49 protein-coding genes (2 of these 49 only partly in view) are annotated in these 55,402 nt (G+C 69.9%); 26 read left to right on the top strand and 23 right to left on the bottom strand.

Annotated elements, in window-relative coordinates; genetic code table 11:
- From ACWD02_RS33510 to ACWD02_RS33490, 5 genes are all read left to right on the top strand, one after another.
- Positions 1 to 743, top strand: partial view of an MHYT domain-containing protein gene (locus ACWD02_RS33510; RefSeq protein WP_451217522.1) — the 3' portion only. It extends 31 nt beyond the left edge of the window; the window shows 743 of its 774 coding nt (coding positions 32-774); its start codon lies off the left edge, out of view; its stop codon occupies positions 741 to 743.
- A 64-nt stretch (positions 744 to 807) separates the two neighbouring features.
- Positions 808 to 3,360 carry a nitrate- and nitrite sensing domain-containing protein gene (locus tag ACWD02_RS33505; protein ID WP_451217519.1) on the top strand — a complete coding sequence of 851 codons (2,553 nt, stop codon included), beginning with the start codon at positions 808 to 810 and terminating at the stop codon, positions 3,358 to 3,360.
- On the top strand, positions 3,357 to 3,791 hold the full coding sequence (locus ACWD02_RS33500) for a roadblock/LC7 domain-containing protein (RefSeq protein WP_363205960.1): 435 nt from the start codon (positions 3,357 to 3,359) through the stop codon (positions 3,789 to 3,791). The genes ACWD02_RS33505 and ACWD02_RS33500 overlap by 4 nt, the downstream gene beginning before the upstream one ends.
- Positions 3,792 to 3,810: 19 nt before the next feature.
- Positions 3,811 to 4,224 (top strand): DUF742 domain-containing protein, encoded by a 414-nt coding sequence (locus ACWD02_RS33495; RefSeq protein ID WP_451217516.1) that lies wholly within the window; start codon positions 3,811 to 3,813, stop codon positions 4,222 to 4,224.
- Complete coding sequence (locus ACWD02_RS33490) at positions 4,205 to 4,810, top strand: GTP-binding protein (RefSeq protein ID WP_363205958.1); 606 nt, start codon at positions 4,205 to 4,207, stop codon at positions 4,808 to 4,810. The genes ACWD02_RS33495 and ACWD02_RS33490 overlap by 20 nt, the downstream gene beginning before the upstream one ends.
- A gap of 20 nt (positions 4,811 to 4,830) precedes the next feature.
- Here the strand turns inward: ACWD02_RS33490 and ACWD02_RS33485 are convergent, their stop codons facing one another.
- Positions 4,831 to 5,259 carry a PPOX class F420-dependent oxidoreductase gene (locus ACWD02_RS33485; protein ID WP_451217513.1) on the bottom strand — a complete coding sequence of 143 codons (429 nt, stop codon included), beginning with the start codon at positions 5,257 to 5,259 and terminating at the stop codon, positions 4,831 to 4,833.
- 93 nt (positions 5,260 to 5,352) lie between these two features.
- Here ACWD02_RS33485 and ACWD02_RS33480 point away from each other — a divergent pair, with 93 nt between their 5' ends.
- Both ACWD02_RS33480 and ACWD02_RS33475 read left to right on the top strand, forming a co-directional pair.
- Positions 5,353 to 5,766: a roadblock/LC7 domain-containing protein gene (locus tag ACWD02_RS33480; protein ID WP_451217510.1), complete on the top strand. Its 414-nt coding sequence runs from the start codon at positions 5,353 to 5,355 to the stop codon at positions 5,764 to 5,766.
- A gap of 109 nt (positions 5,767 to 5,875) precedes the next feature.
- Complete coding sequence (locus ACWD02_RS33475; protein WP_451217507.1) at positions 5,876 to 6,904, top strand: DUF6397 family protein; 1,029 nt, start codon at positions 5,876 to 5,878, stop codon at positions 6,902 to 6,904.
- 45 nt (positions 6,905 to 6,949) lie between these two features.
- On the opposite strand, the gene ACWD02_RS33470 is transcribed toward ACWD02_RS33475, so the two are convergent.
- From ACWD02_RS33470 to ACWD02_RS33445, 6 genes are all read right to left on the bottom strand, one after another.
- Positions 6,950 to 7,462: a tetratricopeptide repeat protein gene (locus ACWD02_RS33470; RefSeq protein WP_451217505.1), complete on the bottom strand. Its 513-nt coding sequence runs from the start codon at positions 7,460 to 7,462 to the stop codon at positions 6,950 to 6,952.
- A 90-nt stretch (positions 7,463 to 7,552) separates the two neighbouring features.
- Positions 7,553 to 8,581, bottom strand: coding sequence for a LacI family DNA-binding transcriptional regulator (locus ACWD02_RS33465; RefSeq protein WP_451217502.1), 1,029 nt, complete (start codon positions 8,579 to 8,581; stop codon positions 7,553 to 7,555).
- Complete coding sequence (locus ACWD02_RS33460; protein WP_451217499.1) at positions 8,578 to 11,001, bottom strand: glycoside hydrolase family 2 protein; 2,424 nt, start codon at positions 10,999 to 11,001, stop codon at positions 8,578 to 8,580. The genes ACWD02_RS33465 and ACWD02_RS33460 overlap by 4 nt, the downstream gene beginning before the upstream one ends.
- 86 nt (positions 11,002 to 11,087) lie before the next feature.
- Positions 11,088 to 11,921, bottom strand: a complete 834-nt coding sequence (locus ACWD02_RS33455; RefSeq protein ID WP_451217497.1) for a carbohydrate ABC transporter permease — start codon at positions 11,919 to 11,921, stop codon at positions 11,088 to 11,090.
- Positions 11,922 to 11,974: 53 nt separating this feature from the next.
- Complete coding sequence (locus tag ACWD02_RS33450) at positions 11,975 to 12,928, bottom strand: carbohydrate ABC transporter permease (RefSeq protein WP_451217494.1); 954 nt, start codon at positions 12,926 to 12,928, stop codon at positions 11,975 to 11,977.
- A complete protein-coding gene (locus tag ACWD02_RS33445; RefSeq protein WP_451217491.1) occupies positions 12,928 to 14,211 on the bottom strand; it encodes an ABC transporter substrate-binding protein in 1,284 nt (427 codons plus the stop codon). Before ACWD02_RS33445 ends, ACWD02_RS33450 begins: the two co-directional genes overlap by 1 nt.
- 258 nt (positions 14,212 to 14,469) lie before the next feature.
- On the opposite strand from ACWD02_RS33445, the gene ACWD02_RS33440 reads away from it, so the two are divergent.
- Together ACWD02_RS33440 and ACWD02_RS33435 are read left to right on the top strand one after the other, a co-directional pair.
- On the top strand, positions 14,470 to 15,477 hold the full coding sequence (locus ACWD02_RS33440) for a glycosyl hydrolase (RefSeq protein ID WP_451217488.1): 1,008 nt from the start codon (positions 14,470 to 14,472) through the stop codon (positions 15,475 to 15,477).
- A gap of 129 nt (positions 15,478 to 15,606) precedes the next feature.
- Positions 15,607 to 17,910, top strand: a complete 2,304-nt coding sequence (locus ACWD02_RS33435) for an MMPL family transporter (RefSeq protein ID WP_451217485.1) — start codon at positions 15,607 to 15,609, stop codon at positions 17,908 to 17,910.
- A 9-nt stretch (positions 17,911 to 17,919) separates the two neighbouring features.
- Here the strand turns inward: ACWD02_RS33435 and ACWD02_RS33430 are convergent, their stop codons facing one another.
- Positions 17,920 to 18,825, bottom strand: coding sequence for an acyl-CoA thioesterase (locus ACWD02_RS33430; RefSeq protein ID WP_451217482.1), 906 nt, complete (start codon positions 18,823 to 18,825; stop codon positions 17,920 to 17,922).
- Positions 18,826 to 18,903: 78 nt separating this feature from the next.
- Positions 18,904 to 21,540, bottom strand: a complete 2,637-nt coding sequence (locus ACWD02_RS33425) for a DEAD/DEAH box helicase (RefSeq protein ID WP_451217479.1) — start codon at positions 21,538 to 21,540, stop codon at positions 18,904 to 18,906.
- Here ACWD02_RS33425 and ACWD02_RS33420 point away from each other — a divergent pair.
- Both ACWD02_RS33420 and ACWD02_RS33415 read left to right on the top strand, forming a co-directional pair.
- Positions 21,539 to 22,333 (top strand): metal-dependent hydrolase, encoded by a 795-nt coding sequence (locus ACWD02_RS33420; protein ID WP_363205944.1) that lies wholly within the window; start codon positions 21,539 to 21,541, stop codon positions 22,331 to 22,333. The two genes, ACWD02_RS33425 and ACWD02_RS33420, sit on opposite strands and share 2 nt — an antisense overlap.
- 65 nt (positions 22,334 to 22,398) lie before the next feature.
- The gene (locus ACWD02_RS33415; protein WP_451217475.1) at positions 22,399 to 23,283 is read left to right on the top strand and encodes an alpha/beta fold hydrolase; all 885 of its coding nucleotides are present in this window, start codon (positions 22,399 to 22,401) and stop codon (positions 23,281 to 23,283) included.
- 79 nt (positions 23,284 to 23,362) lie between these two features.
- Here the strand turns inward: ACWD02_RS33415 and ACWD02_RS33410 are convergent, their stop codons facing one another.
- Both ACWD02_RS33410 and ACWD02_RS33405 read right to left on the bottom strand, forming a co-directional pair.
- On the bottom strand, positions 23,363 to 25,144 hold the full coding sequence (locus tag ACWD02_RS33410) for an ABC transporter ATP-binding protein (protein ID WP_451217472.1): 1,782 nt from the start codon (positions 25,142 to 25,144) through the stop codon (positions 23,363 to 23,365).
- A complete protein-coding gene (locus ACWD02_RS33405; protein WP_451217469.1) occupies positions 25,141 to 26,952 on the bottom strand; it encodes an ABC transporter transmembrane domain-containing protein in 1,812 nt (603 codons plus the stop codon). The genes ACWD02_RS33410 and ACWD02_RS33405 overlap by 4 nt, the downstream gene beginning before the upstream one ends.
- A 279-nt stretch (positions 26,953 to 27,231) precedes the next feature.
- Here ACWD02_RS33405 and ACWD02_RS33400 point away from each other — a divergent pair, with 279 nt between their 5' ends.
- Entirely contained in the window at positions 27,232 to 27,972 is a 741-nt protein-coding gene (locus ACWD02_RS33400; RefSeq protein WP_451217466.1) for a L,D-transpeptidase family protein, read from the top strand.
- Positions 27,973 to 28,207: 235 nt separating this feature from the next.
- Positions 28,208 to 29,635, top strand: coding sequence for a cation:dicarboxylate symporter family transporter (locus ACWD02_RS33395; RefSeq protein ID WP_451217463.1), 1,428 nt, complete (start codon positions 28,208 to 28,210; stop codon positions 29,633 to 29,635).
- Here the strand turns inward: ACWD02_RS33395 and ACWD02_RS33390 are convergent.
- The 3 genes from ACWD02_RS33390 to ACWD02_RS33380 form a co-directional block, all read right to left on the bottom strand.
- Positions 29,574 to 31,034, bottom strand: coding sequence for a Gfo/Idh/MocA family protein (locus tag ACWD02_RS33390; RefSeq protein ID WP_451217461.1), 1,461 nt, complete (start codon positions 31,032 to 31,034; stop codon positions 29,574 to 29,576). The two genes, ACWD02_RS33395 and ACWD02_RS33390, sit on opposite strands and share 62 nt — an antisense overlap.
- Positions 31,035 to 31,154: 120 nt before the next feature.
- Positions 31,155 to 34,073 carry an FAD-binding and (Fe-S)-binding domain-containing protein gene (locus ACWD02_RS33385; RefSeq protein WP_451217458.1) on the bottom strand — a complete coding sequence of 973 codons (2,919 nt, stop codon included), beginning with the start codon at positions 34,071 to 34,073 and terminating at the stop codon, positions 31,155 to 31,157.
- A gap of 66 nt (positions 34,074 to 34,139) precedes the next feature.
- Positions 34,140 to 34,583, bottom strand: coding sequence for a MarR family winged helix-turn-helix transcriptional regulator (locus tag ACWD02_RS33380; protein WP_451217455.1), 444 nt, complete (start codon positions 34,581 to 34,583; stop codon positions 34,140 to 34,142).
- 116 nt (positions 34,584 to 34,699) lie between these two features.
- Between ACWD02_RS33380 and ACWD02_RS33375 the strand changes: the two genes are divergently transcribed.
- Both ACWD02_RS33375 and mltG read left to right on the top strand, forming a co-directional pair.
- Positions 34,700 to 36,517: an ABC transporter ATP-binding protein gene (locus tag ACWD02_RS33375; RefSeq protein ID WP_451217452.1), complete on the top strand. Its 1,818-nt coding sequence runs from the start codon at positions 34,700 to 34,702 to the stop codon at positions 36,515 to 36,517.
- A 46-nt stretch (positions 36,518 to 36,563) separates the two neighbouring features.
- Positions 36,564 to 37,409: an endolytic transglycosylase MltG gene (gene mltG, locus ACWD02_RS33370; RefSeq protein WP_451217674.1), complete on the top strand. Its 846-nt coding sequence runs from the start codon at positions 36,564 to 36,566 to the stop codon at positions 37,407 to 37,409.
- A gap of 25 nt (positions 37,410 to 37,434) precedes the next feature.
- On the opposite strand, the gene ACWD02_RS33365 is transcribed toward mltG, so the two are convergent.
- The 6 genes from ACWD02_RS33365 to ACWD02_RS33340 all read right to left on the bottom strand — a co-directional run bounded on the left by ACWD02_RS33365 (position 37,435) and on the right by ACWD02_RS33340 (position 42,813).
- Positions 37,435 to 38,493, bottom strand: coding sequence for an NAD(P)-binding domain-containing protein (locus tag ACWD02_RS33365; RefSeq protein ID WP_451217671.1), 1,059 nt, complete (start codon positions 38,491 to 38,493; stop codon positions 37,435 to 37,437).
- 132 nt (positions 38,494 to 38,625) lie between these two features.
- On the bottom strand, positions 38,626 to 39,834 hold the full coding sequence (locus tag ACWD02_RS33360; RefSeq protein ID WP_451217449.1) for an LLM class flavin-dependent oxidoreductase: 1,209 nt from the start codon (positions 39,832 to 39,834) through the stop codon (positions 38,626 to 38,628).
- A 2-nt stretch (positions 39,835 to 39,836) separates the two neighbouring features.
- Positions 39,837 to 40,880, bottom strand: a complete 1,044-nt coding sequence (locus ACWD02_RS33355) for an ABC transporter substrate-binding protein (protein ID WP_451217446.1) — start codon at positions 40,878 to 40,880, stop codon at positions 39,837 to 39,839.
- Between the two features lie 74 nt (positions 40,881 to 40,954).
- Positions 40,955 to 41,731 carry an ABC transporter ATP-binding protein gene (locus ACWD02_RS33350; protein ID WP_451217443.1) on the bottom strand — a complete coding sequence of 259 codons (777 nt, stop codon included), beginning with the start codon at positions 41,729 to 41,731 and terminating at the stop codon, positions 40,955 to 40,957.
- Positions 41,704 to 42,609 (bottom strand): ABC transporter permease, encoded by a 906-nt coding sequence (locus ACWD02_RS33345; RefSeq protein WP_451217440.1) that lies wholly within the window; start codon positions 42,607 to 42,609, stop codon positions 41,704 to 41,706. Before ACWD02_RS33345 ends, ACWD02_RS33350 begins: the two co-directional genes overlap by 28 nt.
- Before the next feature lie 120 nt (positions 42,610 to 42,729).
- Positions 42,730 to 42,813: a putative leader peptide gene (locus ACWD02_RS33340; protein ID WP_349817350.1), complete on the bottom strand. Its 84-nt coding sequence runs from the start codon at positions 42,811 to 42,813 to the stop codon at positions 42,730 to 42,732.
- A gap of 101 nt (positions 42,814 to 42,914) precedes the next feature.
- On the opposite strand from ACWD02_RS33340, the gene ACWD02_RS33335 reads away from it, so the two are divergent.
- Both ACWD02_RS33335 and ACWD02_RS33330 read left to right on the top strand, forming a co-directional pair.
- Positions 42,915 to 43,337, top strand: a complete 423-nt coding sequence (locus ACWD02_RS33335; protein ID WP_451217437.1) for a secondary thiamine-phosphate synthase enzyme YjbQ — start codon at positions 42,915 to 42,917, stop codon at positions 43,335 to 43,337.
- Between the two features lie 165 nt (positions 43,338 to 43,502).
- On the top strand, positions 43,503 to 44,699 hold the full coding sequence (locus ACWD02_RS33330; protein WP_451217434.1) for a serine hydrolase domain-containing protein: 1,197 nt from the start codon (positions 43,503 to 43,505) through the stop codon (positions 44,697 to 44,699).
- 20 nt (positions 44,700 to 44,719) lie between these two features.
- Here the strand turns inward: ACWD02_RS33330 and ACWD02_RS33325 are convergent, their stop codons facing one another.
- Positions 44,720 to 45,160, bottom strand: a complete 441-nt coding sequence (locus ACWD02_RS33325; protein ID WP_451217431.1) for a hypothetical protein — start codon at positions 45,158 to 45,160, stop codon at positions 44,720 to 44,722.
- Between the two features lie 269 nt (positions 45,161 to 45,429).
- Here ACWD02_RS33325 and ACWD02_RS33320 point away from each other — a divergent pair, with 269 nt between their 5' ends.
- The 7 genes from ACWD02_RS33320 (at position 45,430) to ACWD02_RS33290 (ending at position 51,482) form a co-directional block, all read left to right on the top strand.
- Positions 45,430 to 47,088: an MFS transporter gene (locus tag ACWD02_RS33320; protein ID WP_451217429.1), complete on the top strand. Its 1,659-nt coding sequence runs from the start codon at positions 45,430 to 45,432 to the stop codon at positions 47,086 to 47,088.
- Between the two features lie 245 nt (positions 47,089 to 47,333).
- Positions 47,334 to 47,819, top strand: coding sequence for a MarR family winged helix-turn-helix transcriptional regulator (locus tag ACWD02_RS33315; RefSeq protein WP_451217426.1), 486 nt, complete (start codon positions 47,334 to 47,336; stop codon positions 47,817 to 47,819).
- Positions 47,820 to 48,008: 189 nt separating this feature from the next.
- Positions 48,009 to 49,022, top strand: a complete 1,014-nt coding sequence (locus ACWD02_RS33310) for an AvrD family protein (RefSeq protein ID WP_451217423.1) — start codon at positions 48,009 to 48,011, stop codon at positions 49,020 to 49,022.
- 124 nt (positions 49,023 to 49,146) lie between these two features.
- Positions 49,147 to 49,737 (top strand): hypothetical protein, encoded by a 591-nt coding sequence (locus ACWD02_RS33305; RefSeq protein ID WP_451217420.1) that lies wholly within the window; start codon positions 49,147 to 49,149, stop codon positions 49,735 to 49,737.
- A gap of 5 nt (positions 49,738 to 49,742) precedes the next feature.
- On the top strand, positions 49,743 to 49,916 hold the full coding sequence (locus tag ACWD02_RS33300) for a hypothetical protein (protein WP_451217417.1): 174 nt from the start codon (positions 49,743 to 49,745) through the stop codon (positions 49,914 to 49,916).
- Positions 49,916 to 50,620 carry a 3-oxoacyl-ACP reductase FabG gene (gene fabG / locus ACWD02_RS33295; protein ID WP_451217414.1) on the top strand — a complete coding sequence of 235 codons (705 nt, stop codon included), beginning with the start codon at positions 49,916 to 49,918 and terminating at the stop codon, positions 50,618 to 50,620. The genes ACWD02_RS33300 and fabG overlap by 1 nt, the downstream gene beginning before the upstream one ends.
- Before the next feature lie 58 nt (positions 50,621 to 50,678).
- Positions 50,679 to 51,482 (top strand): ATP/GTP-binding protein, encoded by an 804-nt coding sequence (locus ACWD02_RS33290; protein ID WP_451217411.1) that lies wholly within the window; start codon positions 50,679 to 50,681, stop codon positions 51,480 to 51,482.
- Positions 51,483 to 51,537: 55 nt separating this feature from the next.
- On the opposite strand, the gene ACWD02_RS33285 is transcribed toward ACWD02_RS33290, so the two are convergent.
- Complete coding sequence (locus ACWD02_RS33285; protein WP_451217408.1) at positions 51,538 to 53,973, bottom strand: ATP-binding protein; 2,436 nt, start codon at positions 53,971 to 53,973, stop codon at positions 51,538 to 51,540.
- A gap of 188 nt (positions 53,974 to 54,161) precedes the next feature.
- Between ACWD02_RS33285 and ACWD02_RS33280 the strand changes: the two genes are divergently transcribed.
- Both ACWD02_RS33280 and ACWD02_RS33275 read left to right on the top strand, forming a co-directional pair.
- The gene (locus tag ACWD02_RS33280) at positions 54,162 to 54,617 is read left to right on the top strand and encodes a carboxymuconolactone decarboxylase family protein (protein ID WP_451217405.1); all 456 of its coding nucleotides are present in this window, start codon (positions 54,162 to 54,164) and stop codon (positions 54,615 to 54,617) included.
- A gap of 101 nt (positions 54,618 to 54,718) precedes the next feature.
- Positions 54,719 to 55,189: an iron chaperone gene (locus ACWD02_RS33275; RefSeq protein ID WP_451217402.1), complete on the top strand. Its 471-nt coding sequence runs from the start codon at positions 54,719 to 54,721 to the stop codon at positions 55,187 to 55,189.
- A gap of 125 nt (positions 55,190 to 55,314) precedes the next feature.
- Here the strand turns inward: ACWD02_RS33275 and ACWD02_RS33270 are convergent, their stop codons facing one another.
- A protein-coding gene (locus ACWD02_RS33270; RefSeq protein ID WP_451217399.1) for an NAD(P)-dependent oxidoreductase crosses the window boundary here: on the bottom strand, positions 55,315 to 55,402 show its end. 554 nt of this gene lie beyond the right edge of the window; 88 of the gene's 642 nt are visible here — the last part of the coding sequence; its start codon lies off the right edge, out of view — the gene reads right to left on this strand; it ends in the stop codon at positions 55,315 to 55,317.

Raw genomic sequence — 55,402 nt, 5'->3', positions numbered from 1 at the left:
GGCTGACCCCCGTGCTGTCGTACGCGATGGCCTGTATCGGCGCCGCTCTCGGGCTGCGCTGCACCGTCCGTGCGCTCGGCGCCACGGGCACCTCGCGCCGCAACTGGCTCATCACCGCGGCCTCCGCCATCGGCGCGGGCATCTGGACGATGCACTTCGTGGCCATGCTCGGCTTCGGCGTCACCGGCACGGAGATCCACTACAACGTGCCCCTGACCATCCTGAGCCTCGTCGTGGCGATGGCGGTCGTCGGAGTCGGGGTCTTCGCCGTCGGCTACGGCCGTAACCGCGCACGCGCGCTCGCCCTCGGCGGCCTCACCACCGGGCTCGGCGTGGCGTCCATGCACTACCTGGGCATGGCCGCGCTACGGCTGCACGGCAACGTGCGCTACGACCCCGTGCTGGTCGGCCTCTCCGTGGTCATCGCCGTCGTCGCCGCGACCGCGGCCCTGTGGGCGGCGCTCAACATCAAGTCGCCTCTGGCCGTCGCCGTGGCGTCACTTGTCATGGGCGGTGCGGTGAGCAGCATGCACTACACCGGCATGCTGGCCGTGAGCGTGCGGGTCACCGAATCCGGCGCCGCACTGTCCGGCGCGACGACCATGCAGTTCATCTTCCCCCTGGCGGTCGGCCTCGGGTCCTATCTCTTCCTGACCTCCGCGTTTGTCGCGCTCTCCCCGACCTCAGGGGAGCGCGAGGCCTCCGTGGCGGCCCAGCGGCCGGTGGAGGGTGCCGCCGGATAGCGGCGCATCCGGGCCGGTCGCGGACGGGCCGACACACCCCGAAATCTCTCCGAGCGAGGAGGCCATGCCTACACCCCGCAGGACCCCTGACCCGGCCGACGGCATATCGCCGCCGCAAACCGGTGCCCCGGCACGCGGTCGACGCGCACACGCGGGCCCTCCCGCCGACGAACGGCCCGACACGCACGCCCCCTCGGAACCCGCTCCGCCTACAGCCCCGGCGTCGCGCGACCGCGCGTGGTGGCCCCGCCCTCGCACCGTACGAGCCAAGATCGTCTGCCTGCTGATGGTGCCGGTCGTCTCCCTGATCGGGCTGTGGGGGTACGCCACGGTCAGTACAGCTCAAGACGTGGCGCACCTGCGGCAGTTGCAGCGCGTCGACACGGAGGTGCGCGGTCCCGTCGACGCGGCCATCGCCGCACTGCAGGCAGAACGTGTGACAGCGGTGCGCTACGCGACCCGGCCCGCACCCGACGGCGGCAGCGAACTCAACAGGCGAGCGGAGCGCACGGACCGTGCGATCGGGAAGCTGCGCCGTGGCGAGGGCCGGACGGTCGCCGACGGCGCCGATCTGCCCACCGGCGTGGCATCCAGGCTCGCGTCCTTCGTCACTGCCGCCGAGGGCCTGAACGCCTTGCGGGCCGACGTGATCGACGGGCGCACGGGCTGGGACACGACCTACGGCCAGTACACGAAGGCCATCTCGGCCGCCTTCGGGGTGGGCGGCGCGCTCACCGGCGTCCAGGACGCCGAACTCGGCTCCGACGCGCGCGTGCTGCTCGAATTCGCCCGAGCCGCCGAAATGCTGGCACGCGAGGACGTCGTCCTGTCCAGCGCCCGGCTCGACGGCGCCCTCGACGGTGAGCGACTGCGGCAGTTCACCGGAGCCGTCGACACCCGGCGCACCCTGACCGAGGCGGCGGTCGCGGACCTGCGCGGGTCCGAACGAGCAGCCTGGCAGGACCTCGCGGAAGGGAGCGCGTACGCCGACGTGCGCACCGTCGAAGACAAGGTGCTCCTCGCACCACCGGGCCGCAAAGCCGTTGACGCGGCATCGGCTGCCAAGTGGGACAACTCCCACGCGGTGGTACGCGACGAGCTGCGCGCGATCGACGCGGGCGCCGACCGCGACGCCGCGGGCCGGGCCGACCCCCTGACCCGCGGGCTGCTCACCCCGGCAGGTGCCGCCGTGCTGCTCGGGCTCGTGGCCGTCGCCGCCTCACTGGTCATCTCCGTACGCATCGGGCGCGGCCTGGTCGTCGAGCTGGTGAGCCTGCGCAACGGCGCTCTGGAGATCGCCCGCCGCAAACTCCCGCACGCCATGCGGAGGCTGCGGGCCGGCGAGGAGATCGACATCCACGCCGAAGCACCCCCAGGGCCACCCGCGCAGGATGAGACGGGACAGGTCTACGAAGCGCTCGGCACAGTGCACCGGGCGGCCCTGCACGCAGCCATCGAGCGCGCCGAACTCGCCAGCGGCATTTCCGGCGTCTTCGTCAACCTCGCCCGCAGAAGCCAGGTTCTCGTCCACCGCCAGCTCAGCCTCCTCGACGGCATGGAGCGCAGGGCGGACGACCCGAGCGAACTCAGCGACCTCTTCCGGCTCGATCACCTCACCACCCGCATGAGGCGACATGCCGAGAGCCTGATCATCCTCTCCGGAGCCGCACCGGGGCGCGCCTGGCGCCTGCCCGTGTCCTTGACGAACGTGGTCCGCGCGGCCGTCTCCGAAGTCGAGGACTACGCGCGCGTGGAGGTGCGCCAGCTCCCCGCCGCCGCGGTCCTCGGGACGGCCGTCGCCGACCTCACCCATCTCCTGGCCGAACTCGTCGAGAACGCCGCCCAGTTCTCGCCGCCCCACACCAAGGTGCGGGTCAACGGAGAACCGGTCGGCAACGGCTACGCACTGGAGATCGAGGACCGTGGCCTGGGAATGGGCACGGAGGCCCTGGCAGAGGCCAATCGCCGCATCGAGCAGTCCGAAGCGCTCGATCTCTTCGACAGCGACCAACTGGGCCTCTTCGTCGTCAGCAGGCTCGCCGCACGCCACGACATCAAGGTGCACCTGCGCACGTCCCCCTACGGCGGCACCACCGCGGTCGTTCTCCTGCCCACCGCACTACTGCAGAGCACCACGCCGGAGAGTCCCGGAGATCACACCATGGAACGTGACCGCGAACTGCACGCGCACGCACGCGTGCCCGACACCGCCCCGCTGAACGGCAACTCCGTGCCCGCCCCGGCCGCCCGCCCCGCACTGGCCCCCTCGACGGAAACCCCGACGGCGACTCCCCCGGGCGTCACGGCCCTGCGCCCGCACAAGCCGCCGGCAACGGAACCCGAAGCCGCCCCGGAGCCTTCGGACGATCTCCCGCGCCGCGTACGCCAGGCCAGCCTGGCCCCCCAGCTGCGCGAGCGCCCGCGCGATGTGGCGGCCGGATCCGTGAGCGTCCGCGAAGACCCCGAACGCAGCCCCGAAGACGTACGGGACCGCATGTCCGCCTACCGCGAAGGCTGGGCCCGCGGCGGCGGCCGCAGGCCCGGCATCGTCGGCGCGGTCCCCGACATCCCGGGGCCGGCCCCGGCCAGTGACAGCACCGAAGGAGACCACGCATGATCCAGGATCAGAGCATCACCGCCGGCAGGACCGGCGAACTCGACTGGCTGCTCGATGACTTGGTGCTGCGCGTCGGAGAGGTACGGCACGCCGTGGTGCTCTCCAACGACGGACTCGCCGTCGGCGCCTCGACCGCCCTCACCCGCGAGGACGCCGAACACCTCGCCGCGGTCGCCTCCGGGTTCCACAGCCTCGCCAAAGGCGCGGGCCGGCACTTCGGAGCAGGGGGAGTGCGCCAGACCATGGTGGAGATGGACGACGGCTTCCTGTTCGTGGCAGCGGCGGGCGACGGCTCGTGCCTCGCCGTACTCAGCTCCGTGACCGCCGACATCGGCCTCGTCGCCTACGAGATGGCCCGCTTGGTCAAACGCGTGGGCGAGCATCTGCACACCCCTCCGCGCTTCGCGGCGCAGCCGCCGGCCGTCGGATGACACAGGGCGGCCGACGCGGATGACCGAGGACAAGAGCGCCGACCCGCGCGACGCGGGCAGCCAGTGGTACGACAACGAGGCCGGGCCACTGGTCCGCCCCTACGCGATGACCGGCGGGCGGACCCAACCGGGCCCCAGCGGAGTGCGCTTCGACCTGATCGCACTCGTCGCACTGGACGCGAACGCTCCGAGCCCCGGGGACGACACCGCGCTCGGCCCGGAACACCGGGCGCTCATCGAACTGTGCCGCACCGAGACCCAGTCGGTGGCCGAACTGGCGGCCGACGCCGATCTACCCGTGGGGGTGGTCAGGGTGCTGCTGGGCGACCTGCTGGAAATGGGCTGCGTGAAGGTGAACCGACCCGTGCCACCCGCACAGCTACCCGACGAGAAGATCCTGCGAGAGGTGATCGATGGGCTCCGAGCACTCTGACGCCGACGGCGGCGACACGACCGCCATGGCGTTGAAGATTCTGGTCGCGGGCGGCTTCGGGGTGGGCAAGACCACCCTGGTCGGCGCGGTCAGCGAGATCCGCCCGCTGCGCACCGAGGAACTCCTCAGCGAGGCGGGCCAGTCGGTGGACGACACCGGCGGAGTCGACCGCAAGACCACGACGACCGTTGCCATGGACTTCGGCCGCATCACCATCAGGTCCGGCCTGTCGCTGTACCTCTTCGGTACGCCGGGGCAGGACCGTTTCTGGTTCCTGTGGGACGAGTTGTCCCAGGGCGCGCTCGGAGCCGTCGTCCTCGCGGACACCCGGCGGCTCGAGGACTGCTTCCCCGCCGTCGACTACTTCGAGCACCGGCACATCCCGTTCGTGGTGGCCGTCAACTGCTTCGCGGCCGCGCGTACGTACGGTGCGCACGAAGTGTCACGGGCCCTGGACCTCGACCGCGGCACCCCCGTGGTGCTGTGCGACGCACGGGACCGCGATTCGGGAAAGGAGGTGCTGATACGCCTGGTCGAGTATGCCGGGAGGATGCATACCGCCCGGCTGCTCGACACGGTGGGCTGAGGTCAGGCGCCGAAAGGGCGTCAGTCGGCGACCGCGCCCTGCGCGATCACCTTGTCGATCTTGACTCGGACGAGGAGTTCACCGGGCACGCCATTGCGCTCGCCGAACTCCTCGGCGCGACTTTCGCCCATGTAGCGGGCGCCGAGCCGGGCAGCCCAGTGGCGCACCTCGTCGAGATCGTCGCTCAGCCGCGCCTGGCCCTGCAGGATCACGAACGTGAAAGGAGGCCTGTCGTCGTCCACACAAACGGCGACACGCCCGTCTCGCGCCAGATTCCGCCCCTTGACGGTCTGTGCCCCGGTGTTGAACACCAACTCGTCCCCGTCCAACAAGAACCAGATCGGTGCGATATGGGGGCTGCCGTCCGACCGGACGGTCGACAGCTTGCCGGTACGGGTGCCCTGCGAGACGAAAGCCCGCCACTGGTCCTCGGTCATCTTCTGTGCCATGTCCTCATCATGCTTGCCGGAGGGCCGATGGTGGGGAAGGCTGGCAGGTCAGTTCCTCCGGCCAGGGGGAATCGAAGGCGGGGAGACGGGAACATGGTGCAGAACACGGGCCTCGGTTGGCTGCTCGACGACTTGACCAAGCGCATGGAGCCCGTACGGCACGCGCTGGTGCTTTCCAACGACGGTCTGGTGACCGGCGCGAGCTCGGAACTCAAGCGCGAGGACGCGGAACACCTGGCCGCGGTCTCGTCGGGTCTGCACAGCTTGGCCAAGGGCTCAGGCCGGCATTTCCGCGCGGGCAGCGTGCGCCAGACGATGATCGAGTTCGACGACGCGGTGCTGTTCGTGACGGCAGCCGGCGACGGCAGTTGTCTGTGCGTCCTGAGCTCCGCGGAGGCGGACATCGGCCAGGTCGCGTACGAGATGACACTCCTCGTCAACCGTGTCGGCGAGCACCTCGGCGTGGGCGCCCGGCAGCCGGAGCGAACACCGGTTGTAGACATCTGACCTGCGGAAACGTCGACGAGTCGAGAGTTATCCACAGGCTCGGCGCCGATCGCGTTGATCGCGCTACGGTTTTCCCGAGAGCAAAGACGCCTCACGGGGGAGAACCACGATGACAGGTCACACGATCACGCAGGAAGCCGTCGGCACGGCAGCGCAGACCTCGGTCGCACAGAGCCGAGCAGCACGAGAACTGGGCTTGCAGCGCGGCGAGTTCGAGCTCGCCGTGATGCTGGGACGCGTCCGCACCGTCGCCGGCACGGATGGTGGGCGTCGCCGCGTCACACGCGAGGAGATCGAGCGCGTCCGTGCCGGGGACGGCTTCCCGGCGGCATGGCTCGAGGGCATCAGAGCCGTGGGCACCACTGAGGGCGCGGCTCTGATGGGTATCTCCTCGGCCCGGTTCACCCGGCTCACACGCGCAGGTTTCGTCACCCCGGTGAAGTTCTACCTCAACCGCTATCGAGCGGTGGTCTGGCTGTATCTGGCAGAAGAGCTGAAGCACTTCGCCGAATCCGAGGTCAACGCCGGACTGCTCACCGGCCGAGCCCCCGGCACGATCCGCGCCCAACTGGAGGCGGGCGTCGACCTGCGGGCACGGAACTGGCGGGGCCGCCACGCGGGAGCGCTGCTTCGTCAGTCGGACGACCCCTGGGAACGCGCCGCGGTCGTGGCCTCGCTGCTCGACCCGGTCCAGATCGCGGAGATCATCAGGGATCCGTACGAACGCGCTTACCTACGAAGGCTCATGCCTGACCCCTTTGGGCAGGGCGTGACGGAGTCGCCGGCCGGGCGGATCATCCACAAGATCATGACCGCGGACCATCCGGACGAGATCCGCTGGCTGCGGGCCAATCTCACCATCGGTCTCTCCCAGGCCCGGGGAGAGCGCCCGGCGCCGCGGCCCGTGCCGAAGCCTGGACCCGATGCGGCGGCCGGCGTCGTTCCCGGCCCTCGCGTAGATCTCGCTGCCGAGCCAGGCGTGCACGACCAAGGCCCGCACGCCCCAGCCCTGCACCGGGCGCCACAGCCCGCGCCGCACCGCGAGGCTCCGCCCGCCGTGCTTCCCGAGGAAGGCGGAAGGGGGCGGGCGTCGGAGCCGAGAGGCCTGCTCAAGTGGATGCGCCGCAGGGGAGCGTAGTCACGCCCGCGGGCGTGAAGGCGGGCCTCCGTGCGGAACGCGCCGCTACATGGTGGCGTCGAGGTCTTTGGCGTAGTGCTCGATCGCGGGCCGGTAGGTGGCGATGTCCGGGTCCTGACTCGTGGTGGCGAGCAGGGTCAGCAGGATCTCCATCGCGTCGTGTGCCCGGCCGGTGTTGTAGAGAGCCATGGCCAGGAAGGTCTTGAGGGCGGCGTCGTCCGGGAATTCGGCTGCCGCGTCCCCCAAGGTCGCGATGGCCTCCGCATACCGGCCCAGGACGCGGTAGGTGCTGCCCAGGCCCAGGAGCGCACCCCGGCGGTCATCGGGGGAGAGGCCCGGCGTCTCGACCGCGCGCACGTAGTGCGGCACGGCTTCGGCCTCCAGACCGAGTGCGTCGTGCACCCACGCCGTCTGGTACGCCACCTCCGGGTCCCGGGGGAACTGCTCGCACAGGGCGAGCAGTCGTTCCCGGGCTTCCTCCCGCCGGCCGTTCTCGCGGAGCCCAATGGCTTCGGCGAGCAGGCGGTCGCGGTGCGCGGCCAGGTCCCCGTCCTTCATCAATGCCCCGTCCCTCTCTCTGCCTTGTCCGAAGCCTTGACCGAACGATCGGAGGCATCAATGTCATTCTGCCGGAAATGGATCCGCCGCCTATGGGCGTTTCGGTGGCGGGGCCGTGGACCCTCGTGGCGTGAGGGTGGGCGTAGGCACCTGGTGAGGTGCGACGCGTCGGCCGGACAGGACCTCGTAGAGGGAACGGGCCACGTCCGCTCCGAAGGCGTAGATGTCATGGCTCATCGCGGAGAGGGTCGGGTGGGTCAGCTTGCACAACTGCGAGTCGTCCCAGGCGAGGAGGGAGATGTCGGCGGGCACCCGCAGGCCCATCTCGGCGGCGACGGACAGCCCGGCCACGGCCATCAGGTCGTTGTCGTAAATGATCGCGGTAGGCCGTTCCGCGGCGGCGAGCAGCGAGCGCGTCGCTCGGGCCCCTGCCTCGCCGGAGAAGTCCGTGGCCAGCTGGCGCCCCTCCGGCAGTCCCAGGTCGGCCATGGCCGTGGTGAAGGCGGCGCCGCGTATCACGCTGTGCCCCAGCTCGGCGGTGCCGCCGACCCGGGCGATGGAGCGGTGTCCCAACGCCGCGAGATAGCGCACTGCTTCGGTGACCGCGGTGGTGTCGTCGGTCCACAGTGAGGTGAACGGCCCCGTCAGCGAGGGGTGGGCGACGGCGACCACGGGCATCCCGAGTTGCGAGAGGGCGGGGACGCGGGGGTCGTGCTCACGGAAGTCGACCAGGACGGAGCCGGCGATCTGCCCGGACCGCCACCAGTGACGCTGCAGTTCGATCTCTTCGTCCAGGCTCTTCACCAGGCGCAGGAGCAGGGCGCTGGACTGGTCGGACAGGACGCTCTCCAGGCCGGAGATGAACTCCATGTAGAAGGGTTCGAGGCCGAGTTGGCGTGCGGGGCGGCTGATCGCGAGCCCGATGGTGCCCGTGCCCTGCTTGTTGAGCGCCCGAGCCGAGCGGTTGGGCTCCCAGCCCATCGACCGGGCGACCTCCATGATCCGGGTGCGTGTCGCCTCCGATACCCCTGGCTTGTTGTTGAATGCCAGCGATACGGCCGCTCTCGAGACCCCGGCGCGGGCCGCGACATCCCGGATGGTCAGTCTCTGCTCGGTCATGCGGGCTCCACCGCGAAGAGAGCTGCCTTGACCGCGGCGAGGGTGCGCGCGTCGTCGGAGCCCATGCTCCAGCCGCGTACACCGATCGTCACGCTCTCACCGGGCAGCAGCGTCACGAGTCCTCGATCCGCCGTGGCCGTGGGCGCGATTCGGTCGGCCTGCAGCAGCAGGTCCCGTAGCAGCGTGCGGGCAGTCACCACGACGTCGACCCTATCCTCGCGCCGGACCACGTCCACCTCGTACGAGGGAACGGGATACGCGAACTCCTTGTCCGGTACGGGCAGGTGCAGGGCGCGCAGTCCGTCCGCGTCGGCGATCAGGAGTTCCTTGTCCGAACCGGCGTCGGGAAGCAGTTCGTTGGGGACATCCACGCACGCGACCGAGCGCCCGGCGGCGCGTATCGGGAGGATCGTCTGGGCCAGTGTGCGTCCGTCCGCCGTCATCCGCCGCAGGCGCACGTCGGTGGCCCAGGCGGTGGCCGACTGGTTGACGGCGGCCACGGCCAGGCGGCCGTCGCGCGACTGGAGGGTGAGCAGGCGGTCCGCGTAGAGCCGGCGCAGCTCGTGGTAGAGGGGCTTGAGGCGGCCGTCTCCGTCGATGGCGGCCCAGGAGGTGACCGGCCAGCAGTCGTTGAGCTGCCAGACGACGGTGCCTGCGCAGCGCGGCCAGTGGGAGCGCCAGTGCGAGATGCCGGTGGCGATGGCGCGGGCTTGGTTGACCTGGGTCAGGTAGTGCCAGCGGTCGAAGTCGTCAGGGAGGGTGAAGTGATGTTCAAGTCCGCGTGCCAGCTTGCCGTTTCCGTCCTCGGCTTTCTGGTGGTGGAGCATGCCGGGAGAGTCGGGTCGCAGTTGTTCGCCGGGCAGGGCGCGTCGGAGGGTGGCGTGGGCGGGCGGTGCCTGCCAGCCGAACTCGGCGACGAAGCGGGGCACCGTGTCGAGGTAGTCGGTGTAGTCGGTGCGGTTCCACACTTCCCAGGAGTGGGTGGTGCCGTGATCGGGGTCGTTCGGGTGGTGGTCCCAGGTGCCGGACCACGGGCTGCCGGCCCAGTAGGGGCGGGTGGGGTCCAGTTCGGCGACGATGCGGGGGAGCAGGCCGAGGTAGTAGCCCTCGCCCCAGGAGTCGCCGGCGAGTTGTTCCTCCCATTGCCAGTCGCGAAAGCCCCAGAGGTTTTCGTTGTTGCCGTTCCACAGGACCAGAGAGGGGTGTGGCATGAGTCGGGTGACGTTCTCGCGGGCCTCGGCCTCGATCTCGGAGCGCAGGGGCTGTTCCTCCGGGTAGGCGGCGCAGGCGAAGAGGAAGTCCTGCCAGACCATGAGGCCCAGTTCGTCGCAGAGGTCGTAGAAGGCGTCGGCCTCATAGATGCCGCCGCCCCAGATGCGTACGAGGTCGATTCCGGCCTCGGCGGCCTGGGTGAGGCGAGTGCGGTAGCGGTCGGGGGTGACGCGGGAGGGGAAGACGTCGTCCGGGATCCAGTTGACTCCGCGGGCGAAGAGGCGCTCGCCGTTGACGGCCAAGGTGAAGCCGGTGCCGTGTTCGTCGGCGTCGGTGTCGAGGGTGACCGTGCGGAATCCGAGCTTTCGCTCCCAGCGGTCGAGGGTCCTGCCCTCCTCGTCGATGAGCCGGAGCTGGGTCTCGTGCAGTATCTGTTCGCCGTATCCCCGGGGCCACCAGAGGTCCACGTCCGGTACCTCGACCGTCAACGTGGCGCTGTCGTCGGAGAAGGTGACGGACGCGGTGTGCTCGCCGATGCGGGCGCGTGCGGTGAGCGGGCCGCTGCGGGTTCGCTCCACCTGGATGCGCAGTTCGGCGCGGCCCGTCGTTCCGTCGACCGTGACCAGCGGGCGGACCTGGTCGAGCCGGGCAGTCGACCAGTGCTCCAGGCGTACAGGGCGCCAGATTCCGGCGGTGACCAGGGTCGGGCCCCAGTCCCAGCCGAAGGAGCACGCCATTTTGCGGATGAACTGGAAAGGCTCCGGATAGGAGTTGGGGCGCTCACCGAGGGAGGTTCGTACGGCTTGTGCCTCGGTGTAGGCGGAGGTGAAGTGGACCGACAGGGGAACGTCGGTGCCCGGGCCTGCCTCAGCGAGCCGACTGGTGATGTCGAAGCGATGGCTGCGGTGCATGTTGCGGGTGCGGCCGATGGTCTCGTCGCCGAGCGTGATCTCGGCAACCGTGTCCAGGCCGTCGAAGACCAGATCGGTGCGCTCGTGGGCGGTGTCGCGTGGGCGGAGCGCGGTGTCGTAGGTCCAGTCGGTGTGGCCGACCCAGGCGATCTCCTGCTCGTTCCGGCTGAGGAAGGGGTCGGGGATCCGGCCCGCGGCCAGCAGGTCGGTGTGGACGCACCCGGGGACCTGGGCGGGTATCGCGGTGTTCTCGTGCCGCAGCGTCCAGCCTTCGGTCAGGGTGGTGACGTCCTTCATGAACCGTGCTCCATTCGAGGCAGTTGAGGGGGCTCGCACATCCGGTGAGGGGTCTTGCCCGCCCGGGTGCGGAAGGGGTGGTGCGGTCACGACTTGACGGCCCCGTCCACGAGGGCGTTCTCCATGCGGCGCTGCAGTGCGATGTACACGGCGTAGACCGGGGCGAGGGAGATCAGGCAGGCGGCGGCGAGAGTGCCGTACTGGATCATCGTCGCGGAGGTGAGGGAGGGCAGTGCGACCTGCACGGTGCGCAGTTCTGGGTCCGGGCCGAGGATGACGAGGCTGAAGAGGTATTCGTTCCAGAAGCCGAGGAAGTTGAGGATGGCCACGGTGATCACGCCGGGCGCCGACATGGGGACGTAGATCTTCCACAGGACCGCCCAGCGTCCGGCGCCGTCCATCATCGCGCTCTCCTCCAGTTCCGGCGGGATGGTGCGCATGAACTGGGTGAGCAGGATGACCGAGAGGGGCAGGGCGGTGGCGGGCAGGAAGAGGATGAGGAAGGCCTGCATCTGGAACATGCCGAGTTCGATGGCCAGCAGTACGGTCGGCACCAGGGCGGCGAAGGCGGGGACGAGGAAGCCGAGCCCGAAGATCTTCTCCACGACGGCGGCGGTGCGTCCGCTGCTGCGGGCCAGGCCGTAGGCGGCGGGGAAGGCCAGGGCCAGGGTGATGGCCTCGGCGCCGGCGGTGACGAGGACGGAGTTGCCCAGGGCGGAGCCGAGCGAGGCGAGGTCCCAGGCGTTCGTGAAGTTCTCGAAGAGCCACTGCGAGGGCAGGGCGAAGGGGTGGTCGAAGACCTCGGGGTTGTCCTTGAGGGAGGTGGTGAGGAGGTAGTACAGCGGCAGGATGAGGAGCAGGGCGTAGAACCAGGCCAGGATGTGGCCGGTCAGCAGGCCGCTGCTGCGGCGGGGTGCCATGGGCAGCCTTCCCAAGTAGTTCGGGCTTTGTGGGTTCTGGCCAGTGGTTCTGGCTAGTGGTTCTGGCGGAGGAGGCGGCGGATGACGACCATGCCGATGAGCCCGGTGACGAAGAGGAAGACGCCGACGGCCTGGCTGTAGCCGACGTCCTGCTGGAGGAAGGCGCGTTGGTACATCAGGTAGGACAGGGTGGTGGACGAGGTGCCGGGGCCGCCCTTGGTGAGCATCAGGACGGTGGCGGCGGAGCTGAAGAGCGTCCACAGGAACTGCAGCATGGTGGCGACGCCCACGAACCCCTTGCACATGGGGTACGCCACCTGCCACATCCGGCGCCAGTGTCCGGCTCCGTCCAGGGCGGCCGCCTCGTACATGGCCTCGGGCACGCTGGCGAGGCGGGCCGCGAAGAGAACCGCCGTGTAGCCGATGCCGCCCCACACGTCGACGACGATCACGGTGGCCAGGGCAGTCGAGGGATCGGCGAGCCAAGGGGTGGTCGCCGAGCCCAGACCGAGGGACTCCAGCAGGCCGTTGACGCCGCCGTCCGGCGCGAACATCCCCACGAAGATCATCGCCTTGGCGGAGATCGACAGCAGGCCGGGGGTGAAGCACAGGACGCGCAAAGTGCGGTGGCCGGGCGGTTTGAGCTGGAGGTAGTAGCCCAGCATGAAGGCGAGCGGGATCATCAGGGGCAGGGCGACGGCCAGTTGTATCCCGGTGTTGTACACCGCGTCCCAGAAGACCGGGTCGTCGAACATCCGCCGGTAGTTGTCCGCCCCGGTGAACTCGTGCGGCGAGATGAGGCTCGCCCAGTCGTTGAGGCTGATGACGAACATCGCCACGACCGGACCGAGCATGAACACGCCGTACCAGGCCAGCGCGGGAACCGCGAAGAGCGCGGGACCCCGTCCGCGCCGCCGACGTCGGACGGCGGCGCGGACGGGCGGCGGGGAGGCCGGCTCAGCGGGCTTCGCGGTGGCGGGGCCGGATCGGGTCAGTGCCTCCGCCATCACTGGGCTCCGGAGTACGCCTGGTCGAGGGCGCCGCATATCTGCTTGGCGTCCTTGCCCGGTCCGAAGGCGAGCGAGGTGGCCTGGATGAGCGGGGTGTTCGCGGCGGCCGGGATGTGCAGGTCGGGCAACTGGGCGTCCGTGGTGCTGCGCGGGATGTCGTTGATGGCGCTGTTCAGCAACGGGTCGTCGCTCTTGCGGTGCTCGGCATCGAGTTTGACGGCCGGGTAGATGCTGGCGTCGGCGACGAAACGGCCGGCCACCTCGGGCTTGTAGAAGTGGCTGACGAACTGCTTCACCGCATCCTGCTTCTTGTCGCCGTTCGGGCTGATCCAGAAGCCGGTGCTCGTGTAGCCGGTGAACACGGTGGGCTTGTCGAGGGCCGCGCCCTGCGGCAGCGGCAGACCGGCCAGTTCGGTGTCCCCCCGGACCTTGTCCGGGACCTCGCTGAACGCCCAGGAACCCTGGGACATGATCGCGGCCTTGCCGGTGTAGTACTGGTTCTGCATCGCGTCGAAGGTGAAGCCCTGTGCCTTGTCGGCGAAGACTCCCGCGTCGCGCAGCTCGGTGAAGAGTTCGATGCCCTTCATCGCCCCGGTCGAGGCGCAGTAGCCGCCCTTGGCGTCGAGTTTCCGCGCGGCCTGCTTCGTCACGTACGACTGGGATATCTGCAGGAAGAGCTTCTGGCCGCTCCAGTCGTTGCCGCCCACGGCCATCGGCTGGATGCCGGCCTTGCGCAGCTTCTTCGCCGCGGCGATCAACTCGTCGGTGGTGGCGGGGATGTCGGCGACGCCGGCCTTCTTGAGCAGGGAGGTGTTGTACCAGACCGGCCAGGAGAAACCGGCGAACGGGAAACCCATGGCCTTGCCGTCGGGGTTGGTCCACTCCTTGAGCGCCTGCGGTTCGGCCTTGTTCCTGAGTCCCCAGTCGTCGAGGTATTTGTCGACGGGGACGGTGGCGTCGTTCTTCGTCCAGGCGAGGGTCTTGTCGAAGAGGTTGACGAAGACGACGTCGGCTTCCTTGCCGGCGGCGAGTGAGGTCTCGTACGACTCGTCGAGGTCCTCGCCGGCCTCGACGATCTTGACCTTGATGCCGGACTCCTTGGAGAAGGCGTCGACTTCGTCGTAGAAGACCTTGCCGCCCGGCGTCGCCTTCAAGTACTGCGACAGAACGGTCAGTTGCTTGGGATCGTCGGCGCTCGCATCGCCGCCCTTGCCGCACCCGGTCGCCACGGCGAGCAGAGAGAGGGTGCCGACGAGGGCGACGGCGGTTCTGCGTGTCATCTGCCTTGTCCTTCAGGGGAGTTGCGGGCGGCCCTGACGCGGCCCGCTGACCTTGGCGCACAACCTAGACAGGAATTCCGAGCCCCGTCCATAGACCGGTTCAGTTTTCTTTTGCTTGAAAAGACCACGCATTCAAATCGCATTACTGAACCTTTACTTAAATCGCCACCCATCTAGACAACGTTGTCTCCGATGGGCAGAGTGTGCGGTCGACCGCGGGCCGCTCCGGTCTCGCGTCCCCGACAGAGGGGCTTTCCCATGCACGGAAAACGCATCACCGCGTTTCTCGCGGCGGCGCTCCTTGCGCTGTGCCTGACCCCCGACGCCCAGGCGTTCCCGAGCAGTTCCAAGCAGCAGGTGATCAACTACCTGCGTTCCGTCTCGGGTTCGAACATCGTGTCCGGCCAGCACAACAAGGAGCCCGCGAGCAATCCGGGCCAGTACACCCAGCAGGTCAAGGACGTCACCGGGCAGTATCCAGGCCTGTGGGGTGGGGACCTGATGTTCCGGGCGGAGGACGTCGCCAACCGGCAGCGGGTGATCGACCAGGCCAAGACCGAGTGGGCCAACGGCTCACTCGTGGCGCTGACCTGGCATGTCTGTCCGCCGACGACGGGCAGCTCCTGTGAGTTCGAGGGCGGCGTCAAGTCGCGCATCACCGACGCCCAGTTCTCACAGGTCGTCACCAACGGCACGGCGCTGAACAACGCCTGGAAGCGCCGTCTGGACGAGGTCGTCCCGTACCTGCAGCAGCTGAAGGCGGCCGGAGTGCCCGTGCTGTTCCGGCCGTTGCACGAGATGAACGAGCAGTGGAACTGGTGGGGCAAGCGTCCGGGCGCGAACGGCGGTGCGCAGCTCTACCGGATCACCCACGACTACCTCACGGGCAAGGGCCTGGACAACCTCATCTGGGTGTGGAACGTCCAGGACAATCCGGAGGGCGGCTGGGCCAACTACTACCCGGGGAACAGCTACGTCGATGTCGCCTCGCTCGACGTCTGGTACAAGAACTACCCGAGCACCTCCGACTACCAGCAGCTGCAGAGCATCGCGGGCAGCAAGCCGATCGCCCTCGCGGAGATGGGCAAGGTCCCCAATTCGGCACTGCTCAACAGCCAGACCCGCTGGTCGTACTTCATGGTCTGGTCGGAGCAGCTGAAGGGGAACAACACCAACGCCGAGATCCAGGCCTGCTACTTCCACCCACGCGTACTCAACCAAGGTGAGGTGAAGCTTCCGGCCGCCCGGGCCGGCGCCCCGACCTAGGCGCGCAAGCGGCCCCTCACGCCCCCTCCCGCGGGGAACGAGGGGCCGTCACCCGTTTCGCCGACCCTGGGTGCCGGGCGCGCTGACGTTGCGTTGAATCCGGAGTGACCTATGCCTCCGGGAGCGAGCATGTCTGTGCCACACGGGCCGAGCGAGCCACCGCCGAGCGCCTCACCGCCCGGGTCGGGCGCCTCTGTGTCCCGGCCGAGCTCCTCCGCGTCCCGGCGAGGGCAGCTCCGGGGGATCGGGCAGTGGTGCGCCCGCCACTGTGTGACCGTCATCGTGGTGTGGCTTGCCGCGCTGGTCGGGCTGCAGGTCCTGAACCACGCCCACGGCGGTGCGTACTCCGACGACTTCTCCCTTCCCGGCACCGCGTCGGAAGAAGGCCTCGACGTACTCAAGGCACACGAGCCCGCAGCCGGCGGCTACAGCGCCCAAGTCGTCCTGCACGACTCGGCCAAGCCCCTCAGCGACGAAAGCGACCAGGTCAGCTCGGCGGTCAGCAGTCTGCAGAAGCTCCCCCACGTGCTGTCCGCGCAGAGCCCGCTGCCCGCACAGCAGCCCGCCGGCACGCCGAACCTGGGACCGCTGTCCTCCGACGGCAAGACGGGCTACATCACCGTCCGCTTCGACGTGCAGCCCTCCACCCTCGGCGACGACTACCTGAACGGCGTCGACAAGGCGGTGCAGCCGTTGCGCTCCGCCGGTGTGCAGGTGGAGTACGGAGGTCCGCTGGGCGAGCTCGCCCGCCCCGAGGCGGACGACCGCACAAGTGAGGCCATCGGGTTCGGTGTGGCGATCGTGGTCCTGCTGATCGGATTCGGCAGCGTGCTCGCCGCACTGCTGCCTCTGGTGACGGCGCTGGTCAGCGTGTTGTGCGGCCTTGCCTGCCTGGGCCTGCTCGCGGCCGCTTTCACCTTCGCCACCGTGTCACCGACGCTGGCCACGATGATCGGACTAGGCGTCGGGATCGACTATGCCCTCTTCCTGGTCACCCGCCACCGGCAGAACCTCCTCACCAAGGACCCCGTCACGGCGGCGGGGCACGCGACGGCGACCAGCGGCCGGGCGGTCCTGGTCTCCGGATGCACGGTGATCATCGCCCTGTCCGGGCTGTGGGTCTCCGGGATCTCGTTCATCGGCAAGCTGGGCCTGGCCGCCGCGGTCACCGTCGTCACGGCGGTGCTCGGCGCGCTGACCCTGGTGCCCGCCCTCCTCGGCCTGATCGGGCGCCGCATCGACAAGCTGCGGGTGCGGACCCCGATCGCCGAGACGAGCACCGGGCCCGGGGCCACGGACCAGGGCGGCTGGCATCGCTACGCACAGCGCGTCGAGCGGCGGCCCTGGTGGTTCCTGGTCGGCGGCGCCGTCGTGCTCGCCGTCCTGTCCGTCCCGGTCTTCTCCCTCCAGCTGGGCCACATCGGCGACGGGGCCGACCCGAAGTCCTTCACCGACCGGCGCGCCTTCGACTTGATGTCCTCCGCCTTCGGACCCGGCTCGAACGGCCCCATGACGCTCGTCATCGACCAGAGCGACGTACCCCAGTCGGACAGGGCGGCGCTGAAGAGCCAGGCGCAGAAGGCCCTCACCGGCGTACCCGACGCGGCCGCCATCACGCCGCTCACGGCCACGTCGGACGGCGACGTCCTGACCTCCACGGCCTATTCCGTGGCCGCCCCGCAGGACGAGCGGACCACCGATCTGCACAAGCACCTGAGTGACGACGTGCTGCCGCAGGCGGTCTCGGGGACGAAGGCGAGCACATACGTCACGGGGACGACCGCCGCGCAGGCCGACTTCCTGGAGATCGTCTCCAAGAAACTGCCATTGATCATCGCGGTGGTGGTGGCGCTCGCCTTCCTCGTCATCCTCGTCGTCTTCCGGGGCCTGCTCGTCGCGGTCAAGGCCGCGGTGCTCAACGTCCTGTCGATCGCCGCCTCGTACGGGGTCGTGGTGGCCGTCTTCCAGTGGGGCTGGGGCGGACCGGCGCTCGGGGTGTCGGGGAAGGTCCCGATCGAGAGCTACGTACCGATGATGATGTTCGCGATCGTCTTCGGCCTGAGCATGGACTACGAGATCTTCCTGCTGTCCCGGGTCCACGAGGCGTGGCTGGGCACGCGGGACGCCAGGGCGAGCGTCGCGCACGCCCTGGAGATCACCGCGCGGGTCATCACCTGCGCCGCGCTGATCATGGTGAGTGTGTTCGCCGCTTTCATCATCAGCGACAACATCGTGGTGAAGATGCTGGGGCTCGGCCTCGCGGCCAGCGTGCTCATCGACGCCACCGTGGTCCGCCTGCTGCTGGTGCCCGCGGTGATGACCCTTCTGGGCAAATCCGCCTGGTGGGCTCCGCGCTGGATGGACCGGCTGCTCCCGCACATCGACGCCGAGGGCGAGAGCCAGGCCGGACCACCGGTCGCCAAGCCCGACTGAGGCGACCGCTCACGCCCCTGTGGCGGGTCGGCCGTCCATGTGGCGCTCGCCGTAGGCCCGGAAGAGCCCCTCCTGGACGACCGAGACCAGCAGCCTGCCCTCGATGTCGTAGATGCGACCGCGCGCCAGACCACGGCCGCCCGTCGCGATCGGCGACTCCTGGTCGTACAGGAACCACTCGTCCGCGCGGAAGGGACGGTGGAACCACATGGCGTGGTCCAGCGAGGCCATGTCGAAACCGCGCGGGCCCCACAGGGGTTCGACGGGGATGCGTACGGCGTCCAGGAGCGTCATGTCGCTCGCGTACGTCAGCGCGCAGGTGTGGACGAGGGGGTCGTCGCCGAGCGGGCCCACCGCCCGCATCCAGACCGCGCTGCGCGGCTCGGCGTCCTTGATCTCCTCGGCGGTCCAGCGCAGCCGGTCCACGTAGCGGATGTCGAAGGGCTGGCGCCGCGCCATGCGCTCCAGCTGCTCGGGGAGCTCGCCCAGATGCTCGGTGATCTCCTGCGCGACCGTCGGCAGCGTCTCGGGGTCGGGAGCCGTGATGCGCGGCGGCAACTGGTGCTCGAAGGCCCCTTCCTCGGGCTGATGGAAGGAAGCCGTGAGGTTGAAGATGGTGCGGCCCTGCTGGACCGCGGTCACCCGGCGCGTGGTGAACGAGCGCCCGTCCCGCACCCGCTCGACCTGGTACACGATCGGCACGCCGGGACGGCCGGGCCGCAGGAAGTAGGCGTGCAGCGAGTGCACCGGGCGCTCGCCCTCGGTGGTGCGGCCCGCGGCCACCAGGGCCTGCCCGGCGACCTGCCCGCCGAAGACCCGCTGCAGGGACTCCTGCGGGCTGCGGCCACGGAAGATGTTGACCTCGATCTGCTCCAGGTCCAGCACGTCGACAAGACGGTCGGCGGGATTGTTCATGAAGGTTCCTCGACTCCTGTCCGGGGGAAGCTCGGGGCGGTCAGCGGTCAGCGGTCAGCAGGTGTCAGCCGACGGCCGTCAGAGCTGGCCGACGTCCGTGACGCGGACGACGGCGCGGCCCTCCTCGTCGGAGGCCGCGAGATCGACCTCCGCGCTGATGCCCCAGTCATGGTCGCCGTTCGGGTCGGCGAACGTCTGCCGGACGCGCCACAGACCGTGCTCCGTGTCCTCCTCGATGAGCAGCAGCTTGGGGCCGCGAGCGTCGGGACCGGTGCCGAGATCCTCGTACTCGTCCCAGTACTTGTCCATGGCCGCGCCCCAGGCGTCCGCGTCCCAGCCGGAATCGGCGTCCAGTTCGCCCAGCTCCTCGACGTGGTCGAGCGCGGCGAGCTCGACGCGGCGGAAGAGCGCGTTGCGGACCAGGACGCGGAAGGCGCGGGCGTTGGCGGTGACCGGCTTGACCTGGTCGGCGCGCTCCTGGGCCTCCTCGGCGGTCATCACCTCGGGGTTGGCGAGCTGCTCCCACTCGTCGAGGAGGCTGGAGTCGACCTGACGGACCATCTCGCCGAGCCAGGCGATGAGGTCCTCCAGGTCCTCGGACTTCAGGTCGTCCGGGATGGTGTGCTCAAGTGCCTTGTACGCGCTCGCGAGATAGCGAAGGACGATGCCCTCGGTGCGGGCGAGCTCGTAGAACGACGTGAACTCCGTGAAGGACAGCGCCCGTTCGTACATGTCGCGGATCACGGACTTGGGGGAGAGCGGGTGGTCACCGACCCACGGGTGGCTCGTCCTGTACGTGTTGTACGCGTGGAAGAGCAGCTCTTCCAGCGGCTTGGGGTAGGTGACGTCCTGGAGCCGCTCCATGCGGTCCTCGTACTCGACGCCGTCCGCCTTCATCAGCGCGACGGCCTCGCCGCGTGCCTTGTTCTGCTGGGCGGCGAGGATCTGGCGCGGGTCGTCCAGGGTGGACTCGACGACGGACACCATGTCCAGGGCGTACGAGGGGGATTCCTGGTCGAGCAGGTCGAAGGCGGCCAGGGCGAAGGTCGACAGCGGCTGGTTGAGCGCGAAGTCCTGCTGCAGGTCGACCGTCAGACGCACGATGCGGCCCGAGGCGTCCGGCTCGTCGAGCTTCTCGACCACACCGCCGTCGAGCAGCGAACGGTAGATGGCGATGGCGCGGCGGATGTGGCGCAGCTGCTGCTTGCGCGGCTCGTGGTTGTCCTCAAGGAGGTGACGCATCGCGTCGAAGGCGTTGCCCGGACGGGCGATCACCGCCAGGAGCATGGTGTGCGTGACGCGGAAGCGGGAGGTCAGCGGCTCGGGCTCGGAGGCGATGAGCTTCTCGAAGCCGGACTCGGTCCATCCCACGAAGCCCTCGGGGGCCTTCTTGCGCACCACCTTGCGGCGCTTCTTGGGGTCGTCGCCCGCCTTGTTGAGCGCCTTCTCGTTCTCGATGACGTGCTCGGGCGCCTGCGCCACGACCAGGCCCGCCGTGTCGAAGCCCGCGCGTCCCGCACGGCCCGCGATCTGGTGGAACTCCCGGGCGCGCAGGGTGCGTACGCGCGTGCCGTCGTACTTGGTGAGGGCGGTGAACAGCACCGTACGGATCGGGACGTTGACCCCGACGCCGAGGGTGTCCGTGCCGCAGATGACCTTCAGCAGACCGGCCTGCGCCAGCTTCTCCACGAGCCGCCGGTACTTGGGCAGCATGCCCGCGTGGTGCACGCCGATGCCGTGGCGCACGTACCGCGAGAGGTTGCGGCCGAACTTGGTGGTGAAGCGGAAGTTGCCGATCAGTTCGGCGATCTTGTCCTTCTCCTCGCGGGTGCACATGTTGATGCTCATCAGCGACTGCGCGCGCTCGACGGCCTGTGCCTGCGTGAAGTGCACGATGTAGACCGGCGCCTGCTTGGTCTCCAGGAGCTCGGTGAGCGTCTCCGTGATCGGCGTCAGGCGGTACTCGTACGAGAGCGGGACCGGGCGGGTCGCGGAGCGGACCACCGAGGTGGGGCGTCCCGTACGGCGCGTCAGGTCCTTCTCGAACATCGAGACGTCGCCGAGCGTCGCGGACATGAGGATGAACTGGGCCTGCGGCAGCTCCAGGATCGGGATCTGCCAGGCCCAGCCGCGGTCCCCCTCCGCGTAGAAGTGGAACTCGTCCATCACGACCTGGCCGATGTCGGCGTGCTTGCCGTCCCGCAGCGCGATCGACGCGAGGACCTCGGCGGTGCAGCAGATGACCGGGGCGTCGGAGTTCACGGACGCGTCACCGGTCAGCATGCCGACGTTCTCGGTGCCGAAGAGCTTGCACAGGTCGAAGAACTTCTCCGACACCAGCGCCTTGATCGGAGCCGTATAGAAGGTGACCTTGTCCTGGGCCAGCGCCGTGAAGTGCGCGCCTGCCGCGACCAGGCTCTTTCCGGAGCCGGTCGGCGTGGACAAGATCACGTTGGCTCCGGAGACCACCTCGATCAGCGCCTCCTCCTGAGCCGGATAGAGAGTGATCCCCGTCTCCTCGGCCCACGAGGAGAAGGCTTCGAAGAGGGCATCGGGGTCGGCATCCGGCGGCAGCTGATCAATGAGTGTCACACCCCCATCTTGCCTTCCTTCTGCCTCGATCAGGGAACCGGCGGCCCGGACGAAGATCACGAACGCTACGCTGTGTCGCCAACGGGGCGTCAGCACAACGGAAATGGGGCGGGCAACAGCCATGATGGGTCCGGCACACTCACTGTCGGGGGCCGCGGCCTGGCTCGGCGTCGGAGCGGCCGCGGCGGCCGCTGGGCACACGATGCCCTGGCCGGTTCTCCTGGCCGGGGCCCTGATCTGCGCCGGGGCCGCGCTCGCACCGGACCTCGACCACAAGTCGGCGACCATCTCGCGAGCCTTCGGACCCGTGTCGCGAGGCCTGTGCGAGATCGTCGACAAGCTGTCGGCCGCCGTCTACAAGGCGACCCGCAAGCAGGGCGACCCGCGCCGGGCCGGCGGGCACCGCACCCTGACGCACACCTGGCTGTGGGCCGTCCTCATCGGGACGGGAGCCTCCGCCCTCGCGATCTTCGGTGGCCGCTGGGCGGTCCTCGCGCTGCTCTTCGTGCACATGGTGCTGGCCATCGAGGGCCTGCTGTGGCGGGCCGCGCGCGGGTCGAGCAGCGATGTGCTGGTGTGGCTGCTCGCCGCGACGAGCGCCTGGATCCTCGCCGGAGTCCTGGACAAGCCCGGCAACGGCGCGGACTGGCTGTTCACCGCGCCGGGCCAGGAGTACCTGTGGCTGGGTCTGCCGATCGTGCTCGGCGCACTGGTGCACGACATCGGGGACGCGCTCACCGTCTCCGGTTGCCCGATCCTGTGGCCCATCCCCATCGGCCGCAAGCGCTGGTACCCCATCGGGCCGCCGAAGCTGATGCGGTTCCGGGCGGGCAGCTGGGTCGAGCTGAAGGTCCTGATGCCGGCCTTCATGCTGCTCGGGGGAGTGGGCGGGGCGGCCGCCCTCAACTACATCTGAGGACGGATCTTCATCCGGGTGCGCCCCGGCGATGAGTTCTGGCCGAGGGCGGGGTCTACACGACCATGACGACGCACACGCTCAAGACACCTGGCGCAGAGCTCACCTACGACGTGCACGGCCCCGTGCCGACGACGGACGGGCGCCCTCCGCTGTTCATGATCGGCCAGCCCATGACCGCCGACGGTTTCGCGGCCCTGGCGGCCCGCTTCCCCGACCGCACCGTGGTCACCTACGACCCGCGCGGCCTCGGCCGCAGCACGCGCAGTGACGGCAGGGACGACCACGACCCGGAGGCCCAGGCCGGTGACGTGCACGCCTTGATCCACACGCTGGGGGCCGGGCCCGTCGAGCTGTTCGGCAGCAGTGGTGGTGCCGTGGTCGCGCTGACGCTGGTGGCGGCGTATCCCGACGACGTGACCACCCTGGTCGCGCACGAGCCGCCGCTGTTGGCCGCTCTCCCCGACGCCCGGGCCGCCGAGCGCGCCCGGGCCGGTGTCCGCGACGCGTACGACAAGAGCGGCTGGGGCGCGGGTATGGCGGCCTTCATCGCGATGACGTCCTGGCAGGGCGAATACACCGACGCCTATTTCGCGCAGCCCGCACCCGATCCCGCCGCCTTCGGCCTGCCGACGGAGGATGACGGCTCGCGCGGTGACCCGCTGCTCTCCGACCGGTCCTGGGCGGTCAGCGGCCATCAGCTCGACGTCGCTGCGCTCGCCGCGGCGCCGACGCGGATCGTGCTCGCGGTGGGGGAGGAGTCGCAGGGCGTGGTCACCTGGCGTACCGCCGAGGCGGCTGCCGAGCTGCTGGGGCAGCGGCCGGTCGTGTTCCCCAGCCACCACGGAGGCTTCACGGACGCCAGTTCCGGCTACCCGGGCAAGCCGGACGAGTTCGCCCTCAGGCTGCGCGAGGTGCTCGACAACGGCCCTGAGTCCGCGGGCAGCTGAGCGTAGGCGGGCCGCCCTCGGTGTCCTGTTCGGCGGGACGCAGCGAGAAGGACCGCTGCGTCCCGCCGATGCGGGGCCTCTACCCGTGCCAGGACCGCCACAGCGCCGCGTACGCGCCGCCCGTCCCCACCAGCTCGTCGTGGCTGCCCAGTTCGCTGATCCGGCCGTTCTCGACCACCGCGATGATGTCCGCGTCGTGTGCGGTGTGCAGTCGGTGGGCGATGGCGACGACGGTACGGCCGTCCAGGACGCGCGCGAGGGAGCGTTCCAGGTGACGTGCCGCGCGCGGGTCGAGGAGTGAGGTCGCCTCGTCGAGGACCAGGGTGTGCGGGTCGGCGAGGACCAGGCGGGCCAGCGCGATCTGCTGGGCCTGCGCCGGGGTGAGGGCGAAGCCGCCCGAGCCCACCTCGGTGTCCAGGCCCTCGCCCAGGGCCCGCGCCCAGGTGTCCGCGTCGACCGCGCCGAGGGCCGCCCACAGTTCGGCGTCCCGCGCCCCGGTCCTCGCGAGCAGGAGGTTGTCGCGCAGGGAACCCACGAAGACGTGGTGCTCCTGGTTGACCAGCGCGACGTGGGAGCGCACGTCCTCCGCGGGCATGGCCGACAGCTCCGCGCCGCCCAGCGTCACGTGACCGTCCCGCGGCGCGTAGATCCCGGCGAGCAGCCTGCCCAGCGTGGACTTGCCCGCGCCGGACGGCCCGACCAGGGCGACCCGTGAGCCCGGCTCGACGGCGAGGGAGACCTCCCGCAGGACGTCGACGCCCGCGCGGTAGCCGAAGTGCACGTCGTCGGCGAGCACATGGCGTCCCTCGGGAGTGATGGAGCCGTCGCCCGCGTCCGGTTCGATGTCCCGTACGCCGACCAGGCGGGCCAGCGACACCTGGGCAACCTGCAGCTCGTCGTACCAGCGCAGGATGATCCCCAGCGGATCGACGAGCATCTGCGCGATCAGCGCGCCCGTGGCCAGCTGGCCGACACCCATCCAACCCTGCAGGACGAACACTCCGCCGATCATCAGGACCGAGCAGAGCACGAGGGTGTGGGTGAAGGTGATGACCGGGAAGAGGACGGAACGCAGGTAGAGCGTGTGCCGTTCCCATGCCGTCCATTCACGGATACGACGCTCCGACAGGTCCACGCGGCGCTTGCCGAGCCGGTGCGCCTCCACCGTCCGCCCCGCGTCGATGGTCTCGGCGAGGGCGGCGGCGACCGCGGCGTACCCGGCGGCCTCCGAACGGTAGGCGGAGGGTGCGCGCTTGAAGTACCAGCGGCAGCCGACCACGAGCAGCGGCAGCGCGAGGAGGACGGCGGGTGCCAGCGGCGGCGCGGTCACGGCGAGACCGCCGATGAGCAGCGCGGCCCACACCACGCCGATCGCGAGCTGGGGCACCGCTTCCCGCATGGCGTTGGCGAGCCGGTCTACGTCCGTGGTGATCCGTGAGAGGAGGTCGCCCGTCCCGGCGCGTTCCAGTACGCCGGGCGGGAGCCCGACCGACCGCACGAGGAAGTCCTCGCGCAGATCGGCCAGCATCCGCTCGCCGAGCATCGCGCCGCGCAGCCGTACCTGATGGACGAAGAGGGCCTGCACGACAAGAGCGACGGCGAACAGGCCGATGGTGCGGCCCAGATGGAGGTCGCGGGCGCTGTCCGCGACGTTCTCGACCAGATCGCCCAGCAAGTAGGGACCGGCCATCGAGGCGATCACGGCGCAGGTGTTGACCGTGATGAGCAGGGCGAAGGCCCGGCGGTGCCGCTTGACCAGCTCGCGTACGTAGGCACCTACCGTCGCGGGCGCGCCCACGGGCAGGGTGTCCGCGGTGGTCGGGGCCGCCGGGTCGTATTCCGGTGGCGCCAGGCCGATCATGCCGTCTCCTCGATGTCGATCTTGATGTCGATCTTGATGTCGGTCGGCGCCTTCGGCGCCTGTTCCTCGTCGGTCTCGCGGGTGACGACCGCCCGGTAGCGCGGCTCGGTGTGCACCAGTTCGCGGTGCACACCCACCGCGGCGACCTCCCCCTCGTCCAGGAAGACGACCCGTTCGGCCCGGTCGAGGAGCAGCGGCGAGGAGGTGAGGACCACGGTCGTACGTCCCTTGCGCAGCCCCTTGATGCCGTCGGCGACCCGCGCCTCGGTGTGCGAGTCGACGGCGGACGTCGGCTCGTCGAGCACGAGGACGCCGGGGTCGGTGACCAGCGAGCGGGCCAGCGCGAGGCGTTGCCGCTGGCCGCCCGACAGGGAGCGGCCGCGCTCGGTGACATGGGCGTCCAGCGGGGCCTCGTCCACCGATGCCTGCGCGAGGGCGTCCAGGACGTCCGCACACTGCGCGGCGTCCAGGGCCTCGTCGGCGCTCACCGCCCCCGACGCCGGTACGTCGAGGAGTCCGCGGAGCGTGCCGGAGAGCAGCACCGGGTCCTTGTCCTGTACGAGGACGGCGGTTCGGGCGGTGCCCAGCGGCACCTCGTCGAGCGGTACGCCGCCGAGTCGTACGGACGGCAGCTTCTCCGCGTCGTCGAACGCGGCGTGTCCGCCCAGGCGTTCGGCGATCCGTCCCGCCTCGTCCGGATCCCCGCACACGACGGCGGTGAGGCGTCCCGAAGGCGCGAGGAGCCCGGTCGCCGGGTCGTAGAGGTCGCCCGTGGGTGTGTCCACGTCGTCGCGCGGTTCACCGGCATGCGTCGTGCGCTGCAGGGAGAGCACGCGGGCGGCTCGTTTGGCCGAGGGGCGCGAGAAGCTGTAGGCCATCGCGATCTCCTCGAAGTGCCGCAAGGGGTAGGTCAGGAGGGTGACCGCGCTGTAGACGGTGACCAGCTCGCCAATGGTGATCCGGCCCTCGCGGGCCAGGTTCACGCCGTGCCAGACGACCACGATCAGGAGCAGCCCCGGAAGGAGCACCTGGACGGCCGAGATGACCGCCCACATGCGGGCGCTGCGCACGGCGGCGGTACGCACTTCCTGCGAGGCGTGGCGGTAGCGGTCGAGGAAGAGTTCCTCGCCGCCGATGCCGCGCAGCACCCGCAGCCCCGCCACGGTGTCCGATGCCAGTTCGGTCGCGCGTCCGGCCTTTTCCCGCTGGTGATCGGCTCGCCGGGTGGCGCGCGGCAGCAGCGGGAGCACGGCGAGCGCGAGCACCGGGACCCCCACCGCGACGACGACGCCGAGGGCGGGTTGGTACACGACCAGGCCCACGCAGACGAGGACGACCGTGAGCGCGGCCGCCGCGAAGCGTGAGGCCGCCTCCACGAACCAGCCGATCTTCTCCACGTCACCGGTGGACACGGCGACCACCTCACCGGCGGCGACGCGTCGCGTGAGCGCCGAGCCGAGCTGGGCGGTCTTGCGGGCAAGGAGCTGCTGGACACGGGCGGCCGCGGTGATCCAGTTCGTGACCGCGGTGCGGTGCAGCATGGTGTCGCCCAGGGCGATGGCCATACCGCACAGCAGCATCACCGCGCCCGCGACGGCGAGGCGTTCCCCTGACCGGTCGACCACGGCCTGCACGGCGACGCCGACGACGTAGGGGAGCACCGCGATGGAGCCGAAGTGCAGCAGGCCCCAGGCGAGGGACTTCAGTTGGCCGTCGAGCTGGTTCCGCCCGAGCCAGCGCAGGAAATGGGGGCCCGAGCGGGCATCCGGCATGCCCGGGTCGGTGTACGGAAGATCGCGAATCTGCATGACGTGTGACGTCCCAGGGTCGGAGAGACAAGACCGTCGGTTCGGCGGAGCGTGCCGGCGTGAACGGACGGTGCTGAACGGGCGTTGGCGAACGGGCGGGGAGCGGCTCCGCAAAGGGAGGCGGCCGACATCGAGCGGAGGTAACAGGCCGTGAAAGGTTCGCCTCGCACGGTGGCGCGAGGCAAACGATTTTCCCTCGGCGAGTAAAGATTCGGCCCCTTCTCCGTCGCGGGCCGGGCGCCGACGCGGCTCGCGTGAACCGAGTGCGACCATGGACGGATGCGTATAGCCGGTGCGGTGCGAGCGGTGGCCGCCGTCGCGGCCTGCGGTGTTCTTCTGACGTCCTGCGGCAGTTCGGACGGCGGGGCGGGGGCCGGGGCCAAGAACGATCAGGGCGCGGGCCGCGCGAAGAAGGCCGAGGCGTCGCCGACGACCGGCCTCAAGCGCATCCCCGACGTGGGTGAGCGTCTGCAGAGCAAGATCCCAGCGGACTCCCGGCAGGTCGTCGCGGTCTACGGACAGGGCGTGGACTCGGCGGAATCGACGGTCGTCCTGTACGAGAAGTCCGGCTCGACCTGGGACAAGACCCGCAGCTGGGCCGCGCACAACGGCAAGAAGGGCTGGACGACCGACCACCGCGAGAACGACAAGCGCAGCCCGGTGGGTGTCTTCACGCTCACCGACGCGGGCGGCGTCCTCGCCGATCCGGGCGCCGGACTCCCCTACACCCGCAGCGCGTCGATGCAGGCCCCCCACTACTGGGCCAAGTCGCACTGGCACGACTTCGACTACGTCATCGCCATCGACTACAACCGCGCCAAGGGAACCCCGCCCAACGACCCGACCCGCCCCCAGGGCCAGTCCAAGGGCGGCAGCATCTGGCTGCACATGGACCACGGCAGCGGCACGTCGGGCTGCGTCAGCCTGTCGAAGGAGGGCATGCGGTACCTCCTGAAGAACCTCGACCCGAAGCAGCACCCGGTCGTGCTGATGGGCGACAAGGCGAACTTGAAGGACTAGGACCCTTCTGGCATCACCTTTCCCCGGGACGGGCAGCGGCTACCCCCGGGCCGACAGGCGACCCCGCGTCCCGGAGGGGTTCATTCCGGTTCGGCGGCTTGGAGCAAGATCCAAGATTTTCGCCGATGTGATTCGTAGGTCTTTTGCGGAGTCGATCACTCCGCCATAGTGGCGCATCGCGGAAACAAACTTCCGCATGCCAGAAGTAGGTTGAAGCCTCACCACAGGAGTGCCCGTGCCGCAGTCCGTACCGTCCATATCGCGACGCGTAGCACGCACATTGCGAACCTCACTGTTCGCGCAGGTCGCCTGCGCGTTGGTGCTCGGAGTCCTCGTCGGCCGGCTGTGGCCCGACGCGGGGACGGCCGTCCAGCCGCTCGGCGACGGTTTCGTACGTCTCATCAAGGCGATGATCGCCCCGCTCGTCTTCTGCGTGGTCGTCGCCGGAATCACCAAGGCCGGAGACCTCAAGGCTTTCGGGCGCATCGGCATCAAGGCCCTCATCTGGTTCGAGGTCGCGACGACGGTCGCCCTCGTCGTCGGCCTGGTCGCCGGAAATCTCGTCAGCCCCGGCACCGGCATGAACGTCGACCCCGCCAAGCTCGATGCGTCGGCCGTCGACGAGAAGACCGGCGGCGGCGAACTTCCCTCGACCAGCGAGTTCATCCTGCACTCGCTGCCCGACAGCGCGATCGGGGCCTTCGCGGAGAACTCGCTGCTCCAAGTCCTCGTCCTGTCCTGCCTGGTGGGCGCGGCCCTGCTGCATCTGGGCAACACCAAGGTCCCCGCGATCCTGCCCGCCATCGAGCAGGGCCAGGAGGTCGTCTTCGCGATCGTCGGCTTCATCATGAAGCTGGCGCCGCTCGCCGTCTTCGGCGCGACTGCGCATCTGGTGGGGGAGTACGGGCTCGGCGCCCTGTCGACGTACGGCAAGCTCATCGGTGTCTGTTACGCGGTGGCCCTGATCTTCCTCGTCCTGCTCGGCGTCGCCCTGAAGGCGCTGACCGGCCTGAGCCTGTGGAAGTTCATCCGCTACACGCGCGAGGAGATGCTGCTCGCGCTCGGCACGGCCTCCAGTGAGGCCGTCATGCCGCGCATGATGCAGAAGCTGCGCCAGGCCGGCTGCCGCGACGACGCGGTGGGCCTGGTCCTGCCGACGGGGTACTCCTTCAACCTCGACGGCGCCTCGATCTACCTCTCCGTCGGCACGTTGTTCATCGCGCAGGCCGTGGGCGTGGACCTGAGCCTGGGCCAGCAGATCACGGTCGTCCTCGTCCTGATGCTGACCAGCAAGGGCATGGCGGGCGTGCCCGGTTCGGCGTTCCTCGCGCTGTCCGCGACCGCTTCCGCGCTCGGGGTCATCCCGGCCGGCGCGGTCGCCCTGCTGCTCGGCGTGGACCGCATCATGGACGCCATGCGCGTCGCCACGAACCTGCTCGGCAACTGCGTCGCCGTCTTCGTGGTCTCGCGCTGGGAAGGCGCACTGGACACGGCACGGGCGAAGAAGGTCCTGGGCGGCGAGATCGCCTTCGTGGAGGAACAGACGGAGGGGACGCAGGAGCCCGGCAGCGCCGACGTGCGCACCGCCGGGCCCAAGTCCCTTACGCCTGCGGCTTCTGCGAGTCCACTCCCGGCCGCGCCTTCTTCCACATCCCGCGAGTGAAGTCCGGGATGGCCTGCGGCGCGCCCTTCGCCTTGATCGAGAGATGGCTCAGGGGGACGGGCGACGTCCAGACCGCGGCGTCGTAGACGTCGAAGTCCGGCACGAGGCCGAGCTGCATGGTCTGCATCAGACGGAAGATCATGATGTAGTCCATGCCGCCGTGCCCGCCCGGCGGGTTGGAGTGCTCCTTCCACAGCCAGTGGTCGAACTCGCCCGCGTACTTGCCGAAGTCGCCCCACTCGTCGTTCGTGTGGTCCGGCTCGATGTAGATGCGCTCGGGGTAGTCCTCGAAGACACCCTTCGTGCCGCCGAGACTGTTGATGCGGCTGTAAGGGTGCGGAGTGGAGACGTCATGCTCCAGACGGATCACCCGCCCCTTCGCCGTCTGGACCAGACTGATGGTGCGGTCACTCTCGATGTACGTCTCCTTCCAGCTCGGATCGCCCGCGGGCATGTGCGCCTTGCGGTACTCGGCGAGGCCGAGGGCGGGCGTGCCGAAGCTGGAGATGTGCGTGACGCGGTCGCCGCGGTTGATGTCCATGTAGTTGGAGACCGGACCGAAGCCGTGGTTGGGATAGAGGTCGCCGCGCAGCCGGGTGTGCCACAGGCGCCGCCAGGGGCCTTCGTAGTAGTCCGGGTCGAACATCAGGCCGCGCAGATCGTGGTTGTAGGCGCCCGCTCCGTGCAGCAGATCACCGAACTTGCCCGCGTGGGCCATGCGCAGGACACGCATCTCGTTCTTGCCGTAGCAGCAGTTCTCCAGCTGCATGCAGTGTCTGCGGGTGCGCTCGGAGAGGTCGACCAGTTCCCAGAGCTGGTCGAGCTGGAGGGCGACGGGACACTCCACGCCGACGTGCTTGCCGTTGAGCATCGCCGTCTTGGACATCTCGAAGTGCCAGTCCCAGGGCGTCGCCACGTACACGAAGTCGACGTCACCGCGCTTGCACAGGTTCTCGAAGTCGTGATCGCCCTTGGTGTACGTCGCCGGGGCGGGCTGCCCCGCGTCGGTGACCTTCTTCGCCGCGGCCGCCGTCTTGTCCTTGACCGGGTCGCAGAGCGCGACGACCTTCACTCCCGGGATCGCCAGGAAAAGGTCGATCATGCTGCCGCCGCGGTTGCCGAGTCCGACGATGCCGACCCGCACCGTGGAACGCCGCTGGAACGGTACGCCGACCATGGTCTTGCCCTTGCGCGGCGGCGCATCGGCGGCCGTGGCCGCGCCCGCGGGCGCGCCCTGCGGGGCGTCGGCGTGCGCCGTACCGCCGGTGAGTGCGCCGAGACCGAGCCCGGCTCCGGCGAGGCCGGCGGTGCGGAGCACGGCGCGGCGGGAGGCGCCGTCCGCGGAGTCTTCTGGGGTCGCGGACTCGTCAGGGTTCGGGGTGGCGTGCTCGTCGTGCATCGGACCTCCGTGGCTTGGATGCCTGCGCTGGAACGGATGCCACCCTGATGGCGGGATGGGCGTGGCGCAAGGGACCGAAGTGGCCAGGGAGTTGGATTTATTTCATCCGGCGTGTGGTGCTCACGGACGCGTGGCGCGCTCCAGCTCCAGGAGTACGGAGTAGTAGGAGCGGCCCGTGGCGTGGTCCATGCCCACCTCGCACATGCGGTTCGCCGAGAGGTGCGCGTCGAAGGGCCGGGCGGTGACCTCGGCGGCTTCCTTGCGGGTGGCCGACTCCGTCAGCTCCTTGTGCAGCATGCCGCGATCGCCCGCGAAGGCGCAGCACCCCGCGTCGTCCGGGACGACCACCTCGTCCGCACAGGCCTCGGCGAGGACGCGCAGGTGCGCCTCGTCGCCGAGATGGCTCATGGAGCAGGTGGGGTGCAGGACCGCGGAGCCGACGGTGCGGTGCACGGTCAGGTGCCCGAGCAGCTCGTCCGCGGCCCAGACGAGGGAGTCGACGACGGTCAGGGCCTGGTGCAACTCACGGTTCTCGGCGGTCAGATAGGGCACGACCTCGTGCGCGATGCCGAGCGTGCAGGACGAGGCGTCCACCACCAGCGGCAGCCTGCCGCCCGCCGTCCAGGCCCAGGCCGCCTCGACGATGCGATTGGCCATCACCGCGTTGCCCTGGTCATAACCCTTGGAGTGCCAGATCGTGGCGCAGCAGGTCCCCGCCACGTCGTCCGGAATCCAGACGGGCCTGCCCGCGCGCGTGGCGAGGGCGACCATCGCCTCCGGCAGGGAGCGGTCACCGGGGCTCCCGAAGATGCGGTTGACGCACGCCGGGTAGTACACGGCGCTCGCGCCCGTGCGTGACGTGCGCGGCAGTTTGCGGGCGGCTGCTCCGGGGATGTCCGGCAGCCACTCGGGGACCAGGTCGGGGCGGACGGCCTTGCGTGCGGCGCGCGTGACCGAGGTCAGGAGCCGGTCGCTGATCCGGTCGGCGGCGGCCACCGCGAGCCTCGCGGCGGCCTCGACCGCCTTGAAGTTCCTGGCGGCGACGGCGGCCGCCCGCTCCTCGCGCGGCGAGTGCCGTGCGTGCCGGAAGTCCTTCATCAGGGCTCCGGTGTCGATGCCCACCGGGCAGGCCAGCTTGCAGGTGGAGTCACCGGCGCAGGTGTCCACGGCGTCATAGCCGTACGCCTCGACCAGGCCGTCCTCGACCGGGGAGCCGGGTGTCTGACGCATCATCTCGCGGCGCAGCACGATCCGCTGGCGCGGAGTGGTCGTCAAGTCCTCGCTGGGGCAGGTCGGTTCGCAGAAGCCGCACTCGATGCAGGGGTCCGCGATCATCTCCACCTTCGGGATGGTCTTCAGGCCGCGGAGGTGGGCCTTCGGGTCGCGGTCCAGGACGATGCGCGGCGCGAGCACACAGTCCGGGTCGATGACCTGCTTGGTGCGCCACATCAACTCCGTGGCCTTCGGCCCCCATTCGAGTTCCAGGAACGGGGCGATGTTGCGTCCCGTCGCGTGCTCGGCCTTGAGCGAGCCGTCGAAGCGCTCGACGGTCAGCCGGCAGAACTCGTCCATGAACGCCGCATAGCGCTCCACGTCCGACGGCAGGCCCGCGTCGAAGGCGAGCAGGAAGTGCAGGTTGCCGTGCGCGGCATGCCCCGCGACGGCGGCGTCGAAGCCGTGCCGCGTCTGCAGTTCGAGCAGCGCCCCGCAGGCGTCGGCGAGCCGCGACGGCGGCACCGCGAAGTCCTCGGTGATCAGTGTCGTCCCGGAGGGGCGAGAGCCGCCGACCGCCGTCACGAACGCCTTGCGGGCCTTCCAGTATCCCCCGATCGTCTTCGGGTCGCGGGTGAAGGTGTTGGTCACCGAGGCGACGGGCGCGACGAGTTCGAGCCCTTCGACGACCTTGGCGGCCGCCGCCTCGTACGCCTCCCGGCCCGCCTCGTCCGGTGCGCGGAACTCCACCAGGAGCGCGGCGGTCGACTTCGGGAGCCGCGCCCAGTCGGCGGGCACTCCCGCGACGCTGGTCGAGGCGCGCAGGGTGTTGCCGTCCATCAGTTCGACGGCCAGTGCGCCCGCTTCGTTGAAGAGGGGGACGGCCGCCGCGGCGGCCGGCAGGGAGGGGAAGAACAACAGGGCCGTGGTGAGGTGCCGGTCCAGCGGAAGGGTGTCGAAGACGACCTCGGAGATGAAGCCGAAGGTGCCCTCGGAGCCGACCATCAGGCCACGCAGGATCTGCACGGGCGTCGCGCCGTCCAAGAACGCGTCCAGGCGGTAGCCGTTCGTGTTCTTGATCTCGTACTTGGCGCGGATGCGGGCCGTGAGTTCCTGGTCCGCCTCGATCTCGCGCTTGATCTGCAACAGGCCCTCGCACAGGGCGGGTTCGGCATGCGCGAGCTGTTCGTCGGCGTCCGGGGCCGCCGTGTCGACGACCGTGCCCGTCGGCAGGACGAAGGTGAGTGAGGCCACCGTGCGATACGAGTTGCGGGTGGTGCCCGCCGTCATCCCGGAGGCGTTGTTCGCGACGACCCCGCCGATCGTGCAGGCGATGGCGCTCGCCGGGTCGGGGCCGAGCACACGGCCGTGCCGGGAGAGCGTGGCGTTGGCCCGCAGGATGGTCGTCCCGGGGCCGATGCGGGCCCGCTCGCCGTCGCCGATGACCTCGACGCCCGCCCAGTGCTTGCGCACGTCGACCAGGATGTCCTCGCCCTGGGCCTGGCCGTTGAGCGAGGTGCCCGCCGCGCGGAAGACGACCTCGCGGCTCCTGCCGTGCGCGTACGACAGGACGGCGGAGATGTCGTCGATGTCCTCGGCGACGACCACGACCTGCGGCACGAAGCGGTAGGGGCTCGCGTCGGAGGCGTACCGCACGAGGTCGGAGATCTTCGTCAGCACCTTGTCCTCGCCGAGCAGCGCGGACAGCTCCGAGCGCAGGGGCTCGGGGGTGCCCTTGGCCTGCCGGTCCGGCACCCGGTCGTGCGCCGGTGCCTCCGGGTGCGACACGGGGCGCAGGGCTTCCGGCTTGGGCTCCAGGAACGGCATGAGCTCTCCTCGGCGGGGTCGGACGGTCGGACGGTCGGGCGGTGGCGTTGGGGGACGCTCCAAGAGTCAGCGGCTGGGGACGTCCTGCACTTCGAACAGCGCGTTCAGCAGTCCGCCGAGCTGCTTCCGCTGTTCGGCGTCCAGTGGAGCCAGGATGTCCTCCGCGGCGGCCAGGCGCGCGCCGCGCAGTTCCCCGAGGGCCTTGCGGCCCGCGCCCGTGAGCTCGATGCGGATCACCCGGCGGTTGGTGGGATCGGGGACGCGCCGCACGAGGTCGCCGGCCTCCAGGCCGTCGACCAGGCTCGTCACGGCACGCGGGACCACTTCGAGGTGCTGGGCGAGATCGGCCATGCGCGGCGGGGTGTCGTACTGCACGAGGGTGCGCAGCAGGCGGGACTGGGCCGGGGTGATGCCGATCGGCACCAGATGGCGCTTCTGGATGCGGTGCAGCCTGCGGGTCAGCCGCAGCAGCTGTTCGGCGAGGAGTCCATCGGCGTCCGGGGTGTTCATGCGGGAACATTATCAGGACCTTGTGCATTGTGAGTATAGGTAACAGTGAGCTATGCTCCCTCAGTCATCGTCGGCTGTATCTCTGTCGGCGGCCGTCTCACCTCCCGTAGGAGCCCATGCCTCACGACGAACCCAAGTGGACACCGCAGCCCCTGGCCCCCGGCCAAGAGGAACAGCCGCGGCAGATCCGCCGCATCCTGCGCCTCTTCCGCCCCTACCGCGCCCGCCTCGCGATCGTCGGCCTGCTGGTCGGCGCCGCCTCCCTGGTTTCGGTCGCCACCCCCTTCCTGCTGAAGGAGATCCTCGACACCGCGATCCCGCAGGGACGGACCGGCCTGCTGAGCTTGCTCGCCCTCGGAATGATCCTCAGCGCCGTCGTCACCAGCGTCTTCGGCGTCCTGCAGACCCTGATCAGCACGACGGTCGGGCAGCGCGTCATGCACGACCTGCGCACCGCTGTCTACGGCCGCCTGCAGAGCATGTCGCTCGCCTTCTTCACCAGGACCCGCACCGGAGAGGTCCAGTCCCGCATCGCCAGCGACATCGGCGGCATGCAGGCCACGGTCACCTCCACCGCCACCTCCCTGGTCTCGAACCTCACCAGCGTGATCGCCACGATCGTGGCGATGCTCGCCCTCGACTGGCGCCTGACGGTCGTCTCGCTGCTCCTGCTGCCCGTCTTCGTGTGGATCAGCCGCCGGGTCGGCCGCGAACGCAAGAAGATCGCCACGCAGCGGCAGAAGCAGATGGCCGCGATGGCGGCGACGGTCACCGAGTCGCTCTCCGTCAGCGGCATCCTGCTCGGGCGCACGATGGGCCGCTCCGACTCGCTCACCAAGACCTTCGCCGAGGAGTCCGACCGCCTCGTCGACCTGGAGGTCCGCTCGAACATGGCGGGGCGCTGGCGCATGGCCGTCATCTCGATCGTCATGGCCGCCATGCCCGCCGTCATCTACTGGACCGCGGGCCTGGCCTTCCAGATGGGCGGCCCGACGGTCTCGATCGGCACGCTCGTCGCATTCGTCTCGCTCCAGCAGGGCCTGTTCCGGCCCACCGTGAGCCTGCTCTCCACCGGCGTGCAGATCCAGACCTCGCTCGCGCTCTTCCAGCGCATCTTCGAGTACCTGGACCTGCCCATCGACATCACCGAGCCCGAGCGCCCGGTGCGCCTCGACAAGATCAAGGGCGAAGTCCGCTTCGAGGACGTCGAGTTCCGCTACGACGGGGAGGACGGCCAAAGCCGCCCGATCCTCGACGGCATCGACATCACCGTCCCCGCCGGCGGCAGCCTGGCCGTCGTGGGCCCCACCGGTTCGGGAAAGTCGACCCTCAGCTATCTGGTGCCGCGGCTGTACGACGTGACGGGCGGCCGCGTCACGATCGACGGGGTCGACGTGCGCGACCTGGACTTCGACACGCTGGCCCGCGCGGTCGGTGTCGTGTCCCAGGAGACGTATCTCTTCCATGCCTCGGTCGCCGAGAACCTGCGCTTCGCCAAGCCCGACGCCACGGACGAGGAGCTGATCGCCGCCGCCGGGGCCGCCCAGATCCACGACCACATAGCGTCCCTGCCCGACGGGTACGACACGGTGGTCGGCGAGCGCGGCCACCGCTTCTCCGGGGGCGAGAAGCAGCGCCTGGCCATCGCCCGTACGATCCTGCGAGATCCGCCCGTGCTCGTCCTGGACGAGGCGACCAGCGCTCTGGACACGCACACCGAGCGCGCCGTGCAGGACGCCATCGACGCGCTGTCCGCGGACCGGACGACGCTCACGATCGCCCACCGGCTCTCCACGGTCCGCGGCGCCGACCAGATCGTGGTCCTGGACGCGGGCAGGACCGCCGAGCGCGGTACGCACGAGGAGCTCCTGGAAAAGGACGGCCGTTACGCCGCTCTGGTCCGCAGGGACGCACAACTGGAGCCTGCGACATGAAAATATGCTCGGTATGTCCGCATTCGCACGATAATGTGCCCGCATGCTGCAGACCAAGACTCCGCGCCGGGGCACGATTCGACTGACGCGTCGGGGCCGGATCGCCCTGATCGCGACCGGAACCGTCGCCGCGGTCACCGCCGTGGCGGTGCCGCTGCTGCTCCCGGACGACGACGCAGGCCCCGAATCACTGACGATCCCGGAGGGCTGGCGCACCAGCCAGGTGTACGAGGCCGTCGACAAGGCCCTCGACGTACCGGCGGGCACCACGAAGAAGGCCCTCCCCCAGGCGAAGCTCAAACTCCCCGGCGACGCACGCGGCAACCCCGAGGGTTACCTCTTCCCCGCGACGTATCCCATCGACAAGCAGTCGACCCCCGCATCCGTGCTCTCGTACATGGTGAACACGGCGGCCAAGAAGTTCGGCGGCAATCAGGTCACGGCGGGCGCCGACCGCAACACCATGAACGTCTACCAGACCGTCACCATCGCCAGCATGATCGAAGCCGAGGCCGGCTCCAAGGCGGACATGGGCAAGGTGGCCCGGGTCATCCACAACCGCCTCGAGCAGGGCATGCCGCTGCAGATGGACTCGACGATCAACTACGCCCTGAACCGCTCCACGCTGAAGACCCGCGACAGCGACACGAGGATCAACAGCCCGTACAACACCTATACGCGCATGGGCCTGCCCCCCACCCCGATCGGCAACCCCGGCGAGGAGGCGATGCGCGCGGCGATCAATCCGACACCGGGCAACTGGCTGTACTTCGTGACGGTGAAGCCGGGGGACACCCGCTTCACCGCGAACTTCGAGGAGCAGCAGAAGAACGTGGCGGAGTTCAACAAGAACCAGAGCAAGAACAAGGACGAGGCCAAGCAAGCCGGCTAGGCCCCGGGCGTCCCGGTCCCGGGTCTCACACCGTGACCGGGGCGTCCGCCAGCAGTCGCTTGATGTCCCGTACCGCCGCGCGTCCCGCGCGGTTCGCGCCGATCGTGCTGGCCGAGGGGCCGTAGCCCACCAGATGGACGCGGGGGTCGACGACGGCGCGGGTGCCCTCGATGCGGATGCCGCCGCCCGGCTCGCGCAGCCGCAGCGGTGCCAGGTGTTCGATGGCCGCGCGGAACCCGGTGGCCCAGAGAATGATGTCGGCGTCCACGCGGCGCCCGTCGTCCCACTCGACGCCGCTCGGCGTGATGCGGTCGAACATCGGCAGCCGGTCGAGCACCCCGTCGGCCCTGGCCCGGCGGATGGCGTCGTTCACGGGCAGTCCGGTCACGGACACCACGCTCTGCGGCGCGAGCCCCTGCCGCACCCGCTCCTCGACCATGGCGACGGCCGAACGCCCCCAGTTCTCGTCGAAGGGTCCCTCGCGGAAGACGGGCGGGCGCCGGGTCACCCAGGTGGTCTGTGCGGCGTACGGGGCGATCTCCATCAGATGCTGGGTGCCCGAGGCCCCGCCGCCCACGACGATCACCCGTTGCCCCTCGAACGCCTCGGGCCCCGGGTAGACGGCCGTGTGCAACTGCCGTCCACGGAACGTCTCCTGTCCCGGGTAGCGCGGCCAGAACGGGCGGTCCCACGTCCCCGTGGCGTTGATCAGCGCGCGCGTCGACCAGACCCCGGCCGATGTCTCGACGAGCAGCCGCCCGCCCTCGCCCTCACGCACCCGGTGTACGTCGACGGGACGGTGCACCCGCAGGTCGAAGCGCCGCTCGTACTCCTCGAAGTACTCCTGGATGACCTCCGACGAGGGGCGTGCGGGGTCGGCGCCCGTCAGTTCCATGCCGGGCAGCGCGTGCATGCCGTGCACTTTCCCGTAGGTGAGCGAGGGCCAGCGGAACTGCCAGGCGCCGCCCGGCCGGGGCGCGTGGTCCAGGACGACGAAGTCCCGGTCCGGCGCGAAGCCGGCCTTGCGCAGGTGATGGGCGCTGGACAGCCCCGCCTGCCCGGCGCCGATGACGACCACGTCCACCTCGCGTGCGGCTTCGTCGCGTACCGCTTCCTGTGCGGCCGCATCCCGCGCCGCCGCGTCCCGTACCCCGATGTCGTTCACGCTTCTACTAACTCCATCGGGGTACGGGATCTTCCCGCGCGGGCCCGCGGGTCAGCGCCCGCCCGCCACCAGGAGCGGGGCGCCGCCCGGAGCGGAGGCCGGACGCCCGTTCGCCGCGGGCACCCCGGCCAGTTGCGAGGCCGGAATCCGGGGCAGCAGCCCGCGCGCCGCCAGGTCCGGGATCACGCCCTCGCCGAACCAGTACGCCTCCTCCAGATGCGGATAGCCCGAAAGCACGAAGTGCTCGACCCCCAGCGCGTGATACTCCTCGATCCGGTCCGCGACGTCCGCGTGGCTGCCGACGAGTGCGGTGCCCGCGCCACCTCGCACGAGACCGACGCCCGCCCAGAGATTCGGTGAGATCTCCAGCTCGTCGCGGGAACCGCCGTGCAGCGCGAGCATCCGCTGCTGGCCGACCGACTCGCTGCGGCCGAGCGCCTGCTGTGCGGCGGCGATGGTGTCCGGGTCGAGATCGTCGAGCAGCCGGTTCGCCGTGGCCCACGCCTCGGCGGCCGAGTCGCGCGAGATGGTGTGCAGCCGGATGCCGAACCGGACCGTGCGCCCCTGCTCCTCGGCGAGGCCACGAATCCAGTCGATCTTCTGCTTGACCTGCTCGGGAGGCTCGCCCCAGGTCAGGTACACGTCCGTGTGCCGCGCCGCGACAGGACCGGCCGCCGCCGACGAGCCGCCGAAGAAGATCTCCGGCAGCGGGTCCGGCGGCAACGCGGTGAGACCGCCTTCCACGTCGTAGTGCTCGCCGTGGAAGTCGAAGGGCTTTCCGCCCCACACGCCCCGCACGACGGACAGGAACTCGTCCGTGCGGGCGTATCGGTGATCGTGGTCGAGATGGTCGCCGAAGCGCCGCTGCTCGGTCGAGTCGCCGCCCGTGACGACGTTCAGGAGCAGGCGTCCGCGCGTGATGCGCTGATACGTGGCCGCCATCTGCGCGGCGAGCACCGGGGAGATGACGCCGGGCCTGAACGCCACCAGGAACTTGAGCCGCTCGGTGTGCTGGGCGAGGGCGACCGTCGTCAGCCAGGCGTCCTCGCACCACGTGCCGGTCGGGGTCAGCACGGCCTCGAAGCCCAACTGCTCGGCCGCCTTGGCGATCTGGATCAGATAGTCGATGTCGGGGGCCCGCACCCCGCTGACCGGGGTGACGCGGGAGCGCTTGATGCCGCCGTCGGTGTAGGCGTGCCGGTCGACGAGGGTGCGGCCGTCGCCGCCGGTCGGCAGGAACCAGTTGAGGTGGACGGTCATGGTCAGGACTCCTTGCGGTACGTGCGCGGCTTGCTGGTCGAGGGCGGCAGGTCGCCGTTGAAGCGGGTGTCGACGAAGTCGCCGAAGTCGATGCGGCGCGGAATGAGCTTCTGGCCGGCGAAGGTGTCCGCGATCTCCTGCTCGGAGGCGATCACGTTCTTGTCGACGGCCACGGGGACGCGCGTGCCGTTGCTGCGCTTGACGGCGGCGAGCGCGACCTCGTAGGGCAGGCCGGTGTCCTTCGCCCAGACCTTCGCCCATGCCTCCGGGTGGTCGTAGACCCAGTCCTGGGCCTTGCGCAGCCGCTTGAGGTAGTCGTCGATCGCGGCGGACTTCTTCTTGTCCTTGAGCGCGTGCGGCGCCGCCACCTGGAAGGTGAGGCCGTTCACCAGACCGTCGCCGTCGGTCAGGACGTGCCCCTTCTTGCTCTCCAGAACCTGCGAGGTGTACGGGTCCCAGACCGCCCAGGCGTCCACCTTCCCGCTGGTGTACGCGGCCAGCGCGTCGGCCGGCTGCAGATACTTGACCTTGACGTCCTTGATGCCGAGCCCGGCCTCCTTGAGGGACGCGATCAGCTGGAAGTGGGCCGACGAGCCCTGCGCCACGGCGACGGACCTGCCCTTGAGGTCCTCGGCCTTCTTCACGGGAGAGCCGTCGGGCACGAGAATCGCCTCGCCCGAAGCGGTGCCGTGGTTCGCGGCCACCACGGAGATCTTCGAGCCGGCTCCGGCGGCGAAGACGGGCGGCGTGTTGCCGACGGCGCCGATGTCCACGGCCTTGGCGTTGACGGCCTCCAGGAGGGGAGGCCCTGAGGTGAACGTGGACCAGCGGATCTTGTACTTCAGGTCGTCGAGCTCCCCGGCGGCGCGCAGCACGGCCTCCGAACCGCCCTTCTGGTCACCGACGTTGAGGGTGAGCGACCCCTGGCCGTCGGTCCCGCCACCCGCGCCCGCGGACGAGGTGCTCGCGGAGGAGGAGCCGGAGCAGGCGGCGAGCAGCAAGGCCAGGGGGAGGAGCAGGGCGGGGGCGGCGAGATGTCGTCGCATGGTGAGTCCGTTCGGTCTGGTCGGGCTGTGCGTTTTGTTCGTGCGGGTTGTGCGGGAGGGGGAATGAGCGGGGATCACGCCGCGGCGGCTTCCGCGATGTGGTCGGGCGCGTCGACACCAAGGCGCTGCAGCAGTTCGGCACGCAGTTCGCCGAAGCGCGGATCGGAGATGCCACGCGGCCGGTCAAGATCGATCTCGGTCTCGTACGCGATGACCCCCTCGTCCATGACGAGCACCCGGTCGGCGAGGAGCACGGCTTCCTCCACGTCATGGGTGACCAGCAGGACGGCGCATCCGCGCCGCTGCCACAGCTCGTCGACGAGGCGCTGGGCCTTGATGCGGGTGAGCGCGTCGAGCGCGCCGAACGGTTCGTCGAGCAGCAGCAGATCGGGCTCGCGCACCAGGGCGCGGGCCAGCGAGGCGCGCTGGGCCTCGCCGCCCGAGAGCGTCTTGGGCCAGGCGTTCGTACGGTGCTTGAGGCCGACCTCCTCCAACGCCCGCTCCGCGACGCCGCGTTCGGGCTTTCCCCGCAGTCCGAGCAGGACGTTGCGCCACACCCGCTTCCAGGGCATGAGCCGGGGCGCCTGGAACGCGACGGCCTTGCGGCGCGGCACGAGGACCGTCCCCTCGATGTCCCGGTCGAGCCCGGCGAGGATGCGCAGCAGGGTGGACTTGCCGCAGCCGCTGCGTCCCAGCAGCGCCACGAACTCGCCCGGCCGCACGTCGAGGTCGAGTTGATCGATGACGGCGCGCCCGTCGAAGGAGCGGGTGAGACCCTCGACCCGTACCGCCGAAGTGGGCGCTGTCGTACGGGTGTGGGGAGTCACCGGCCGGTGAACGTCGGTCGCCATTGCAGCAGCAGCCTTTCGAGGGTGCGGACGATGAAGTCGGCGATGAGGCCGAGGAAGGCGTAGACGATCAGGCAGACGACGATCACGTCGGTCCGCAGGAAGTCACGCGCCTGGACCATCAGGAAGCCGATCCCGGAGTCCGCGTTGATCTGCTCGGCGAAGACGAGGGCGAGCCAGGCGATGCCCAGGGAGTAGCGCAGCCCGGTCATCGCGCCCGGCAGCGCGCCCGGCAGGATGACGTGGCGCACGAGCCCCCACCGTGAGAGCCCGAGGGACTCGCCGGCCTCGATGAGCTGCGAGTCGACCCCGCGGATGCCCGCGTACACGTTCAGGTAGAGCGGGAACGAGACACCCAGCGTGATGATGGCGACCTTGGGCGCCTCGCCGATGCCGAACCAGATGATGAACAGCGGGATGAGCCCGACGAACGGCACGGTGCGCAGCATCTGCACGCTGGCGTCCACGAGATCCTCGCCGACGCGGAACAGCCCGGAGATGAGCGCGAGCGAGGTCCCGACGACGGTGCCGAGCAGCAGCCCCACCGCGACCCGTTGCAGGGAGACCCCCATGGCGGAGGTCAGCGAACCGTCGACGAGGAGATCACGGGCGACGCCCGCGATGGTTCCCGGCGACGCGAGGATGTCTGCGCTCAACGCCCTTGTGGAGCTGAGGAGTTGCCACAGGGCGAGCAGTGCGAGAGGGCCCGAGGTGCGGCGCAGCCAGCGAGGGACGCGGGCGCCGCGGGTGGAAGAGGGGACGATGGGAACGAGATGCGGTTCGCCCGACCGGACGTCTCCGGCGTCCTGGGCGGGGTGGCCGGACTTGGATATTCCCGAAATGTCCGGCGGGGAATCCGGCGGGGCGTGGCTGATGCTCATGGCTGCTCCACGGCAGGAGGGAGGGATGCTCGAACGGCCTACGCGCAGGACGGGGAAATCAACCGCGCGACGGCGTCAGGGCAGAGAAGGAGGAGAAGAGAGAAAAGAACTGAGAAGGCGTCAGCAGCCGCGACGACACGCGGCGGAGGCCACCCGCAGCAGGTCGATGTGACCGCGCGTGGTGAGCAGGGCTGAACGCAACATGCCGCAGAACGTAGCCAGGTCGTCCGCGTACGGTCAATGCCGTCTCGAAAGGCGGACGCCGCGTATCAGCGAACGAGAGACCTCTGCGAGAGGATGGACCCATGTCCGATGCTTTCACCACACGTGTCCTGAACGTCACCACCGGGTCGTCCGAGAAGGTCTTCGACCTCACCGGTGACATCGAGAGTTTTCTCAGTGAGGCGGCGGCCGGCCGCGATGGCCTGCTCAATGTCTTCGTGCCCCACGCGACCGCCGGCGTGGCGATCCTGGAGACCGGCGCGGGCAGCGACAACGACTTGCTCGCCGCGCTGCACACCCTGCTCCCCGCCGACGACCGCTGGCAGCACCGTCACGGCAGCCCCGGCCACGGCCGCGACCATGTCCTGCCCGCCCTGGTGCCGCCGCACGCGACGTTGCCGGTGGTGGGAGGCCGCCTTGAGCTGGGGACGTGGCAGTCGGTGTGCCTGGTGGACACCAACCGGGACAACCCTCGTCGCGAGGTGCGGCTGTCGTTCCTCGGGTGAGCTGTGGGGGAGGGGGCGTCCGTGTGCTGTGCGGTGGCTCCGAACGAGTGGACTTCTTGACACGGGGACGGGCGGTCGGGACCGCGTCGGGGGCCGAGGTGGTGATGTTCGTGACGTCCGCCCCCTTGTCTGGAAGATCCCCCTGCCTGGAAGAGGCACCCCCGAATGAGACGTTCCACTTCCCGCCGTACCCTCTGTGCAGCGCTGCTCGTCGCGTCCTTGTGGGCGCCGACGGCGGCCCATCCCGCCGCGGCCGATCAGCGGCCGATCGCCGCCCACCCCGATAAGGGCGACTGCCCGAACAGCCTGGGACGCAAGCTCACGTCCCGCCTCGACAAGACCATGAACGACGTCGGAAAGAAGGCGGGCATCCCCGGGGCCGTCGTCGGTCTATGGATGCCGGGCAAGGGTTGCTACGTCCGGTCCATGGGCGTCGCCGACACCAGGACCGGTGAGCCGATGGCTGCCGACTCCTTCGTCCGGATCGGCAGCGAGACCAAGACGTTCACCGTCACCGCGCTGCTGGAGCTCGTGGACGAAGGCCGGGTCAAGCTGGACGATCCGATCTCCAAGTACGTCAAGGGCGTGCCCAAGGGCCACCGCATCACGCTGCGCCAGCTCGCGGAGATGCGCAGCGGTCTGTTCCCGTACACCGAGGACGCCGGTTTCGTCCGCGACCTGCTGAGCGACCCGCAGCGCACCTTCACCCCGCGCCAGTCCCTCGCGTACGGCTTCAAGCACCGCAACACCTTCGCCCCGGGCAAGAAGTTCCAGTACTCCAACTCCAACCTCGTCCTGCTGGGCATGGTGATCGAAAAGGTCACCGGCCACCGGCTGGCCGACGTCATCCACCACCGCGTGCTGCGCCCGGCGCACCTGCACCACACACTGTTCCCGCAGGGCAACGAGTTCCCTCAGCCGCACCCGCGCGGCTACACCGACCAGACGCTGAGCGGTGAGGTCGCGGACGCGACGAACTGGAACCCCAGCTGGGCCTGGGCAGCGGGGGCGATGATCTCGAACCTGCACGATCTGCGTATCTGGGCCAAGTCGGTCGCCACCGGGCAGCTGCTCAGCCCCGAGACCCAGAAGCAGCGGCTCAAGACCTTGCCCACCGGCTTCCCCGGTACCACCTACGGTCTCGGCATCCTCAAGACCAACGGCTGGATCGGGCACAACGGCTCCATCCCGGGCTACGAGACCGTGACGGTCTACCTGCCCTCGAAGAAGGCCACCCTGGTCGTCATGATGAACACCGACATCACGAGCCAGGGCCAGGAGCCGTCCACCCTGCTCGCCCGTGCGATCACAGCGGTCGCCACCCCGAAGAACGTCTACGACGGTTCGGCCACCGCGCCCTAGTCCGCGCCGGTGATCCCTCGTCAGCGGCGGCCGGTGGACAGGGTGACCAGGAACTGGCCGCCGCCCGGCTCGATGTCGGCGGTCACCGGCAGCCCCGGTACCAGTCGGGAGAACCGGTCCACCAGCCAATCGGCCGCGTCTTGAGCGTCCCGCCTGGTCGGACAACGCCCCACCATCTCGCGGCCCCCCTTGCGCTCCAGCCTCCCGGCGACGGTGATCAGCGGTGCGGGTTCGACCACGTACAGGCGATCCGGCCAGGCGATGACCACCTTGACCGCGCCCTTGCGGGTGTTGCATCCGCGGTGCGCGAGCCGCTCGACGACCTTGGCCTTCCGGTCGGCGGTCCGGCTGTCGACGCTGGGCCCCCGCGGGTCGTTCACCGACTCGTCGGAGTCGACCGCTTCGTCACACACCCAGCATCGCCAGCCGTCGCGCTCGGCCACATCATCAAGAAGACTCATCCGAGTAAGCTAGCCTGCCCGGCCGGCACCCGCGCACCAGGACCCCCTGCAGAGTCCTACCTGCGCATATGCCGACTCCCTGGGTGAGCTGTGGCTCCTCGGGTGCGAGGTGACGGGTGGGGATTCGCCCGGCGGTATCCGGCCGGATTCCCCCCGGATCATGGCCGAGACGTGAGCGGTCCGTTGACAGGTTTCCGAGGCCTTCGTAGCTTTTCAAATCGTTGGGAACATCGATGATTTGAGAAGTAGATCATTTAGATCTCGGGGGAATGATGTCCGGACGAACGACCTCGGCGGGCGGGCGGGGGTGGACCCTGGCCGTGGTGTGTGTGGCCACGTTCATGCTGCTGCTCGACCTGACCGTGGTGAATGTGGCGCTGCCCGACATCAGGGACGCGTTCGACGCGAGTTTCACCTCGCTCCAGTGGGTGCTCGACGCGTACGCCCTCGGTCTCGCCGCCGTGCTGCTGACAGCCGGATCACTGGCCGACCGGCTGGGGCGCAAGCGCGTCTTCAACATCGGCTTCGTCGTGTTCCTGGTGGCCTCGCTCGCCTGCGGCCTGGCGAACGACGCCGCCGTCCTGTCCGTGGCCCGAGGGGTCCAGGGACTGGGCGGTGCGGTTCTGTTCGCCGTCGGTCCCGCGCTGATCGGCCAGGAGTACCAGGGCAAGGACCGGGGCAGGGCCTTCGGCATCTTCGGGGGAGTGGTCGGGCTGTCCATCGCCTTCGGCCCGCTCATCGGGGGTGCGCTCACCGACGGGCTGAGCTGGCGCTGGATCTTCCTGGTGAACGTGCCGGTCGGGCTGCTCGCCATGGCCGTGAGCGCGCTGCGGATGCGCGAGTCGCGAGCGGAGTCGGCCCCGGCGGTGGACTGGTGGGGGATGGTGCTGTTCACCGGCGCGCTGACCCTGTTGGTCCTGGGGCTGCTGCGAGGGGAGGCCGAGGGCTGGGGCAGTGCTCCCATCGTCGGCATGTTCGTGGCCGCCGTGCTGCTGCTCGGGATGTTCGGCGTCGTGGAGCGGCGGCGGGGTGAACGGGCCATGTTCCAGCTGTCGTTGTTCAGGAACACGACGTTCAACGGGGTGTCGGTGGTGACGCTGCTGTGCGCCGCCGCGACCATGTCCGCGATCTTCCTCCTGGTGTCGTACGTGCAGAACGTCCTCGCGTACTCGCCGTGGGAGACCGGTCTGCGCTTCCTTCCGCTGACCGGGACACTGTTCGTGGCGGCCGCGATCTCCGGGTCACTGACCACCCGGGTGCCGCAGCGGCTGCTGATGGGCACCTCCCTCGCGCTCATCGCGGCCGGGCTCTTCCTGGTCGCGCTCACCGGTCCGGACACCTCCTGGACCGCGCTGTTGCCGAGCATGTTCGGGATCGGCCTTGGCATGGGGCTCTTCAATCCGCCGCGTGCCTCGCTGTCCATCGCCGTCGTGGAACCGTCCAAGGCGGGCATGGCCTCGGGGATCAACGAGACGTTCCAGCAGGTGGGCGTCGCCATCGGCATCGCGGGATTCGGTGCGGCGTTCCAGGGCAGGGTGACCGATCTCTTCGTGCAATCCGACGCGGGGCGTCAACTGGGTTCATCCGCCCACGAGTTCGGTGAGGCCGTGGCGGCGGGCGGCGGCGCGGAAGCCGTCGGCCGTGCGCCCTCGGGGACGGCCCCCGCACTCGAGGCGGCGGCACGCGCCGCCTTCGTGGACGGGCTGACGGACGTGATGTTCGTGTGCGCGCTCGTCGCCGCCGTCGGTGCGGTGGTGGGATTCGCCTTCATCCGTACGCGCGATCTGCACGAGAGTGCCCTGGGCGAGACCGTGGAGGATAGCGGTCGGACGGCGGTGAACACCGTTGAGGCGCAAGGGCTCTTGGAGAAGGAGAGTGCCGGGACGCCGGTCGTGGCGCAGTCCGCACATACCGGGGGAGACGGGTGAGTCACCGAGTCGGGGGAGATGGGTAACCCGGTCGGAGACGGCCGGGCTACCCGCCCCGATCGCCCACGGCACCGTCCCTGACACCGGCCTTGGAGGCCGGTGTCAGCGCCAGTACCCTTGACGTGATCGACGATCGGCGCGGGGGATGTTCGGCATGGCTGGGGAACCACATCCCCTGGCCCGGTCCCTTCACCGAGATGTCAGCAGCAGAACCGAGAGTCAGCCAGTAAAGGGGAGCGGCCCGGATGACTGAGGCGACGCCCATTCCGGCGCAACCCGCCGGGCTCGACTTCCCCCTCGTCCGCAGGACCGGCTATCTGCTGAACAAAGCCGGATCGATCCTGATGGAGGACGCGGAGAAGGCACTCATGGCGCAGGGCATGCGGCTGCGCTATTTCTACGTTCTCGCGGCACTGGAAAGTGATCTGCACCTGTCTCAGCAGGATCTGAGCAGACTCCTGCACCTCGATCCGACGACCATGGTGGCCCTGATCGACGAGATGGAGCGGGCCGGCCATGTGGAGCGGCGGCGCAACCCGTCGGACCGCAGGCGCTACATCCTGCGTCTCACCGACGGCGGCCGCGAGGCACTCGAGCGCGCGGGGCGTGCCGTCGACGCCGTGGAGCAGGACTTTCTCTCCGCCGTGCCCGAGCAGGACCGCGAGCGGCTTCGCACCCTGCTCGGTGATCTGCTGGCCGACCGCTGGCCGCGCGTGATCGCCTGCGAGTGACTCCGGCGAAATTCCGCGAATTCTGCGGTGCAACTGGAGTCAAAGAATCCCCATTTGAGGTTTACTTTGGGTCGATCTGTGGAGGCCATCACAGATTACCTTGACTAATTGCTTTCCCCTTGATGTGCCGGATAGTGTTTTTTCTGTCCGGGTCACATGACTCGCGACACGGGGGAAGGTAAACGGGGAATGAGTAACAAGGAATTAGTATACGGATCTTTGGAAAGTTGCCTCGGGCCGGGCAGCTCCCGCTTTTTCGGGAGCGGATACAAACGCGTCACCCAAGGCCTCAAGGACATCACCACCGATGGCTCCGCCGACCCGGGTGCGCTGGTCACCGCGCGCGGCACGCTCACCTATCCGCGCGACTGGTCCCGCAAATCGGGCGCCGGTGAGCTGCGCCCGCATCTGAGCAGCATCGACGCGCTGGTGCTCGCCGCGAACCTGGCGGAGACGCACCTCGGCCGGGCCTTCGGGCTCGGCGCCGCCGAGCGGCGCAGGATCTGGCTGCGCAGCGCGGACGTACGGGCCGGCAGCTCGCCGCACGAGGATCTCGCGGACTTTCCCGTGCGCGGCAGGCTGCTCGCCGTCGACGGTCCGACCGGGGAACTCGCCACGCTGGCCAGCACGTTCGACTGCCGCGTCGGGAGCCTGAAGGTGCGCTGCACGCTCGTGCACGAACAGGGCAGGCGGACGGGGACCCCGGTCACGTACGACGACGAGAAGCAGGCGCTCGGACCGGCGCGAGCCCGCCACTACGGCGTGGGCTACAAGCAGCGCGACCAGTACGCCGAGCAGGTCCGCGTCGACCTCGACCGGCAGGAGATCCAGGGACGGCAGCGCGTCGTCGCCACGGACGGGGACGCGCACACCTGCGGGGCGGAAGCGGCCTACGGGCCGTCGGTCTCCCTGGTCGACGCGCTGGTGGGAGTGGCCCAGCTGGCCCAGGTCCTGCTCTACGCACAGGACGGGCTGTCCCGCGGCACCACCGACACGCTCTGGATGAGGCGCTTCGTCATCAGCGCCGGCACGCCGGTGCGCCCCATGGGGCACAGCTTCACCCCGACCGTGCGCACCGCGAGCTCCCGGCTCCTGTCCATGGGCGACGCCCGCTGGCGTACCGCGGAACTGAGCGTCGACGACTTCGCGGGGATCGACGGCCGCTGCTGGCTGGCGCACCGTCTGCCCGCCGTCGCCGCATAACCGCACGGCCCAATTGGCTCTGCCCGGACAGGTATTCCGGCACGCTGGAATTACGGGCAGGCGCGAAATGTAAGGCACGCAAGGATCGCAAGAAACGCAAGAAATGCAACGGGGGAAAGAGATCATGCGCTTCACGCCCACGCTCCGATCAGGAGACGTGCTCGTCGTGCTCGAAGGGCCTGCCCGTCTGCTCTGGGAGGAGCACACACGCGGGGTTGGACCGAGGAACTGGACACCGACGGGATTATGGCCGGACGAAAGGCAGCGTGCCGAGGTGCGCGAGCACCTGGACGCGGAACGGCCGCTGCTCGTCCTTCTCGACGAGGCCCGCTGCCGCGTACCCATGCTGCGCGAGGAGTGGCGGGCCGCGCCCCCTCAACTGCGTCGCGCTCAGGGGGACATCGGCTTCGAGGGGGCCGGGGACGACGAGGTCGTCGAGGTCGGAGTGCCGTTCCTCGACTGGCTGCCCGAGGTGCACAGGGAGCGCGCGGCGCGCTTCCTCGCGCGGACGGACGCCGAACTGGCCCGTACACCGATGGCGTTCCTGCCGCCGCTGATGACCGAGGAACCGCGTGACGGAACACCGCCGAGCCCACGCTTCGCCCGGCGGCTGCTGCCCAGCGCGCTGACGGCCGATCGCCTCGCGGCGGCCATCGAGCACCTGTTCGCCGATGCGTCGCGCTGCTGCGTGGCGGCGACCGGCTCGGCGAGGTGATCCCGATGGACGAGCACGCGATGGACGAGCACCTCAGCCTGGGGGAGATCGGCCTGCTGATCGCCACGACAGCCACCCGGAACCTGGTGCTCAACGGCCGGCGTACGGCGGAACTCCGCCGTAGGCAGGCTCAGCGGACTCATCAGGCGAAGGACGCCAACACCCCGGGGAGCCACTGATGGGACGCTCGGTCATGGTCACCGGCGGCAACCGCGGCATCGGACTCGCCGTGGCCACCGCCCTGGCGGCCGACGGTGACCATGTCGCCGTCACCCACCGGGACACCGCACCGCCCCACGGGCTGCTCGGTGTCCGCGCGGAGATGACGGACACGCAGAGCATCGACGCCGCCTTCAAGGAGGCGGAGGCCGCACACGGGCCGGTCGAAGTCCTCGTCGTCAACGCGGGCATCACCCGGGACACCCTGATCCTGCGCATGGACGAGCAGGACTTCACGGACGTCGTCGACGTCAACCTGCACGGCGCCTTCCGCACGGTGCGACGTGCCGTACGCGGCATGGTCCGGGCACGCTGGGGCCGCATCGTGCTGATCTCCTCCATGACCTTCGCGTACGGAGCGCCGGGCCAGGTCAACTACGCGGCGGCCAAGGCGGGAATGCTCGGCATGGCCCGCTCCCTGGCCTGGGAGCTCGGCCCGCGCAACATCACGGTCAACATCGTCGCGCCGGGCCTGATCGACACGGACATGAGCCGCGCGATCACCGACGACCGCCGTGAACACCTGCTGTCCATCACTCCGCTCGGTCGCGTCGGGGAGGCGGCCGATGTCGCCGCCGCCGTGCGCTACCTCACCGGCGAATCGGGCCGCTTCGTCACCGGAGCGGTCCTGCCCATCAGCGGAGGCCTGGGCCTCGGCGGCTGACCCGATCACCCACACCCCGGCTCCGGCCGGGCCACCCACCACGGGAAGAGAACACACCATGGGGAACACAAGCACCCCCACACCCGCCCCGATCGCACAGCAGGGCCTGCACCTGGCGATCTCCGGGACGTACTCCAGCGGCAAGAGCACCACGACCGAGACGCTGTCGATGGCCACGGGCATCCCGCGCACGCACGCGATGACGTCGCGGGAGATCCTCGTGGATCTCGTTCCGGGCAAGCAGGTCCAGGAGCTGAGCGCGATGGAGCTGACGATGCTGGGGTTACGCCGGCTGGAGGAGCGGATCCATCACGAGGCGGGCGAGGGGCCGTTCATCTCGGACGGCTCCGTGATCCACGAGTGGATCTACGGTGAGGCCCGCATGCGGGTCGGCATCAACCCCGGGGCGAACGTGCTGCTGCGGGCGGTGAAGAACGTGGCCGGACTCCCGGTCAAGCGGTTCTACCGCCAGTACATGGACGCCTACGGCGCGGTCGCCAAGGCCCGTGCCAAGCGGATCTACGACGCCTATGTGCACCTGCCGGTCGAGTTCGAGATGAGGGCGGACGGCCACCGGCCGGTCTCCGAGAAGTTCCGGCGGATGTCCGACGACCTGCTGATCGAGACCCTTCAGGAGCTGGAGATCCCGTACCACGTGGTGGGCGGCAGCGTCCGCGAGCGCGTGGAGCGGATCGTCGAGATCTTCGACCTGCCCCTGGTGATGCCGCTGGACGAAGCAATCGAACGGGCCGGGGTGAAGGTGCGCCGGGCCACCGAGATCCTGGAACAGGACGCCCGCTTCCACGAGGCCCAGCGAACCAAGTCCCTGCGGCGGCGCGCTGCTTACGCGGTGCGTTTTTGACCGCACCTTCCGGTGGGCGGCTACGGCCGCCCACCGGAAACGGGGTCCGGCCGCTTCAGGCGGTGAGCTCCTCCAGGACGGCTTCCCCCGCCGCGCGGTGTTCCGCCGCCGTGGTGGGGTCCGTCGCGTCGAGGATGGTGGCGATGCCCTCGTGTGCCAGTACTTCCTCGTTGCGGTAGCCCAGTCGTGGGGCGAGGTCGAGAGCCTGGCGGTGCAGGCGCAGGGCCTCTTCGGGCAGGCCCGCGAGGCGGCAGGTCTCTGCGTAGCCGTTGAGGAAGTGGATCTTCCAGTGTTCCTCGAAGAGCTCGTCGAGCAGCGCGAACGCCTTGCGGTGGCTGGCCAGCGCCTCTTCGTGGCGGCCCATGCGCCGGAGCGCGACACCCAGGCAGTTGAGGCACCACGCCTCGTTGTGCAGGTGCCCGTCCTCGCGGGCCAGTGCCAGTGCCTGATGCAGCTGCTGCGCCGCCTCGTCGGGCTCCTCGTCGGCGATGGCCACGCCGAGGGTGATCCGGGCCGTCAGCGCGGGCGGCGACGCGGGGTCCGCGTGGGGGATGGTCAGGACCTCCCGGGCCCGCTGCGCCGCCTCCTCGCGGTGTCCCAGTTGCAGCATCGCCCAGGCTTCGGACGCCGCTGCGGCGGCCCTGCCCGTCGGGCAGTCGGCCTGCTCGTACAACTTCCCGGCCAGCCGGAAGAGTTCGAGCGGCTCCTCGACAAAACCCTCGTCCCACTTCAGGTAGCCGCGCCGCAGGGTCAGCTCGGCCTCCGACCCCAGGCCCCCCGCCCGAGAAGCCGCCTCGTACGACGCGGCGGCCTCCGCCATCCGGCCCGCGTTGTAGCGGGCGAAGCCCAAGTCGCTGTGGGCGTCCGCCAGTTGGAGTGGATCGCCGATGCGTTCGGCGGCGGCCAGAGCCCGCTCGAAGAGGACGTTGAGGTGCGTCGTGCCGCACCGCCGCGCGAAGTACGCCCGCAGGAAACGCGGCAGCTCGCACACGTGCGCGTCGGCCCCGACGGCGGCCGCCGTCTCGAAGGCGGCCACCAGGTTCTCGTACTCCAAGACGAGCCAGGCGAACGCCGCGTGCTTGTCCGGGAACTGATGCAAGGCGACCGGAGCCGGGCCCGCCGAGGGTGCCCGGCCGGGGGACAGGAACGGCATCGCGGCGTCGGCGGCTGCCGCCGCGTGCACGTAGTAGTCGAGGAAGCGGCCGAGGGCCCGCTGCCGTTCGGCCGGTGAGTCCTGCTCCTCCCCGGCCCGGCGCGCGTGCTGGTGCACCAGGTCGTGCAGGCGGTAGCGGCCCGCCGTCGACTCCTGTACGAGGTGCGCGTCGACCAGGTCCTCCAGCATCGCCCGCGCGCTGCTCAGCGGCACGTCCGCCAGGGACGCCGCCAGGTACTCGTCGAAGGAACCCCCCGGCAGCAGTCCGAGCAGCCGGAACAGGCGGGCCTGGGCACGGTCCAACTGCCTTACGGACATGGCGAACGCGGTGTCGAACTCGCTCGCCCCCTCGGCCATCCGCTCGACGAGGATGCCCACGGTCCAGCCCGGCCGGTGCCGCAGCCGGGCCGCGGCCAGACGCAGCGCCAACGGCAGGTGGCCGCACAGCCGCAGCACCTCCGCGGCGGCTTGCGGGTCACGGGCGAGGCGGCCGTCGGGACCGACCGGGTCGCCGCTCGCACGGGCAAGGAGTTCCGCGCTCTCCTGCGGGCTCAGCACGTCGAGCGAAACGGGCGGCACCTCGTCCAGGCCGAGAAGCCGGTTGCGGCTGGTGATCAGGGCGACGGACGGACCGGCTCCCGGCAGCAGAGGGCGGACCTGGTCGGCGTCGGCGGCGTTGTCGATCACCACGACGACGCGCCGGTCGGCCAGCTCGGACCGCCAGCAGGCGGCCAGTTGCTCGACGCCCTCGCGCGGGACCTTCTCGGACGGCACGTCCAGCGCGCCGAGCAGCATGCGCAGCGCGGAGTCGGGGTCGAGCGGTTCCCGGCCCTCGGTGAACCCGTGCAGATCCACGTAGAGCTGCGCGTCCGGGTAGTCGGCGGCCAGCCGGTGCGCGGCATGTATCGCCAGACACGTCTTGCCGACCCCCGCCATGCCGTCGACGGCGACCACCCGGTGGCTGTCCACCGCTGCGAGCACCGCCGCGAGCTGCCCCTCGCGACCGGTGAAGTCGGGCACGTCGCGCGGCAGGTCGTTGCGGGGCTTCGGCCTGCCCTGGCGGCTGGACTTCGGGGGCGCGGGAAGGGGGTTGGAGGAGCGTTCCCACAGGGGGCGCAGCGGGCGGGGGTCGCGCTTGACGAGTCGGCAGAGCGCGACCACCGCGGGCCACGGCGGCAGGGTCTGGCCGCTGAGGTAGCGGGACAGCGACGAGGAGCTGAGGCCCGCGTCGCGGGCGAGGGCCCTTACGCCGAGTCCGGACAGTTCCTGGATCAGGCGTAGCCGCGCCGCCAGTTCGTTCTGCGGATCCGTCTTCGCCGTGCGTTGCGGCTCGTCCACCAGATACCCCCCGTGTCCCGTGTGGCCAGAAACCTACCGGGCCACGTCGTCGCTGCTCAAGGGTGTTTCAGCTGTCCCACGGTGTCCCACCGCCGTGGTCGTGGGGAGCGGTTCCCGCTGATATGGAGTCACGCCCCGAAGGAACGGGGGCCGACACAGAAGCCGATCCGCACAGAGGAGAACACGAGATGCAGTCCCGTATGCAGAACCCCGCCGTTGTCCTGTCCGACGCCATGCCGGCCATCCAGACGCTCTTCAAGGCCGTGCACTCCGGAGGGGTGGAGGCGCAGACCCTGGAGCTGGTGCACCTGCGGGTCAGCCAGATCAACGGCTGCAGCGCCTGTGTCGACGGCGGCGCGAAGTCGGCCCGCAAGGCGGGCGTCAGTGACGAGCGGCTCGCCGCGGTCGCCGCCTGGCGCGAGGCCCCGTACTTCACCGAGGCGGAGCGGGCCGCGCTGGAGCTCGCCGAGGCCGCGACGCGCCTCGCCGACCGCGCCGACGCGGTGAGCGACGAGGTGTGGGACGCCGCCGCCACCCACTTCGACGAGAAGCAGCTGGCCGCGCTCGTCCTCATGACCGGCGTCACCAACCTGTTCAACCGGCTCAACGCCGCGACCCGTCAGATCGCCGGTGCGTGGGGCTGACACCCCGTCGGGAGGAGCCGCGACCGCGGCTCCTCCCGGGCACCGAGCAACCACGCACTCCCCTCCTCCCGACCCACGCCACACACGTAAGGAAACCCGCGATGACGACCACGCAGAAGCCCGCCAGGACCACCGCCACGAAGTTCGACGGATTCACGGACGAGGAACGCGGCGCGATGAAGGCGCGCGCCCAGGAGCTCAAGGCGTCCGCACGCCGCGCATCACGCGCCGACAAGGCCGCGGAGGAGGAGGCCGCCGTGGTCGCGAAGATCGCCGAGATGCAGGACTCGGACCGCGTCATGGCCGAGCGGATCCACGCCGTGATCAAGGAGAACGTGCCGGAGCTCTCGCCGAAGCTCTGGTACGGGATGCCCTCCTACGCCCAGGACGGCAAGGTCGTGTGCTTCTTCCAGAGCGCGCAGAAGTTCAGCGCCAGGTACGCGACGTTCGGCTTCAGCGACAAGGCGGACCTCGACGACGGCGCCATGTGGGCGGCGTCGTACGCCCTGACGGAGCTGACCGCCGAGGGCGAGGCGAGGATCGCGGCGCTCGTGAAGAAGGCAGTGAACTGAGGCGGGGCCAGGGGCTCCGCGAACCCGCCCTCGCGCTCACGGGGCGGGAACTGCCTCCCCCGCGCCGCTCGTCCACGCGCAGTGGGCGTCCGAGAACTCCGGCGCCTTCGCCGCGCCCCGTTGGGTCAGTACGCCGCCGTGAACCGGGCGCGGTGGTGCTTGGGTCGCTCGGCCTCGTCCAGGAGGGCCACCGCCAGGTCCTCCATGGAGAGC

The organism is Streptomyces sp. NPDC002853, from assembly GCF_053591915.1.
Note: the sequence above shows the minus strand (reverse complement) of the source record. Positions and strands in the feature narration are given on the sequence as shown.

Excerpts from the sequence above, each read along its gene's own strand:
- ACWD02_RS33330 (WP_451217434.1), top strand. The coding sequence starts at position 43,503 with ATGAGACGTTCCACTTCCCGCCGTACCCTCTGTGCAGCGCTGCTCGTC.
- ACWD02_RS33280 (WP_451217405.1), top strand. The coding sequence starts at position 54,162 with ATGCAGTCCCGTATGCAGAACCCCGCCGTTGTCCTGTCCGACGCCATG.
- ACWD02_RS33310 (WP_451217423.1), top strand. The coding sequence starts at position 48,009 with ATGAGTAACAAGGAATTAGTATACGGATCTTTGGAAAGTTGCCTCGGG.
- ACWD02_RS33290 (WP_451217411.1), top strand. The coding sequence starts at position 50,679 with ATGGGGAACACAAGCACCCCCACACCCGCCCCGATCGCACAGCAGGGC.
- ACWD02_RS33450 (WP_451217494.1), bottom strand. The coding sequence starts at position 12,928 with ATGGCGGAGGCACTGACCCGATCCGGCCCCGCCACCGCGAAGCCCGCT.
- ACWD02_RS33375 (WP_451217452.1), top strand. The coding sequence starts at position 34,700 with ATGCCTCACGACGAACCCAAGTGGACACCGCAGCCCCTGGCCCCCGGC.
- ACWD02_RS33305 (WP_451217420.1), top strand. The coding sequence starts at position 49,147 with ATGCGCTTCACGCCCACGCTCCGATCAGGAGACGTGCTCGTCGTGCTC.
- ACWD02_RS33505 (WP_451217519.1), top strand. The coding sequence starts at position 808 with ATGCCTACACCCCGCAGGACCCCTGACCCGGCCGACGGCATATCGCCG.
- ACWD02_RS33315 (WP_451217426.1), top strand. The coding sequence starts at position 47,334 with ATGACTGAGGCGACGCCCATTCCGGCGCAACCCGCCGGGCTCGACTTC.
- ACWD02_RS33470 (WP_451217505.1), bottom strand. The coding sequence starts at position 7,462 with ATGAAGGACGGGGACCTGGCCGCGCACCGCGACCGCCTGCTCGCCGAA.
- ACWD02_RS33475 (WP_451217507.1), top strand. The coding sequence starts at position 5,876 with ATGACAGGTCACACGATCACGCAGGAAGCCGTCGGCACGGCAGCGCAG.
- ACWD02_RS33350 (WP_451217443.1), bottom strand. The coding sequence starts at position 41,731 with ATGGCGACCGACGTTCACCGGCCGGTGACTCCCCACACCCGTACGACA.
- ACWD02_RS33380 (WP_451217455.1), bottom strand. The coding sequence starts at position 34,583 with ATGAACACCCCGGACGCCGATGGACTCCTCGCCGAACAGCTGCTGCGG.
- ACWD02_RS33430 (WP_451217482.1), bottom strand. The coding sequence starts at position 18,825 with ATGAACAATCCCGCCGACCGTCTTGTCGACGTGCTGGACCTGGAGCAG.
- fabG (WP_451217414.1), top strand. The coding sequence starts at position 49,916 with ATGGGACGCTCGGTCATGGTCACCGGCGGCAACCGCGGCATCGGACTC.
- ACWD02_RS33340 (WP_349817350.1), bottom strand. The coding sequence starts at position 42,813 with ATGTTGCGTTCAGCCCTGCTCACCACGCGCGGTCACATCGACCTGCTG.
- ACWD02_RS33435 (WP_451217485.1), top strand. The coding sequence starts at position 15,607 with ATGTCTGTGCCACACGGGCCGAGCGAGCCACCGCCGAGCGCCTCACCG.
- ACWD02_RS33360 (WP_451217449.1), bottom strand. The coding sequence starts at position 39,834 with ATGACCGTCCACCTCAACTGGTTCCTGCCGACCGGCGGCGACGGCCGC.
- ACWD02_RS33415 (WP_451217475.1), top strand. The coding sequence starts at position 22,399 with ATGACGACGCACACGCTCAAGACACCTGGCGCAGAGCTCACCTACGAC.
- ACWD02_RS33335 (WP_451217437.1), top strand. The coding sequence starts at position 42,915 with ATGTCCGATGCTTTCACCACACGTGTCCTGAACGTCACCACCGGGTCG.
- ACWD02_RS33495 (WP_451217516.1), top strand. The coding sequence starts at position 3,811 with ATGACCGAGGACAAGAGCGCCGACCCGCGCGACGCGGGCAGCCAGTGG.
- ACWD02_RS33480 (WP_451217510.1), top strand. The coding sequence starts at position 5,353 with ATGGTGCAGAACACGGGCCTCGGTTGGCTGCTCGACGACTTGACCAAG.
- ACWD02_RS33300 (WP_451217417.1), top strand. The coding sequence starts at position 49,743 with ATGGACGAGCACGCGATGGACGAGCACCTCAGCCTGGGGGAGATCGGC.
- ACWD02_RS33275 (WP_451217402.1), top strand. The coding sequence starts at position 54,719 with ATGACGACCACGCAGAAGCCCGCCAGGACCACCGCCACGAAGTTCGAC.
- ACWD02_RS33485 (WP_451217513.1), bottom strand. The coding sequence starts at position 5,259 with ATGGCACAGAAGATGACCGAGGACCAGTGGCGGGCTTTCGTCTCGCAG.
- ACWD02_RS33390 (WP_451217461.1), bottom strand. The coding sequence starts at position 31,034 with ATGCACGACGAGCACGCCACCCCGAACCCTGACGAGTCCGCGACCCCA.
- ACWD02_RS33440 (WP_451217488.1), top strand. The coding sequence starts at position 14,470 with ATGCACGGAAAACGCATCACCGCGTTTCTCGCGGCGGCGCTCCTTGCG.
- ACWD02_RS33460 (WP_451217499.1), bottom strand. The coding sequence starts at position 11,001 with ATGAAGGACGTCACCACCCTGACCGAAGGCTGGACGCTGCGGCACGAG.
- ACWD02_RS33500 (WP_363205960.1), top strand. The coding sequence starts at position 3,357 with ATGATCCAGGATCAGAGCATCACCGCCGGCAGGACCGGCGAACTCGAC.
- ACWD02_RS33385 (WP_451217458.1), bottom strand. The coding sequence starts at position 34,073 with ATGCCGTTCCTGGAGCCCAAGCCGGAAGCCCTGCGCCCCGTGTCGCAC.
- ACWD02_RS33325 (WP_451217431.1), bottom strand. The coding sequence starts at position 45,160 with ATGAGTCTTCTTGATGATGTGGCCGAGCGCGACGGCTGGCGATGCTGG.
- ACWD02_RS33345 (WP_451217440.1), bottom strand. The coding sequence starts at position 42,609 with ATGAGCATCAGCCACGCCCCGCCGGATTCCCCGCCGGACATTTCGGGA.
- ACWD02_RS33425 (WP_451217479.1), bottom strand. The coding sequence starts at position 21,540 with ATGGCTGTTGCCCGCCCCATTTCCGTTGTGCTGACGCCCCGTTGGCGA.
- ACWD02_RS33490 (WP_363205958.1), top strand. The coding sequence starts at position 4,205 with ATGGGCTCCGAGCACTCTGACGCCGACGGCGGCGACACGACCGCCATG.
- ACWD02_RS33355 (WP_451217446.1), bottom strand. The coding sequence starts at position 40,880 with ATGCGACGACATCTCGCCGCCCCCGCCCTGCTCCTCCCCCTGGCCTTG.
- ACWD02_RS33420 (WP_363205944.1), top strand. The coding sequence starts at position 21,539 with ATGATGGGTCCGGCACACTCACTGTCGGGGGCCGCGGCCTGGCTCGGC.
- ACWD02_RS33405 (WP_451217469.1), bottom strand. The coding sequence starts at position 26,952 with ATGCAGATTCGCGATCTTCCGTACACCGACCCGGGCATGCCGGATGCC.
- ACWD02_RS33400 (WP_451217466.1), top strand. The coding sequence starts at position 27,232 with ATGCGTATAGCCGGTGCGGTGCGAGCGGTGGCCGCCGTCGCGGCCTGC.
- ACWD02_RS33465 (WP_451217502.1), bottom strand. The coding sequence starts at position 8,581 with ATGACCGAGCAGAGACTGACCATCCGGGATGTCGCGGCCCGCGCCGGG.
- ACWD02_RS33320 (WP_451217429.1), top strand. The coding sequence starts at position 45,430 with ATGATGTCCGGACGAACGACCTCGGCGGGCGGGCGGGGGTGGACCCTG.
- ACWD02_RS33455 (WP_451217497.1), bottom strand. The coding sequence starts at position 11,921 with ATGGCACCCCGCCGCAGCAGCGGCCTGCTGACCGGCCACATCCTGGCC.
- ACWD02_RS33445 (WP_451217491.1), bottom strand. The coding sequence starts at position 14,211 with ATGACACGCAGAACCGCCGTCGCCCTCGTCGGCACCCTCTCTCTGCTC.
- ACWD02_RS33410 (WP_451217472.1), bottom strand. The coding sequence starts at position 25,144 with ATGATCGGCCTGGCGCCACCGGAATACGACCCGGCGGCCCCGACCACC.